This is a genomic window from Alteromonas infernus (genome assembly GCF_902705815.1).
This window is the reverse complement of record NZ_CACSIG010000054.1, coordinates 1-57,671: the sequence shown is the minus strand read 5'-3', so window position 1 is coordinate 57,671 and position 57,671 is coordinate 1. Positions and strand designations below refer to the sequence as shown.

At 44.9% G+C, this 57,671-nt stretch carries 46 protein-coding genes, 1 other RNA gene and 1 pseudogene (1 of these 48 running past the window's edge); 26 read left to right on the top strand and 22 right to left on the bottom strand.

Annotation, left to right across the window (positions count from 1 at the left end):
* From zapD to ACX5J7_RS12840, 7 genes are all read right to left on the bottom strand, one after another.
* Window positions 1-643: the 5' portion of a cell division protein ZapD gene (zapD, locus tag ACX5J7_RS12870; protein WP_015067815.1), read on the bottom strand. It extends 110 nt beyond the left edge of the window; 643 of the gene's 753 nt are visible here — the first part of the coding sequence; it begins with the start codon at window positions 641-643; its stop codon lies beyond the left edge, outside the window.
* A 212-nt stretch (window positions 644-855) separates the two neighbouring features.
* A complete protein-coding gene (gene coaE / locus ACX5J7_RS12865) occupies window positions 856-1,470 on the bottom strand; it encodes a dephospho-CoA kinase (protein ID WP_015067814.1) in 615 nt (204 codons plus the stop codon).
* 21 nt (window positions 1,471-1,491) lie between these two features.
* Window positions 1,492-2,385 carry a prepilin peptidase gene (locus ACX5J7_RS12860; protein WP_474376148.1) on the bottom strand — a complete coding sequence of 298 codons (894 nt, stop codon included), beginning with the start codon at window positions 2,383-2,385 and terminating at the stop codon, window positions 1,492-1,494.
* Between the two features lie 129 nt (window positions 2,386-2,514).
* Window positions 2,515-3,723, bottom strand: coding sequence for a type II secretion system F family protein (locus tag ACX5J7_RS12855; RefSeq protein ID WP_498707313.1), 1,209 nt, complete (start codon window positions 3,721-3,723; stop codon window positions 2,515-2,517).
* 67 nt (window positions 3,724-3,790) lie between these two features.
* Window positions 3,791-4,222 carry a pilin gene (locus ACX5J7_RS12850; RefSeq protein ID WP_278383611.1) on the bottom strand — a complete coding sequence of 144 codons (432 nt, stop codon included), beginning with the start codon at window positions 4,220-4,222 and terminating at the stop codon, window positions 3,791-3,793.
* A 535-nt stretch (window positions 4,223-4,757) separates the two neighbouring features.
* Window positions 4,758-5,612 (bottom strand): carboxylating nicotinate-nucleotide diphosphorylase, encoded by an 855-nt coding sequence (gene nadC / locus ACX5J7_RS12845; RefSeq protein WP_015067810.1) that lies wholly within the window; start codon window positions 5,610-5,612, stop codon window positions 4,758-4,760.
* Window positions 5,613-5,631: 19 nt separating this feature from the next.
* A complete protein-coding gene (locus ACX5J7_RS12840) occupies window positions 5,632-6,150 on the bottom strand; it encodes a retropepsin-like aspartic protease family protein (RefSeq protein ID WP_012519426.1) in 519 nt (172 codons plus the stop codon).
* 175 nt (window positions 6,151-6,325) lie between these two features.
* Here ACX5J7_RS12840 and ampD point away from each other — a divergent pair, with 175 nt between their 5' ends.
* From ampD to ACX5J7_RS12805, 7 genes and pseudogenes are all read left to right on the top strand, one after another.
* Complete coding sequence (ampD, locus tag ACX5J7_RS12835; RefSeq protein ID WP_012519425.1) at window positions 6,326-6,862, top strand: 1,6-anhydro-N-acetylmuramyl-L-alanine amidase AmpD; 537 nt, start codon at window positions 6,326-6,328, stop codon at window positions 6,860-6,862.
* Window positions 6,863-6,892: 30 nt separating this feature from the next.
* Window positions 6,893-7,762, top strand: coding sequence for a beta-lactamase regulator AmpE (ampE, locus tag ACX5J7_RS12830; RefSeq protein WP_015067808.1), 870 nt, complete (start codon window positions 6,893-6,895; stop codon window positions 7,760-7,762).
* Window positions 7,763-8,101: 339 nt separating this feature from the next.
* On the top strand, window positions 8,102-8,848 hold the full coding sequence (gene pdhR / locus ACX5J7_RS12825) for a pyruvate dehydrogenase complex transcriptional repressor PdhR (RefSeq protein WP_024016767.1): 747 nt from the start codon (window positions 8,102-8,104) through the stop codon (window positions 8,846-8,848).
* 210 nt (window positions 8,849-9,058) lie between these two features.
* On the top strand, window positions 9,059-11,734 hold the full coding sequence (aceE, locus tag ACX5J7_RS12820; RefSeq protein WP_015067806.1) for a pyruvate dehydrogenase (acetyl-transferring), homodimeric type: 2,676 nt from the start codon (window positions 9,059-9,061) through the stop codon (window positions 11,732-11,734).
* A 21-nt stretch (window positions 11,735-11,755) separates the two neighbouring features.
* Window positions 11,756-13,810 (top strand): pyruvate dehydrogenase complex dihydrolipoyllysine-residue acetyltransferase, encoded by a 2,055-nt coding sequence (gene aceF / locus ACX5J7_RS12815; protein WP_020744110.1) that lies wholly within the window; start codon window positions 11,756-11,758, stop codon window positions 13,808-13,810.
* 132 nt (window positions 13,811-13,942) lie between these two features.
* A pseudogene (gene lpdA, locus ACX5J7_RS12810) lies at window positions 13,943-15,365 on the top strand (dihydrolipoyl dehydrogenase).
* Window positions 15,366-15,505: 140 nt separating this feature from the next.
* The gene (locus tag ACX5J7_RS12805; RefSeq protein WP_232367898.1) at window positions 15,506-15,943 is read left to right on the top strand and encodes a hypothetical protein; all 438 of its coding nucleotides are present in this window, start codon (window positions 15,506-15,508) and stop codon (window positions 15,941-15,943) included.
* Here the strand turns inward: ACX5J7_RS12805 and ACX5J7_RS12800 are convergent.
* Window positions 15,940-17,010: a LysR family transcriptional regulator gene (locus ACX5J7_RS12800; RefSeq protein ID WP_012519417.1), complete on the bottom strand. Its 1,071-nt coding sequence runs from the start codon at window positions 17,008-17,010 to the stop codon at window positions 15,940-15,942. The two genes, ACX5J7_RS12805 and ACX5J7_RS12800, sit on opposite strands and share 4 nt — an antisense overlap.
* A 436-nt stretch (window positions 17,011-17,446) precedes the next feature.
* On the opposite strand from ACX5J7_RS12800, the gene ACX5J7_RS12795 reads away from it, so the two are divergent.
* From ACX5J7_RS12795 to ACX5J7_RS12765, 7 genes are all read left to right on the top strand, one after another.
* On the top strand, window positions 17,447-18,733 hold the full coding sequence (locus ACX5J7_RS12795; protein ID WP_278384276.1) for an efflux RND transporter periplasmic adaptor subunit: 1,287 nt from the start codon (window positions 17,447-17,449) through the stop codon (window positions 18,731-18,733).
* Window positions 18,733-21,855: an efflux RND transporter permease subunit gene (locus ACX5J7_RS12790; protein WP_498707312.1), complete on the top strand. Its 3,123-nt coding sequence runs from the start codon at window positions 18,733-18,735 to the stop codon at window positions 21,853-21,855. Before ACX5J7_RS12795 ends, ACX5J7_RS12790 begins: the two co-directional genes overlap by 1 nt.
* A 177-nt stretch (window positions 21,856-22,032) precedes the next feature.
* Window positions 22,033-22,743: an SIMPL domain-containing protein gene (locus ACX5J7_RS12785; RefSeq protein ID WP_012519414.1), complete on the top strand. Its 711-nt coding sequence runs from the start codon at window positions 22,033-22,035 to the stop codon at window positions 22,741-22,743.
* A gap of 203 nt (window positions 22,744-22,946) precedes the next feature.
* Window positions 22,947-23,243 (top strand): DUF1289 domain-containing protein, encoded by a 297-nt coding sequence (locus ACX5J7_RS12780; protein WP_012519413.1) that lies wholly within the window; start codon window positions 22,947-22,949, stop codon window positions 23,241-23,243.
* Window positions 23,244-23,263: 20 nt separating this feature from the next.
* Window positions 23,264-24,088, top strand: coding sequence for an HDOD domain-containing protein (locus ACX5J7_RS12775; protein WP_498707311.1), 825 nt, complete (start codon window positions 23,264-23,266; stop codon window positions 24,086-24,088).
* Between the two features lie 135 nt (window positions 24,089-24,223).
* A complete protein-coding gene (locus ACX5J7_RS12770; RefSeq protein WP_015067798.1) occupies window positions 24,224-25,027 on the top strand; it encodes a DUF481 domain-containing protein in 804 nt (267 codons plus the stop codon).
* A 214-nt stretch (window positions 25,028-25,241) separates the two neighbouring features.
* Complete coding sequence (locus ACX5J7_RS12765) at window positions 25,242-25,988, top strand: DUF481 domain-containing protein (protein ID WP_012519410.1); 747 nt, start codon at window positions 25,242-25,244, stop codon at window positions 25,986-25,988.
* Window positions 25,989-26,133: 145 nt separating this feature from the next.
* Here the strand turns inward: ACX5J7_RS12765 and serA are convergent, their stop codons facing one another.
* From serA to ssrS, 7 genes are all read right to left on the bottom strand, one after another.
* Entirely contained in the window at window positions 26,134-27,363 is a 1,230-nt protein-coding gene (serA, locus tag ACX5J7_RS12760; protein WP_015067797.1) for a phosphoglycerate dehydrogenase, read from the bottom strand.
* A 245-nt stretch (window positions 27,364-27,608) separates the two neighbouring features.
* Complete coding sequence (gene rpiA, locus ACX5J7_RS12755) at window positions 27,609-28,265, bottom strand: ribose-5-phosphate isomerase RpiA (protein WP_287148939.1); 657 nt, start codon at window positions 28,263-28,265, stop codon at window positions 27,609-27,611.
* 86 nt (window positions 28,266-28,351) lie between these two features.
* Window positions 28,352-29,041, bottom strand: a complete 690-nt coding sequence (locus ACX5J7_RS12750; RefSeq protein WP_287148940.1) for a 5-formyltetrahydrofolate cyclo-ligase — start codon at window positions 29,039-29,041, stop codon at window positions 28,352-28,354.
* A gap of 33 nt (window positions 29,042-29,074) precedes the next feature.
* A complete protein-coding gene (locus tag ACX5J7_RS12745; RefSeq protein ID WP_498707310.1) occupies window positions 29,075-30,703 on the bottom strand; it encodes a hybrid sensor histidine kinase/response regulator in 1,629 nt (542 codons plus the stop codon).
* Window positions 30,704-30,764: 61 nt separating this feature from the next.
* Window positions 30,765-31,706 carry a nucleoside hydrolase gene (locus ACX5J7_RS12740; RefSeq protein WP_287148942.1) on the bottom strand — a complete coding sequence of 314 codons (942 nt, stop codon included), beginning with the start codon at window positions 31,704-31,706 and terminating at the stop codon, window positions 30,765-30,767.
* 22 nt (window positions 31,707-31,728) lie between these two features.
* Window positions 31,729-32,625, bottom strand: coding sequence for a ribokinase (locus tag ACX5J7_RS12735; RefSeq protein ID WP_014950380.1), 897 nt, complete (start codon window positions 32,623-32,625; stop codon window positions 31,729-31,731).
* 21 nt (window positions 32,626-32,646) lie between these two features.
* Window positions 32,647-32,829: non-coding RNA, 6S RNA (gene ssrS, locus ACX5J7_RS12730), on the bottom strand.
* A 511-nt stretch (window positions 32,830-33,340) separates the two neighbouring features.
* On the opposite strand from ssrS, the gene ACX5J7_RS12725 reads away from it, so the two are divergent.
* The 7 genes from ACX5J7_RS12725 (at window position 33,341) to ACX5J7_RS12695 (ending at window position 41,614) form a co-directional block, all read left to right on the top strand.
* The gene (locus ACX5J7_RS12725; RefSeq protein WP_012519325.1) at window positions 33,341-33,907 is read left to right on the top strand and encodes a UPF0149 family protein; all 567 of its coding nucleotides are present in this window, start codon (window positions 33,341-33,343) and stop codon (window positions 33,905-33,907) included.
* A gap of 54 nt (window positions 33,908-33,961) precedes the next feature.
* Window positions 33,962-35,275 carry a Xaa-Pro aminopeptidase gene (gene pepP / locus ACX5J7_RS12720; RefSeq protein WP_287148943.1) on the top strand — a complete coding sequence of 438 codons (1,314 nt, stop codon included), beginning with the start codon at window positions 33,962-33,964 and terminating at the stop codon, window positions 35,273-35,275.
* Between the two features lie 175 nt (window positions 35,276-35,450).
* Complete coding sequence (locus tag ACX5J7_RS12715) at window positions 35,451-36,794, top strand: FAD-dependent monooxygenase (RefSeq protein ID WP_287148944.1); 1,344 nt, start codon at window positions 35,451-35,453, stop codon at window positions 36,792-36,794.
* Complete coding sequence (locus tag ACX5J7_RS12710; RefSeq protein WP_287148945.1) at window positions 36,781-37,953, top strand: FAD-dependent monooxygenase; 1,173 nt, start codon at window positions 36,781-36,783, stop codon at window positions 37,951-37,953. Before ACX5J7_RS12715 ends, ACX5J7_RS12710 begins: the two co-directional genes overlap by 14 nt.
* A gap of 216 nt (window positions 37,954-38,169) precedes the next feature.
* The gene (locus ACX5J7_RS12705) at window positions 38,170-39,045 is read left to right on the top strand and encodes an EamA family transporter (protein ID WP_287148946.1); all 876 of its coding nucleotides are present in this window, start codon (window positions 38,170-38,172) and stop codon (window positions 39,043-39,045) included.
* A gap of 99 nt (window positions 39,046-39,144) precedes the next feature.
* Window positions 39,145-40,452, top strand: coding sequence for a M24 family metallopeptidase (locus tag ACX5J7_RS12700; protein ID WP_498707309.1), 1,308 nt, complete (start codon window positions 39,145-39,147; stop codon window positions 40,450-40,452).
* Window positions 40,453-40,681: 229 nt separating this feature from the next.
* The gene (locus ACX5J7_RS12695; RefSeq protein WP_462835864.1) at window positions 40,682-41,614 is read left to right on the top strand and encodes a DHH family phosphoesterase; all 933 of its coding nucleotides are present in this window, start codon (window positions 40,682-40,684) and stop codon (window positions 41,612-41,614) included.
* Window positions 41,615-41,691: 77 nt separating this feature from the next.
* Here the strand turns inward: ACX5J7_RS12695 and ACX5J7_RS12690 are convergent, their stop codons facing one another.
* Window positions 41,692-43,326 (bottom strand): L-lactate permease, encoded by a 1,635-nt coding sequence (locus ACX5J7_RS12690; protein ID WP_462835865.1) that lies wholly within the window; start codon window positions 43,324-43,326, stop codon window positions 41,692-41,694.
* A 335-nt stretch (window positions 43,327-43,661) separates the two neighbouring features.
* Window positions 43,662-44,510: a LysR family transcriptional regulator gene (locus tag ACX5J7_RS12685; RefSeq protein ID WP_015067784.1), complete on the bottom strand. Its 849-nt coding sequence runs from the start codon at window positions 44,508-44,510 to the stop codon at window positions 43,662-43,664.
* A 198-nt stretch (window positions 44,511-44,708) separates the two neighbouring features.
* On the opposite strand from ACX5J7_RS12685, the gene ACX5J7_RS12680 reads away from it, so the two are divergent.
* From ACX5J7_RS12680 to gcvP, 5 genes are all read left to right on the top strand, one after another.
* On the top strand, window positions 44,709-45,623 hold the full coding sequence (locus tag ACX5J7_RS12680) for a glucosamine kinase nucleotide-binding domain-containing protein (RefSeq protein ID WP_278384406.1): 915 nt from the start codon (window positions 44,709-44,711) through the stop codon (window positions 45,621-45,623).
* Between the two features lie 121 nt (window positions 45,624-45,744).
* Window positions 45,745-46,884 carry an N-acetylglucosamine-6-phosphate deacetylase gene (gene nagA / locus ACX5J7_RS12675; protein ID WP_474376967.1) on the top strand — a complete coding sequence of 380 codons (1,140 nt, stop codon included), beginning with the start codon at window positions 45,745-45,747 and terminating at the stop codon, window positions 46,882-46,884.
* 365 nt (window positions 46,885-47,249) lie between these two features.
* Complete coding sequence (gene gcvT, locus ACX5J7_RS12670) at window positions 47,250-48,329, top strand: glycine cleavage system aminomethyltransferase GcvT (RefSeq protein WP_020744093.1); 1,080 nt, start codon at window positions 47,250-47,252, stop codon at window positions 48,327-48,329.
* A gap of 39 nt (window positions 48,330-48,368) precedes the next feature.
* Window positions 48,369-48,758 (top strand): glycine cleavage system protein GcvH, encoded by a 390-nt coding sequence (gene gcvH, locus ACX5J7_RS12665; protein WP_012519312.1) that lies wholly within the window; start codon window positions 48,369-48,371, stop codon window positions 48,756-48,758.
* Window positions 48,759-48,879: 121 nt separating this feature from the next.
* The gene (gcvP, locus tag ACX5J7_RS12660; protein ID WP_498707308.1) at window positions 48,880-51,789 is read left to right on the top strand and encodes an aminomethyl-transferring glycine dehydrogenase; all 2,910 of its coding nucleotides are present in this window, start codon (window positions 48,880-48,882) and stop codon (window positions 51,787-51,789) included.
* A gap of 252 nt (window positions 51,790-52,041) precedes the next feature.
* On the opposite strand, the gene ACX5J7_RS12655 is transcribed toward gcvP, so the two are convergent.
* The 5 genes from ACX5J7_RS12655 to ACX5J7_RS12635 all read right to left on the bottom strand — a co-directional run bounded on the left by ACX5J7_RS12655 (window position 52,042) and on the right by ACX5J7_RS12635 (window position 57,634).
* The gene (locus tag ACX5J7_RS12655) at window positions 52,042-52,638 is read right to left on the bottom strand and encodes a TIR domain-containing protein (protein WP_498707307.1); all 597 of its coding nucleotides are present in this window, start codon (window positions 52,636-52,638) and stop codon (window positions 52,042-52,044) included.
* Between the two features lie 2 nt (window positions 52,639-52,640).
* The gene (locus tag ACX5J7_RS12650) at window positions 52,641-54,068 is read right to left on the bottom strand and encodes an SIR2 family protein (protein WP_498707306.1); all 1,428 of its coding nucleotides are present in this window, start codon (window positions 54,066-54,068) and stop codon (window positions 52,641-52,643) included.
* 194 nt (window positions 54,069-54,262) lie between these two features.
* Window positions 54,263-54,712, bottom strand: coding sequence for a hypothetical protein (locus tag ACX5J7_RS12645; protein ID WP_498707305.1), 450 nt, complete (start codon window positions 54,710-54,712; stop codon window positions 54,263-54,265).
* The gene (locus tag ACX5J7_RS12640; protein ID WP_498707304.1) at window positions 54,667-55,713 is read right to left on the bottom strand and encodes a P-loop ATPase, Sll1717 family; all 1,047 of its coding nucleotides are present in this window, start codon (window positions 55,711-55,713) and stop codon (window positions 54,667-54,669) included. Before ACX5J7_RS12640 ends, ACX5J7_RS12645 begins: the two co-directional genes overlap by 46 nt.
* A gap of 412 nt (window positions 55,714-56,125) precedes the next feature.
* The gene (locus tag ACX5J7_RS12635) at window positions 56,126-57,634 is read right to left on the bottom strand and encodes a hypothetical protein (RefSeq protein WP_498707303.1); all 1,509 of its coding nucleotides are present in this window, start codon (window positions 57,632-57,634) and stop codon (window positions 56,126-56,128) included.
* Between the last annotated feature and the right edge of the window lie 37 nt (window positions 57,635-57,671).

Sequence of the window (57,671 nt, the reverse complement as noted above, 5' to 3'; positions counted from 1 at the left end):
GCGTAGGGTAGTAGCCATCGTCTACGCTACACTTCACGCGAATGAGTTCATTTTTATCTTCGGCCGCGCCTTGATAAAAGCCATTATCTGCAACGGCATCGACAAACTGACCACGTTCACGAATAAAAGAAAGGCTGACGGCAATAGCGTCATCAAGCAGACCTAAGGTATCGAGCCATTGATGTATATCAGCGTGTCGCTGCTCAAGAGGTTGCTGTAGCCAGAAGTGCAGATTAGGCAAGTCGAAACTGCATGCACCGCCTGGAATCGCAAACCGTTGACGAATAGCACTAAGCAGTTTGTCGTCTTTTAACATACTGCCAAATCGGCGATCGGTCTTCAGTTTTTGCCTTAATGTCAGTACGGTTTTAAGGGCTTGCTCTAACGCTGCGCTGTCAATTTTAGGGTGTTTCGACCAATAGACGAGATTCTTTTCGTGGGCTTCAAGATCTTTCGTTAAATCAGAGCGTAAATCTAGCCTTTCAATTAAATCTAAAAGTTCGAAAAGCTGCTCAAAGAACACAAGCTGCAGGTGAGTATGCTCAGATTTAGCCGTAATTTTTAGTTGTCCAAGCAGCTGCTCAACACGTAGATAGTTACGTACTTTTTCCTTTAGCGGAAATTCGAAAACAGCGTTACCCATGAAACCCCTTAAAACACGTTGATTTGGAGAAATTGCGCCAAAATGCAATAAAACAGCGAATGGCAATAAGCCTAAAGCATCAAAGCGTTTAAGCCAAGTACACTTGTTCGACAAATCTTTTGTTTGACGCTATTTGTTCAAAAAAGTTTCAAAAAGTGTGCTTACAATGGGGGAAGCTTGCGTATTCGCTAGATATACCGTTAAACGCACATTTATTTAGCAGAACGTTTCAACAGCATTTTGTGAAGTTTTGAGACTTGGTCTTCAAGAGCGGATAAGGTTGTACTGTTATCCAAAACTTTATCTGCCGCTTTTATTCGTTCTTCTCGGCTGGCTTGAGACGCCATAATACTTTTTATGGTCTCTGCTGAACTACCGTCTCGCTTTAGCGCGCGTTCAAGCTGCATGGTTTCAGGGCAATCTACCACTACGACATAGTTACACATTTCCGTAAGCTTGTTTTCCACTAAAAGCGGTACTGATAAAATGCAGTAGGGCGAGGATGATTCGCCAATAAGCTGTTGCATACGTGTGCGAATAAGGGGGTGAAGTAACCCATTCAGCCAGTTTTTCTCTTCGCTGTGTGCAAACACTCTTTCCCGAAGCGCCGCACGGTTGAGGCTGCCATCTTCAAGTAAAATAGTGGGGCCAAAGCGCTCTGTAATCTTACTTAAGCCTTCAGACCCAAGCGCTACCACATCCCGAGCGACCTCGTCTGCGTCAACAATATCTATACCGCGTTGTTTAAAAAGGTCGGTGGCAGCAGTTTTTCCACTACCAATGCCGCCAGTTAACCCTACTACAAATGGAGATCGGGATGTTGCCATAATCATTCTAGCCTTATCGGTTTAAAGCACGTAATCAAGGTAAGTAGTGATAATTTCAGCTTTAAAAAGCAGCGTAAGCCACCCTGCTACAGCAAGGTAAGGGCCAAAGGGGATGGCTAAGGACTTCCCCTTATTTTGCACAACCATAATAGCAATACCTGCAATGGCGCCCACTAATGATGAAAGTAAGATGATAACGGGGAGCCCTTGCCAGCCTGTGAACGCACCTAAGGCGGCAAGCAATTTAAAATCGCCATAGCCCATGCCTTCCTTGCCCGTAACAAGCTTAAATAACCAATATACCGACCACAAGCTTAAATAGCCTGCCGCCGCGCCAATAATGGCGTCGGTAGTGCCAACAAAAATGTTTTGAGTACTTAACAGCAGCCCAAGCCAAAGTAAAGGAAGCGTGAGCTGGTCTGGCAACAACATTTTATCTAAATCGATAAATAGCAAAGCCACGAGTACGTAGGTAAAAATTACGGCCCAAAGCGCTTGAGGTGTAGCGCCAAACTGATAGGCTGCGAAGGTGCAGGCGATGGCAGTGAAAAGCTCAACCAGCGGATAGCGTACTGAAATACCTACCTTGCACTTGGCACATTTGCCCCTTAGAAATAGGTAGCTAATTATTGGAATGTTCTCCCATGCGCGAATTTTGTGGCCGCAGCTGGGGCAAGTACTGTCTGGTTTTACCAGGTTAAAGACATCGTCTTGCGAAGGAGCGTTAGGTGTGTCTAAGCTGGTATCACTTTCGGTAAAATAGCTTTGGTATTCCTGCTGCCAGCTGCGCTCCATCATGATGGGTAAGCGATAGATCACTACATTTAAAAAGCTGCCAACCATTAAGCTTACTAAGAAGATAAGGGTATAGAAAATAGCGGGGTATAGTTGGCTAAGGGTTATTATAGCGTCCATGAAGTGCAATTCTTTTAATTTTAACAGTGGTCAAAAAAAGGCCTTGGCTTTTAGCTTTTTATAAAGCGCCGTTCTAAGGCGCGGTAGCCAAATTCAGTCTATGTGCTTTAAGCTAACCGTATTGATAAGTTATACCACGTTACCCATTTCGAATATAGGCAGGTACATGGCCACAATCAAGCCGCCGATAACCACACCAAGTACAGCCATGATCATAGGCTCAAGCAAGCTGGTTAAGCCGTCTACCATGTCATCAACTTCTGCTTCGTAAATGGTGGCAATTTTACTTAGCATTTCATCTACCGCGCCAGACTCTTCACCTATGGCTATCATTTGCGTCACCATGTCAGGAAATACTTGGGTTGCGCGCATGGCTACATGCATAGGCATACCACCGGCCACTTCTTTTCGTATATATAAAATGGCATCGCGATAAACCGCGTTACCGGATGCCCCCGCTGCCGACTCTAACGCGCCTATTAGCGGTACACCTGCCGCAAAGGTGGTGGCAAGGGTTCGGGTAAAGCGTGCGATACTGGCTTTTTTGAGTATTTCGCCGATAACAGGAATTTTTAAAATATTGCGGTCTACCGTATCGCGAAGCTTTTGACTGCGCCTATGGGCGCGCACAAACATAAACCCTGCGGCAGCAAAACCCATGGCGATAAAAATACCGTAGTCTTGCACAAACCGCGATATAGCCAGTACGAACTGTGTAAACGCAGGGAGTTCAGCGCCAAAGCTGCTAAATATTTCTTCAAACTGAGGTACAACGAATATAAGCAGAATAGTCGTAACGATAAAAGCAACAACCAAAACCGCGATAGGGTAAAACATCGCTTTTTTGATTTTTGATTTTAGTGCTTCGGCTTTTTCTTTATAGGTGGCAATACGGTCGTAAATAGTTTCAAGGGCACCTGACTGTTCGCCCGTGTAAACCAAATCACAATACAGGTCGTCAAAATAAAGGGGGTGTTTTCTAAGTGCCGATGACAGTGGGTTACCGGATTTGACTTCATCGGTGATTTCACCAAGCAGTTTACGCACCGAAGGGTTTGCATGACCTTGCGCTATCATATCTAGTGACTGAATTAGCGTAACACCCGCGGCAAGCATAGTCGCGATTTGACGTGAGATAACGGATATGTCTGCTGGCGTAATTTTCTTTGCACCGCCAAACAGGGGCTTTGCAAGTTTTTTAACTTTGTTAGCTGAGATACCTTGGCGACGGAGTAGGTTTTTTGCTTCCGATAACGACGCTGCAGACACTTCACCTTTACGCGCCTGCCCGTGTCGGTCTTTTCCTTGCCAGGTAAATGTAGTTACAGCTTTTGCCACAGTCTTTCCTTATTCAAACAATAAAGCCCAGTTCTAGACTGGGCCTTCGGTTGCTTAAAGATGCAAATTAGCAAAGAGTTGCTGGGTTACAGGCCGCTGTCCATGTAACTCGGCCGCCGTTAAGGGCTGGAGTAAGAACATAAGTGCCTGGCGCAGGAACGTCCATATCGCCATGCGCCGTAGCGGTGATAACACCGTTTGCGCCGGTATCAACGCCCACAATGTCTGGGTTAGCGTTAGCTGCAGATGCAGCTACCGTTGCAGGTATGCCATTAGAGTTTTGGACGCAGTTTGCTAAGTCGCCAGTTGTTTGAGCACAAACTTCTACAGCAGATTTTACTGCAGCTGTTGCATTTGTGACTTCAGTAAAACGTGCTTTTTGCGTGTAGTTCTGATAAGCAGGCAATGCAATTGCTGCAAGAATACCGATAATTGCAACAACAATCATTAATTCGATTAGGGTAAAACCTTTTTGGTTTTTAGTGTTCATGTTCATCATGGTTTTTCTCCGGGACGCGTATACACGCTAAGTTTAAATGTAATTCAAATTGACGTTTATACCCGAGTCGTCCTTGTCAACGCCCCTGGTACTTGATACTCAGTATAGAATTTTATTAGTCGCTGACAAGTATAGGCAAATATACGTATGTCTAGCTTTTGCAGTATGACATGGTTCGTTATGCCTGTGCAGGCCTTATCACTTGTACTTTCGTATAAAAGTTAATGACTTATCTACGTATATCTAGCTATACACAGAGAACATCGAAGAGAAATGACGGAAGATATAAGTAACTTATCGTATTTCGGTTTATACCGCTACGCGCTCATATTCATTGGCTTAAACAAACAGTATTTACGCTAAATTCCTAACAAAATAAGAAATACAAAACACAAAAAATAAACGGCGATTAGCGATGGATAAATGGGTGTTTTCGTATTAGTTAACACATTTTAGTGCTACGAAAACACCATCGTCTTTCGCGTTACATCAATACAATTGTGCTCTTTCGTTTTGCGTTATATCACTTGCTTTGCTAAGACAAATTGATACGTAGTGACAAATCTATAGCCTGAACGTGTTTCGTTAACGCGCCAGATGAAATGTAATCTACGCCCAGTTTGGCAAGCGACGCCAGTCGTTCATCAGTAATGTTCCCTGATACTTCCAGTTTACATTGGCCTTTATTAAGCGCTACTGCCTCTTGGATCTGTTCGTTAGTAAAATTATCTAACATAACAATATCGGCTCCTGCAGACAGGGCTTGTTCAAGCTCGGCTACGTTTTCAACCTCTACTTCCACCGGCTTGCCCGGCATCATAGATTTCGCTCGGCTTATCGCCTTTTCAATATTGCCACATGAAAAGATATGGTTTTCTTTGATAAGGAAAGCGTCGAATAGGCCAACACGGTGATTTTGTCCACCGCCGCAGCGTACGGCGTATTTCTGCGCATAGCGAAGCCCGGGTAGGGTTTTGCGCGTATCGAGAATTTTAGTGGTAGACCCTTCTAAATATTTGGCATAAAACGCAGTGACTGTGGCGGTAGCTGACAGTGTTTGCAAAAAATTAAGCGCGGTGCGTTCGGCAGTGAGAATCGCTCTGGCAGAGCCTTCTAAGCTAACAAGCAAGGTGTCAGCGGCAACACTGTCGCCATCTTTTACATGCCAAGTTAGTGATACCGATTCATCAATAAGCGCGAAGGCTTGTGTTGCCCAAGCGATACCGCACACAACGCATGGTTCGCGAGTAATTATCGAAGCCTTAGCATTTACGCTTTCGTCTATCAGGTTTGCGGTTATGTCGTGCGCGGCATCTAACTCGCCGCCAAGGTCTTCAATAAGCGCGTTAGAGACCTGTTCTCGTATCGCTTGCATATCTGGTGATGTCATCTTCATCGCTATGGTCTATTTAAAGGGTACGCAATATTAACCAATCTCCGCGCTGAGTAAACTCTAATTGGCGAAGAACACTCATTCCAAGCAGTATATGGTCATCCTGCATACCGGGGTTTAGGTTTGCTTTAACATTGCGCACCACAATGTCTCCAATGCGCAAGGTATTTATGGTAGATTCGGCAACTCTTACTACGCCATTGGCGGTACTGGCTAAACCTTCGCGGCCGGCTTTCAGCTGAAGGCGATTGGCTAAGTGAGCAGGTACTGCAACATCGGTTGCGCCTGTATCCACTAAGAACACCACTTCTTCGCCGTTTATATAACCTGTGGTTACATAGTGCCCCTGACGATTCTGCTTTAAGCGCACTTCGGTTTGAGAGCCAATGCGTTCAGACCTAGGTTCGCTATTTGGGTTAACCTGTTTCTCTAATAAGTCTGAGAAAACGAACACTAAAAGGCCGAAACCACAGATCCATGCCAGTGCAACCATCCATTTGCCCGTTGATGCCGTCGGGTCTTGTTGTTCATTCATGCATAAACCTTTTTTAATTCAAAGTGGTGGCGAACTAAGCGTTTAGTTTCCTCAATGCTTTATCAAACAGACAATATGCGAGAGCTGCTTGATTTTTAAAGTATTGCAGTGCCACACTTACAACACTATACAATGTAGGCGGTTACGCTAAAAATCAAATATCGAATCAAACACTATGGTGCTTTATAATCAAGCAATCTTCACCGAAAGCCCTCATGCAGACCCTCGGCCTGACAACACCGACGTCAGCCTTTTAGTTATACACAATATTTCATTGCCGCCATCACAGTTTGGTACGCCTGGCATTCGGGAATTGTTTACCGGAACGCTCAACCCAGACGAGCACCCTTTCTATAAAGAAATAGCGGGGCTGCGGGTGTCTGCGCACTGCGTTATATACAGAACGGGGGAGGTTGAGCAGTTTGTTCCGTTCGACCAGCGAGCATGGCATGCCGGGCTGTCGTCGTTTCAAGGGAAAAGCCGTTGCAACGACTTTTCCATTGGTATTGAGCTAGAAGGTACAGACACCTTGCCATTTACCGATGCGCAGTATCACGCCTTAGGTGAACTAACTGATTTTATTACAAAGCGCTATCCTCGGATCACTTTAGGGCGTATCGTAGGACATAATGACATTGCACCGGGGCGTAAAACTGACCCGGGTGAAGCCTTCGATTGGGCACGTTATAGAATGCGAATATCGCAAGCGTAAGTGGTTTAACTAAAAAGGAAACACACGCCTATGATGCTAATGAGTTTACTGTTGGTTCTCAGCTTAGAGCGGCTGATATCCAAAACACCAAGCTGGCATATTGAAAAGTATGCGTCCCAATATCGCGATTTTCTGCAGAAAAAAGGGTGGTTAGGTGAGAAAGCCTCTTCGGCGGCACTTTACTTTTACCTTTTAGTGCCCGCGTTATTGCTAGGGGCTATTGAATATTGGCTGCTAGGCGCTTTTCTTACCTTTATTGAGCAAAGCATTGTGCTGTTTATCTGCATAGGTTGCCCAGTGCTAAGAGGAATTTATAAGAACTTCCTTAACGCTGCACAGCGGGGTGACCTGCAAGCCTGCAGCATGTATACCGATCAGCTAGGACACTGTGCAAGTCAATCTGACAGCGACGGCAGTGCAAGTGCAGAAGGAAAAAGCTTTGGCCAGCACCTTACATGGCTTAACTATCAGCATTATGCTGCGGTGATGTTGTGGTTTATCGCGTTTGGTGCACCAGGGGCACTTTTTTACAGCATAAGTAGAAGCACTACGGAAGCCTTATGCGGGGCTAATCACCCTTTAAAAGGAGCGGCGGGAAGATTAATGTTTGCGCTCGACTATATTCCGGTTCGTGTGACGGCATTTGGTATGTTGATGATGGGGCATTTCTCCCGCGCCTTGCCAGAGTGGCTCAGTCATGCGCTTCAATTTGATGTACCTGCGTATGATGTGCTTACCCATATTTCTGCCAAAGCTGAGGTTTTAACCCCTGAAGAGCACCAAATGCAGGCTGAAAATGCAGCGATTGAGCCGCGAGTACTTGTAAAGTTAGCAAAACGTAATGTTATTTTTCTACTTGTTATTACCTCTGCATTAACGCTGGTAGGCAGCCTCGCATAATCAATATTTTTAATATTTACGACTTCGTGAGCGTTTGGTCTATTTATTAACTGTAAGTAGATCAAATGCTTTGCATCGCATCACGGGCTCTTTTTGCCTCATCAGACCAGTTGTCGCCTTTTTACTTTTCTTAACAAATTCAATAATAAAGCTTAACACAAAGCAAATCCCTGTGGCTTTGCTATGCTTGGAAGTATTTACCTCGAATTCGATCTGCCTTAAACTAGATAGGTAAAATGGTATTACCAATTGTGTCTGTGATTAAATTATCTCCGATTATTTTTTACATTCACCACCGTTATATCAGTACTGATTTAATTTAAAGGATACGAAGCGCGCATGCGTCAGCAGCGAAAAAAACTCTCTGATGTGATTACCGAACAACTCGAGTCAATGATACTCGACGGTACGCTATTGGCCGGTCAAAAGTTACCGCCAGAAAGAGAGCTCGCGTTAGAATTTGACGTTTCCCGTCCTTCACTGCGAGAAGCTATTGGTAACCTGCAGGCACGCGGTCTGGTCGAGCGCAAGCAAGGTGGCGGTACGTTCGTAAATCGCAACCTTAATTCAGCCATGACAGACCCGCTGATGGACCTGGTTAGTCAGCGCCCTGAAACCCAATTCGACTTGCTTGAATTTCGTCATGCCCTTGAGGGAATGGCAGCGTATTACGCAGCACTTCGTGGGCAACCTGAAGATTATGAGGCGTTAAAGCAAGCACTTAACGATGTACCTACGCCTAAAGCGCATGAAAGTAAACGTGCTCAGGCAGAAGCATTGGGTCAGTTTTACATCATTATGGCAAGGGCATCCCACAATATGGTGCTTTTACATGTAATGAGCACCATGCAAAGTATGCTGGTGGACAATATTGAACGAAATTTTGACATGTTGGCAGCGCACCCTGAAGCGGTGGAAGACATTGCGAAACAGCGTCGCGAAATTGTAGAGGCGATTGCTTCTCGCGACCCGGAAGCTGCGCGCCAAGCATGTAATACGCATTTAGCGTTTATTGAAAAAACGCTATTAACCATTAATCAACGCGATACACGGGTTCAACGCGCATTGCGTCGATTAGAGATTTAGTTACTTGGCTAAGGCTAGCTAAGCAAGGCTTAGGTAACTATTCATTCGCAGAGGCCGGTCAGGTTTTTCCTGTGCCACTGCAAAAGCAGGTGAGCCAGATTGGGTCACTGTGAGTACAAAGTAATTTAGTTTTCCTTCTTTTGGCGCCTTTATGATAAGAGGCAATGCTAAGGGAGGATTTTCTATATAAGCAAAAAATAGGATGGCACCATGTCTGATATGATGCACCAAGATGTAGATCCTCAAGAAACTAAAGAGTGGATTGATGCGCTTGAGTCGGTTTTAGAAGAGGAAGGCGTAGAACGCGCCCACTATTTACTCGAAAAACTTATTGATAAAGCACGTCGCAGCGGAGCGCATTTACCGTATGACGCTACTACTGCCTACATCAATACTATCCCAGTAGCGCAAGAACCAAAAATGCCTGGTGACTTGACCATCGAAGCGCGCATCCGTGCCGCTATTCGTTGGAACGCATTGATGATTGTATTGCGTGCATCGAAAAAAGATCTAGAGCTTGGTGGCCACATTGGTAGCTTCGCATCATCGGCTATGCTTTATGATGTAGGTTTTAACCATTTCTTCAAAGCACCTAATGAAAACCAAGGCGGGGACTTTATTTTCGCGCAGGGCCATATTTCTCCAGGAATTTATGCGCGTTCTTACATGGAAGGCAATTTAACTGAAGAGCAGTTGAATAACTTCCGTCAAGAATGTGCGGGCGATGGTCTATCGTCTTACCCACACCCTCACTTGATGAAAGACTACTGGCAGTTCCCAACCGTATCTATGGGTCTTGGTCCACTTCAAGCTATCTACACAGCACGCTTCCTTAAGTACCTAACTAACCGTGGTATTAAAGACTGTTCTGGTCAGCGCGTATACTGCTATATGGGTGACGGTGAGTGTGATGAGCCAGAAAGCTTGGGTGCAATTGGTCTAGCCTCTCGTGAAGGCCTAGACAACCTAACGTTTGTTATCAACTGTAACCTTCAGCGCCTTGACGGCCCGGTACGTGGTAACGGCAAAATTATCCAAGAACTTGAAGGTACGTTCCGCGGCGCAGGCTGGGAAGTGGTGAAAGTTATTTGGGGTAGCTACTGGGATGAGTTACTAGCTCGCGATAAATCTGGCAAGCTTATTCAGCTTATGGGTGAAACCGTAGACGGTGAATACCAAAACTGTAAAGCCAAAGGCGGCAAGTACACCCGTGAAAACTTCTTCAACAAGTACCCTGAAACAGCGGCACTTGTAGCGAACATGTCTGATGATGACATCTGGCGTCTAAACCGTGGTGGTCACGACCCAGTTAAAGTATTTGCAGCTTACCAAAAAGCCATTGATACCAAAGGTCGTCCAACAGTAATCCTTGCTAAAACGGTTAAAGGTTTCGGTCTTGGTGCATCAGGCGAAGCACAGAACGTAGCGCACAACGTTAAGAAAATGGACGTTGATTCAATCAAACAGTTCCGCGACCGCTTCAACATTCCAGTAGCTGATGAGAAAATTGAAGAACTGCCATACTTCAAGTTTGACGAAGACAGCGAAGAAATGAAGTATCTTCGTGCACGTCGTGAAGCATTAGGTGGTTACCTGCCTTCTCGTCGCGAGCAAGCAGAAGAACAGCTTGAAATTCCAGAGTTAAGCGCATTCGATGCTATCTTGAAAGGTTCAGGCGACCGTCAAGTATCATCAACCATGACGTTTGTACGTGTGCTTAATGCGTTGTTGAAAGATAAGAAAATTGGTAAGCGCATTGTGCCAATTATTCCTGATGAAGCCCGTACCTTCGGTATGGAAGGCTTGTTCCGTCAGGTAGGTATTTATGCTAACGAAGGCCAGAAATATGTGCCTCAAGATGCAGACCAAGTGGCTTACTACCGTGAAGACAAGAAAGGTCAGGTACTGCAAGAAGGTATTAACGAGCTAGGTGCAATGGCGTCGTGGGTAGCGTCTGGTACGTCTTACTCAACCTGTAACGCGACCACTATTCCGTTCTATATCTACTACTCAATGTTTGGTTTCCAACGTGTTGGTGACCTGGCATGGGCAGCAGGCGATAGCCAAGCACGTGGTTTCCTATTAGGCGCAACTGCAGGTAGAACCACACTTAACGGTGAAGGTCTACAGCACCAAGACGGCCACTCACATGTTCAGGCGAACCTTATTCCTAACTGTATTACTTACGATCCAACGTACGGTTACGAAGTCGCGGTTATCGTTCAAGACGGTCTACGTCGTATGTACGGCAACAACGAGAATGTGTTCTACTACCTAACATTGATGAACGAGAACTACCAACACCCTGCAATGCCAGAAGGTGATGATATTGCCGAGCAAATCATTAAAGGTATCTACAAGCTAGAGCGCGTTGAAAACGACAAGTCTACGCTTAACGTTCAGCTAATGGGCTCAGGTACTATCTTGAACGAAGTGCGTAAAGCGGCACAGATTCTGTGTGAAGACTACAACGTGTCTTCTGACGTTTACTCTGTGACTTCATTCAACGAGCTAGCCCGTGAAGGTCAAGACGTTGCGCGCTACAACATGCTAAACCCAGAAGCCGAGCAAAAAGTTCCTTACATTGGTCAGGTCATTACGAAAGACGCAGGTCCTGCGATTTCTGCCACTGACTATGTGAAGAACTACTCAGACCAAGTACGCGCGTTCATTGAAACTGAATACCGCTGCCTAGGTACAGACGGTTTCGGTCGAAGTGATAGCCGCGAAAACTTGCGTACTCACTTTGAAGTTAATGCGTCATACATCGTGGTGGCATCACTTTACGAATTAGCTCAGCGCGGCGACGTTGAGAAGAAAGTGGTGGCAGAAGCCATTAAGCGTTTTGACATTAACGCTGAAAAACTTAACCCACTTTACGCGTAAGCCAGATAAGGTATTTTACATATGTCAGATATTCAAAAGATTATCGTACCCGATGTAGGCGGTGACGAAGTTGAAGTTATCGAGCTATGTGTTGCCGTAGGCGACAACATTGAAGCCGATGAAGGCGTTGTTACTGTTGAAAGTGACAAGGCGTCAATGGACATCCCAGCACCGTTTGAAGGTGAGATTGTAAGCCTGTCTGTATCAGTAGGCGATAAAATCAAAGAAGGCGATGTGATTGGTGAAATGAAGGCTGCAGGTGGTGGCAGTTCGGATGAGAGCAGCGCTGAAGAATCATCTTCAGACGACGCTTCACAAGAAGACGCGCCTAAGCAAGAAGAAGCTCCAAAAGAAGAAAGCAAGTCAGATTCAGCGCCTGCTGCTTCTGGTACCAGTGAAGTGATTGAAGTTGCCGTACCGGATATCGGCTCTGATGACGAAGTAGACGTTATCGACGTGTTGGTTTCAGTGGGCGACACCATCGAAAAAGAAGATGGTCTTATTACCCTTGAAACTGATAAAGCGACGATGGACGTTCCCTCAACACACGCGGGTACAGTGAAAGAAGTTCTTATCAGTAATGGTGATAAGGTAAAAGAAGGCACGGTAGTGATTAAGCTTGAAATAGCTGGTGAAGGCGGTTCAAGCGAATCGTCTTCAAGTGCATCGTCTTCAACTGAGAAAGCTGAAAAATCAGAAGCGTCTTCTAACGAAGAGTCGAGCCAACAAGAATCAGCACCTAAAGCAGAAGCAAGCAGCGAGACTATCGAAGTTGCTGTACCTGATATTGGTGAAGACGGTGAAGTTGACGTTATCGATGTACTTGTATCGGCTGGCGATACGGTTGAGAAAGAAGACGGTCTTATTACGCTAGAAACTGATAAAGCTACCATGGATGTACCTTCAACACATGCAGGTACCATCAAGGAAGTCTTTATTAAAACAGGCGATAAGGTTAAGCAAGGCACATTGGTTGTTAAGCTAGAAACTAGCGGTGGTGAAACTTCAGCGCCAGCGTCTGAAAAGCCAGCTGAAGCACCTAAACAAGAAGCGCCTAAGAAAGAAGCATCAAAACAGTCTTCGCAACAAGCCGAGTCTCAAAATCGCTCTCCTGTGCCTCCAGCGCCAGAAGCGAAAAGTACAGGTAAAGCACACGCTTCACCATCAGTACGCCGTGTTGCGCGCGAGTTTGGTGTAGACCTAACTCAGGTTAAAGGCTCAGGCCCTAAAAACCGTATTTTGAAAGAAGACGTTCAAGCTTATGTGAAAGCGGAACTGGCTAAGCCTAAAACTGCGGCCGCGTCAGGTAATGCCCCTGCGGGTGACAACGTACTTCAAATTGTGCCGGTTAAGCCTGTTGATCACAGCAAGTTTGGTGAAATTGAAGAGCAAAAGCTTTCGCGCATTCAGAAGATTTCTGGCCCGTTCTTACACCGTAACTGGGCGACGATTCCGCACGTTACGCAGTTTGATGAAGCCGATATCACAGACGTAGAAGATTTCCGTAAAGAGCAAAACGCTTACCACGCGAAGATTAAGTCTGGTCTTAAGATTACGCCGCTAGTATTCGTAATGAAAGCGGTAGCGAAAGCCCTTGAGAAATACGAAGTATTTAACTCATCACTGTCTGACGACGGCGAAAGCTTAATTATCAAGAAGTTCATTAACATTGGTATTGCGGTGGAAACACCGGGCGGTCTTGTAGTTCCTGTTATTCGCGACGTGAATAAGAAAGGCATTGAAGAACTTTCTCGCGAGCTTATCGAAACATCGAAGAAAGCCCGTGAAGGTAAGCTTAAAGCTGCAGACATGCAGGGTGGTACGTTTACTATCTCTAGCCTAGGTGGTATTGGCGGTACGGCGTTTACGCCTATTGTAAATGCACCAGAAGTCGCCATATTAGGTGTGTCTAAGTCTGAGATGAAGCCTAAGTGGAATGGTAAAGAGTTTGAACCGCGTCTGATGGTGCCTTTGAGCCTGTCATACGATCACCGTGTAATCGATGGTGCAGTAGGTGCAAGATTCTCTACCGAGGTTGCTGCAAACCTAACTGACTTACGCAGAATCATACTTTAAATAAAAGGTCGAAAAAGTTTACAATATCAGTAACATTTTCGACGATTTTATCAGCCCATTTGGTGGCATTTAGGTTATGCTATTACACAAAAGTAATAGCATAACCCTACAAGAACAGGATTGAGGTTCACAATGAGCGAAATTAAAACGCAATTGGTGGTACTGGGCGGCGGCCCTGGCGGTTATTCAGCAGCTTTCCGTGCAGCTGACTTAGGTATTGAAACAGTTATCGTAGACTCGCGTGACACCCTAGGCGGTGTTTGTCTTAACGTTGGCTGTATCCCTTCAAAAGCCCTTCTTCACGTTGCTAAAGTGATGAAAGAAGCGAAGCACCTTGCAAGTCACGGTGTATCGTTTGGCGAGCCTACCATCGATTTAGACAAAATCCGTGAATACAAAGACGGCGTTGTTAAGCAGTTAACAAACGGCCTTAGCGGCATGTCTAAAATGCGTAAAACCAAGCATGTACAAGGCTTTGGTAAATTCACAGGCGCAAACACCCTAGAAGTAAAAAAATGGTGACGACGTTACTACTATTACTTTTGAAAAAGCGATTATTGCTGCGGGCTCAGAGCCAGTAAGCCTACCGTTCATCCCTGAAGATGACCGCGTAATCGACTCAACTGGCGCACTGGAAATGAAAGACATTCCAGAGAAGATGCTAGTACTAGGCGGTGGTATCATCGGTCTAGAAATGGGTACTGTGTACGAAGCACTAGGCTCAAAAATTGACGTAGTTGAATTCTTAGACCAGCTAATTCCAGCTGCTGACAAAGATATCATGAAAGTATTCATGAAAGACTACAAAGAAAAATTCAACATCATGCTTGAAACCAAAGTGACTGCGGTTGAAGCGAAAGACGACGGCTTGTACGTAACGTTTGAAGGCAAGAATGCACCTTCAGAGCAAGTGCGTTACGACAAAGTATTGGTTGCTGTTGGCCGTAAGCCAAACGGTAAGCTAGTTGGCGCTGACGCTGCTGGCGTTAATGTTGACGATCGTGGCTTTATCAATGTTGACAAGCAAATGCGTACCAACGTTGACCACATCTTCGCAATCGGTGATCTTGTTGGCCAGCCAATGCTTGCCCACAAAGCCGTTCACGAAGGTCACGTTGCTGCAGAGGTTATTGCAGGGCAGAAGCACTACTTCGACCCACGCGGCATTCCTTCAGTTGCTTATACCGAGCCAGAAGTTGCTTGGGTTGGTGTTACTGAGAAAGAAGCGAAAGAACAGGGCCTTAGCTATGAAACAGCGACGTTCCCTTGGGCTGCATCTGGCCGTGCGATCGCTTCTGATGCCACTAACGGTATGACGAAAATGATCTTCGATAAAGAGTCAGGCCGCGTTATCGGTGGTGCAATGGTAGGTACAAACGCAGGCGAAATGCTTGGCGAAATTGGCCTAGCATTAGAAATGGGTGCTGACGCAGAAGACGTTGCACTTACTATTCACGCTCACCCAACGCTTAACGAGTCTATTGGTCTTGCGTCTGAAATCTTCGAAGGAAGCATTACTGACTTGCCAAACCCTAAAGCGAAGAAAAAGAAGTAACATAGCTTCTTTTAAAAATACTTTGAAAGCCCTCTTCTAAGCGGGCTTTTTTGTACTATGCTTTTAATTCACGTGCTAATTTCAAACGAAAATTTAGGACGTTAGTAAATAGAACGCTAGTAAATAGTAAGCGGTGGTAGATGTCGGAAAAAATCACAGATCCAATTAAAGTACAGTCAAAACACGGTGAATACAGCATCGAACTACAGGGGAACATTATTCGCCTAGACGGCAAAGGCGTAGTAACAAAAGCGTTATTCCAACTTTATCACGAAGATGTAAAAAAGCTCGCTTTGCCTTTAGGTGGGCAGCCCTGGGGTTTTTTAATATCTGTTAAAGGCGTAGGCATATTAACCCCTGACGCCGAGCACGCGTTAATAGATTCGGTACGGATGAGAAAGCAATATGGAATGCAAGCATGTGCCTTTGTTACTACCCATGCAGACATTCCAGCGCTCGTGAAAAGTCAATTTGAGCGAGTTTATAAAGCCGCAAGTATTGCCTGTTATTTTTGCGATTGTGAAAGCGAAGCCCTTAGCTGGCTAGCCACACTAAACTGCTTTTTAGAAACAGATTAGGCCGTTTCCTTCCCAGTTATCACTTTTGCTTCTTCATCATTACTCGGCGTGCTCAAATGTGCTGGCGTAAACCCTTCACAGTCCATGTTTCTCTCATCCATAAAACGCTTCACCGTGTCAGCGCAGTACGCCTTGCGACAGCATTGAGAAAGCAACATTTCGTGGCGTTGAACCCGCTCTCGAATAAACTTTACCACTAAACCGCGAAGCCACTGTAAGCCGGCGTCTTGGTCTTGACGTTTATGCCACATCACTGACAGCGGCGAACTGACGATTTCAATAGGCGTTTCAAACACGGCCAGCTCGCCAGAAAATATCTCTTTTTCCATTACAAGCGATGGCGCTACACAAATAAGATTACTCTCTTTTAATAACGGAGTGGCGTTGTGGAACTGATTCACCGACATAGCAACACGGCGCCTAAGGCCTAAATTTGCTAATACTTGATCAGTTGGCCCGCTTACATCGCCGGTTACTGAAACCAGTAGATGGTCGGCCGCTACAAAGTCTTCCAAACTAAGCTGAGACTTAGCTAATGGATGGTCGGGGCGCATGACTACCACCCAGCTTGGGTCAAGCACGTGCTCAGCGCGAATAACCGAGCCTGGCTCTTGGTATTTTGAAAAGGTGAGTTCGGCTTCGGCGTCCTTTAGGATCTTGTCCGTCTCCATATCATAGTTCGGGATAGCGTGGATATTGATACCCGGCGCTTCATTCTCAATAACCTTACGCAGCGGTCCCCATACCATAGAGACAATATTGTCGGTGGCGGCAATACGAAAGGTACGTTTAGCTGATGCTGGGTTAAAGTCGGTAGGGTTTACTGCAACCTCAAGCTCGCCCAATGGCCCTTGAATTTGGCTCCACAGATTTTTAGCGAACGAAGTCGGTTGAATACCGCGCCCGTCTTTCACGAATAGTTCATCGTTCCATGCAGTGCGCATACGCGAAAGCGCATTGGAAACGGCGGGCTGCGTCATTGATAGCCTATCTGCTGCACGGGTAATTGCCCCTTCAGTCATAATGGCATCAAAAATCATTAATAAATTTAAATCATGTGGACGCATCGTCGTCTCCAAATATCGTTTACTCATTATATATAAACTAAACGTAGTATAACGCTTGTGAGCAAGTCTCGTACTATGTTATTGCTTTCAAACAGCATGAAAATGCTTGTGATAAGTACCTTTAATACCACTCGTTGCTATTTAAGGCTCTGATATTTAAGGGCTTATTTATTTAAATTAACAACTAGCGCAATGCTTACGTTAATAAATAACCGAACATATACCATCTTAAGTTTACGCCCTTGAAACCTTGTTGTAACGCGAAGTTTGCCAGTGTTTATCACTTCATTAACGCTTTTAAGGCGTTTTTTCAGTCTGCATCAATATATAACATCGTGTGATGTGTTGCATATGAAAAGATAATTATTTTTATTGTTTTGGGGTGTGCATAATGCGCGGCATCAAACTTTAGTTTAATTTTTTAGAGAATCTTGCAATGAAAACTTTTACCCGTTTATTGGCAATAGTAAGCCTAACTGCGCTAGTCGCTGCATGCGGTGACGAGCAGGATCCAGGTCAATCCATGAGCGCTGGCGCACATACTGGTGTGCCTGTTGATGTGGCTACGGTTATCACCCAGCGTTTAACCGAGTGGGATAATTTTACCGGCCGCTTAGAGTCCCCTCATATTGTTGCATTGCGCCCACGTGTATCGGGCTATATCGACTTTGTTGCATTTGACGAAGGTGAGTACGTCGAGCAAGGCCAAACTTTATTTCTAATTGATAACCGTACGTTTAAAGCGGAAGTCGACCGTTTAACCGCGCAGCTTGAAGAAGCGAAAAGCCGCGTTCAGCTTGCTGAGCAGAACTATAATCGCGCGTTCAAACTTCGCAAAACGCAAGCGGTGTCTGAAGAAGTGCTAGACGCCCGTTTAGCAGAAAAGAATCAAGCGTTAGCAAGCTTAAATCAAACACAAGCTGCCCTTGAAGTGGCGCGCCTAAATCGCGGTTTTGCGCGTGTTGAAGCGCCTATTTCAGGTCGTATATCTCGTGCCAATATCACGGAAGGTAACTTTGTTACTGCAGGTCAAACAGAACTTACTCGTATTGTTTCTACCGATCGCCTATACGCGTACTTCGATATTGATGAGCAGACTTACTTAAATTATTTGAGTGACAATTCAAACGGCAATAAAAAAGCATCAACTGCCGTTAGCGATCAACCCGTAGCTATGCGCCTTGCGAATGAATCGGATTATCAGCACTGGGGCCAAATAGACTTCATTGATAACCAAGTAAACGGCAGCACGGGTACGTTGCGCGTTCGCGCAGTATTTAACAACGAAGATGGCCGTTTAATTCCTGGCCTATTTGCACACCTTAAACTTGCAGGTGACACCGATGAACAGGGCATTCTTATTAAAGAAAAAGCTATCGGCACAGATCTTAATAATAAGTTTGTACTGGTTGTAAACGACGAAAGTAAAGTGGAATACCGTGCGGTTAAGCTAGGCGACAAAGTGGGCAGCATGCGCATCATCACAAGCGGCTTGAATGTAAACGACACCATTGTAGTTGATGGCTTACAGCGCGTTCGCCCTGGTGCCCAAGTTGCCGCTAACGAAGTGCCTATGGGTGATGAAGATGCTTTGGCAAACTTATCTAGCTGGCAGTCACGTGTTGATAATGCAACACAAGTAACCCAAAACATGGCGCAGTATGAGGATGTTTTATCTGGTGGTTCATTTGCCACAGGTACAGCAACAGCAGGTCTTAAGTAATGAACATTTCGCAGTTTTTCATTAGCCGCCCCATTTTTGCGGGCGTGCTTTCCCTACTCATATTTATTGGTGGTGCCATTGCTGTGTGGCAGCTACCAATTACCGAGTACCCAGAAGTCGTGCCGCCTACCGTGGTTGTCACGGCAAATTACCCGGGTGCCAACCCTGAAGTTATTGCAGAAACCGTCGCCACGCCATTAGAGCAAGAAATTAATGGTGTTGAAGACATGCTGTATATGTCGTCTCAGGCAACCAGCGATGGCCGCATGACCTTAACCATCACTTTCGCCATTGGGACAGATCCAGATGATGCAACAACGCTGGTACAGAACCGCGTTAACCGCGCTACACCGCGCTTACCACAGGAAGTACAGCGTTTAGGGGTTGTTACCGAAAAGTCATCGCCAGATTTAACCATGGTGGTGCATTTAACCTCGCCTGATAACCGTTACGACATGTTATACCTGTCTAACTATGCCGACCAGTTTGTTAAAGATGAGCTAGCGCGCATTAATGGCGTAGGGCAAGTGCGCCTGTTTGGTGCCGGTGAATTCAGCATGCGAGTGTGGTTAGACCCTAACAAACTGGCTGCACTCCAATTAAACCCTGGCGATGTAGCAGCTGCTATTGCAGACCAAAACCAGCAGGCGGCGGCAGGTAGCTTAGGCGCACAGCCAACAGGCTCAAGCGAATTTCAGCTGCTTATCAATGTGCGCGGCCGTTTAAAAGATGAAGCCGAATTTGAAAATATTATCGTTAAGTCGGGCGAAAACGGCGAAATTACGCGCTTAAAAGACATTGCACGCATTGAACTAGGTGCAGATAACTACGCCTTGCGTTCGCTGTTAAATAATAACCCGGCAGCCGCTATTCCTATTTTCCAGGCACCCGGCTCTAACGCTATCCAGATATCAGATGATGTGCGAGCGCGCATGGCTGAACTGTCACAAATGTTTCCTGATGGTTTGGAATACGACATTGTCTACGACCCCACGGTATTTGTAAGGGGCTCTATCGAGGCTGTGGTAGATACCTTGTTTGAAGCTGTATTACTTGTTGTATTGGTAGTTGTGCTGTTTCTTCAAACATGGCGTGCGTCTATCATTCCCTTGGTTGCCGTGCCTATATCATTGGTAGGTACCTTTGCTTTTATGCAGCTAATGGGGTTCTCTCTTAATGCGTTGTCATTGTTCGGTTTGGTGCTGGCAATTGGTATCGTGGTAGATGATGCCATTGTGGTAGTGGAAAACGTAGAGCGCAACATTGCAGAAGGTAAGTCGCCCTTTGATGCAACCGTTCAGGCAATGAAAGAAGTGACTGGGCCCATTATAGCCACAACGCTAGTCTTAGCCGCTGTTTTCATTCCTACAGCCTTTATGAGTGGTCTTACCGGGCAGTTCTATAAACAGTTTGCACTTACTATCACTATATCTACAGTTATATCGGCGATTAACTCGCTGACTCTTAGCCCTGCACTGTCTGCGCTATTGCTTAAGCCTCATGGTAAAGCTAACGACTGGCTAACCCGCGGTATGGACAAAGTGTTTGGCCGTTTCGTGTTTACCCCTTTTAACCGCGTATTCGAGCGAGGCTCAAAAAAATACACCGGCGCTGTGGGTGGGTTAATTCGTAAGAGTGGTATTGTGGTGGTGTTATATGCGGGGCTTATTGCGCTTACGTACAACCAGTTTGCAACGACGCCTACCGGCTACGTGCCCGGCCAGGATAAGCAATATTTGGTAGCATTTGCGCAGTTACCTAATGCGGCAAGCTTGGATAGAACTGAAGAGGTTATTCGCGAAATGTCACGCATTGCCATGGAGCACCCTGGTGTATCTGACGCAGTGGCTTTCCCGGGGCTTAACATTAACGGTTTCACTAATAGTCCAAGCTCAGGTATTTTGTTTACCCCGCTTAAACCTTTTGATGAACGTCAATCCCCCGAACTGTCGGCGGGCGCGATTGCCGCAAAACTTAATCAGCAATTTGCTTCTATTAAAGGCGCGTATGTGGCTATCTTTCCACCTCCGCCAGTAATGGGGCTAGGTACCATTGGTGGCTTCCGTTTACAGGTAGAAGACAGAGGGAATTTGGGTTTTGAGGCGCTTGAGCGTGTTACCCAAGAGGTGATTGGCAAAGCGTGGGCACATCCTGCTCTAACCGGTTCATTCACCAGCTTTACCGTTGCCGTCCCCCAGCTTGATGTAGATGTGGACCGCGAAAAAGCGGTAAGTCAGGGGGTGAACATTGATACGTTATTTACCACTCTTCAAGCATATTTAGGCTCGCTGTATGTCAATGATTTCAACCTGTTTGGCAGAACCTATCAAGTTAATGTTCAGGCTGATGCCCAATATCGTCAGGAAATTGGTGATATTACCCAGTTTAAAATTAGAAATAGCCAAGGAGAGATGATCCCGCTGGGTTCTTTCTTAGACGTTCAACATAGCGCAGGGCCTGACCGCGTTATGCATTACAACGGCTATGTCACCGCTGAAATAAACGGTGCCCCAGCGCCTGGTTATTCGTCTGACCAAGCGAAGGCAGCTATTGAAGAAATACTGGCTGAAACGTTACCACTTGGCATGACTTACGAGTGGACTGAGATCACCTATCAGCAAATATTAGCCGGTAATGCATCAGCGTTTGTATTCCCATTAGTTGTGCTTTTAGTGTTCTTAGTACTGGCTGCGCAATACGAAAGCCTGCGTTTGCCACTGGCAATCATATTGATTGTTCCCATGACCTTGCTGAGCGCGCTTATAGGTGTGCAGATTTACGGTGGTGACAACAATATTTTCACCCAAATTGGCTTAATTGTATTGGTAGGACTCGCCACAAAAAACGCCATACTCATTGTCGAGTTTGCAAAAGAGCTACAAGACAACGGGATGGACGCGCTTTCAGCCATTAAAGAAGCAAGTCGCTTACGTCTTCGTCCAATACTAATGACATCAATTGCGTTCATTATGGGTGTTTTACCTATGGTTATTTCTACCGGCGCTGGTGCTGAAATGCGCCAGGCGATGGGGGTTGCCGTATTCTCAGGCATGATAGGCGTAACCTTCTTTGGCTTAATCCTTACCCCTGTATTTTACTATTTGCTAAAGCGCAAAGGTTAACTCTCCCGTCTACCCAAGCGTTGCCCTCTTAAGGGGCTCTTTAGGCCACTCATTTGAGTGGCCTTTTTTTTGCCACCATTGATCAGCTTTTATCTCGTTTTGTGAAACTGAAAAGCTTATATTCGCTTATACCCTGTAAGTTGAGTGGAAAGCACAGTAAACAAAGCGGAGTTTAGAATGAAAATAGGTGCAGCAATAGTAATAGCGCTGGGCATGGTGATTGCGGTGTCTTTGCTAGGCGTTCAGGTATCTTCTGCCATGAACAATATGCAAACGTGGGACAGGGTAGTCACGGTGAAAGGGCTATCAGAGCGAGAGTACATCGCTGACCAAGTCATTTGGCCTATTCAGTTCGTCGATGCCGGTAACGACTTACCTCAGCTTTATGAGCATATCGAGAAAAACAGCATAAAGGTAGCTAGCTTTCTAGAAGATAAAGGGATTCCCGCAGAAAGCATCACCATTGGTAAACCTGAAATAAATGATAAACTAGCCCAACAGTATGGAAGCAGTGAAAAGGCGCCATTTCGCTATAGCGCCATTCAAACCGTTACTGTTTTCTCTGATGAGGTGGAAAAGGTACGCGAGCTGATGCAGCAAATTGGGGAGCTTATCAAGACTGGCATTGTGCTATCAGAGCAAAGCTATCGCGCGCAGCCAGACTACGTATTTACTCGATTAAATGACGTTAAACCCACTATGATAGAAGAGGCGACGTTAAATGCCCGTGAAGTCGCAGAAAAATTTGCGAAAGACTCTAAAAGTACCTTAGGTAAAATTAAGCGTGCTAACCAAGGGCAGTTCAGTATCTCAAGTCGCGATAGTCATCATCCTCACATCAAAAAGGTTCGCGTGGTGTCTACCATCCAATACACCCTTATAGATTGATAATCATGATATGATCTTTAGGGCATTTACATGGCATGCGCTGGTGTTCTTGCCTGCGCATTTAGCCATTTCGGTTTAGTGTTGTTTATATGATTTACTGCTAATGTCTACTGGCTAGATGTCTTCGAATACGTTTTAATTTGAAGTAGTACGATTTCAGAAGTAACGGGCACAGCACATTCACCTGGGGTAGAGAGCCTGAAATGACGGACCAAAAGCCGCACTCGCAACAGTTGGAATTTTTCGACATTCCAAGCCCGTGTATTGGTGTGTGTGAGTCCGGCCCCCGAGGTTACTGTAAAGGTTGTTTTCGAAGCCGTGATGAACGCCTTTATTGGCTGAAAGTTGATGACGCAACCAAACGCAAGATAATAAGCGCGTGTGTACGGCGCAAAAAAGCAGTGCTGGCCAAAAAGCGTAAGGCTGAATTACAAGAAAATACAGCACTGAACGAACAGTTTACGTTATTTGGCGAACCGCCAGAAGACGATAAAAATTAAAAGAGACAGAGATTTATTAGATGTCGTTAGATAAGTACGTTGCGTTTGCCGCAAAATCTTTTACGTTGCCCGACATGTGTGTACGTTTACGCTCAACATTGGACGATCCGCATTCTAGTGCTGAAGACATTGGGCAGCTTATCAGCGCCGACCCCTCCCTTACAGCTAAAGTTTTACGTTTAGCGAACAGTTCGCTATTTCGCTTCCCATCCCAAATTGAGACAGTGGCCAAGGCGATTAACGTGATTGGCGGTGAAGCCCTTTATAACCTGGTTGTCGCTGAGACAGCCACAACCGCTTTCAAGCACTTTACTTCTGATCTTATCGACCTAGACAAGCACTGGTACGCCTCTGTCTATTGCGGCATGGTAGCGAAAAGCCTTGCAATGCGGCTAAATGTTCGGGGAGCCGAACGCTTTTTCGTCATGGGTATCCTTCAAAACCTCAGCGAGTTACTGGTTGCAAATAAAGAGCCTCAGCGATATCAGAGCTATCAAAAAGCGGGAAAAGACGCACTGCCACATGTTAACCAGTTAGCGCATTTCGGTTTTACGTTTGCTCATTGCAGCGGTATCATACTCGAGAATTGGCACTTACCTATTGGGTTGTACTATCCGGTATCGTTCATGAACGACGAAGCTAAATATGCTTCTGATGTTGATATATGTGTTCTCGCGTTGGCAAGTCGTATTACCCTAAACCAGCTTGAGAAAGAAAGTTACGCTAATATTGAACTTTTTACTCCAGAGATAGCCAATAAAGTAAGTCTCGACATGGAAGTGGTAAGTAATTCAATTGAATACGCTGAGCAAGAAACAGCGAAAATTGTTGCGCTTATTCACTGAGCTTTAAGTAGGACAACTCCGTTATTTTACCGACATATAGCAAGAACGTTGCAGAGCTCTTCCAGAGGATTGGTTTAACTAGCGTCGTACTAAGACGTAATCTAAAAATTATAAAAGCTAAACGTAAGTCAGATTATGCTCACAAAAATCTTCCGGCCAAGCCTTGTCGTAGGTGTACTATGCTTAAGCGTTTGTGCTTCAGCACACGCAAGAGATCTCATTGAGACACTTTATCACGCAGATTTCACCCCAGACACTGACGATGAAATTCCCCGCTTTACGCTAGACGGCGAACTTGGCGTGCTGGTTAATACCGGGAATACGTCAGCGGCCAGTGTTAAAGCTGCTGTAAACGCTGATCACGAGACTGAAAACTGGAGCAGTATTTATCTAGCGGAACTGCTTTATAAAGAGAGTGGTAGTGCTACCACCGAGCGCGATATTAGCGCACAACGCTTTTACACCAGCGCTCAATTCGATTATAAATTACTCACGCCTGGCCGCCGCCTTTTCATGTACGGCGATTATGAGGATGACAAGTTTACTGGCTATGAGCATCGCGCCTCGTTAGCCGCAGGTTGGTCTCAGCGAGTTTGGCGTAACGAAGACAGTGAGTTTCGTTATAGTGTTGGGCCGGGGTATACCTTTATCGAAGCTGAAGAGGACAACGACGGTGTTGTGAATGACGGCATTATTGTACGGGCTTCAGCAGAATATAAATACCACTGGAGTTCAGGCGCAAAGCTAAGGCAGTTTGTCAGTGCCGAAGCGGGCGAGGAAAATACGAAATCTCGCTCTGAAACCTCGTTGTCAGCTAACGTCTTCGGCTCTTTGGCTATGAAGCTGTCATTTATTTTAAGTCACGAGACAGATACACCAGAAGATGTGGCAGCGTTGAGTACAGAAACATCAGTTGCTTTGGTGTACCAGTTTTTTTAGTCAATTAGTGTAAATTCATAGGATAATGTGGCCTTTTCAACGGGTTCGCATTGACTGTCTAGGCTGAAAATGTACACTGCGCACCACAATATTAGTGGTGGTTGCCCAGTGCGACGCCGTTAAACCAATTTCTTCAAAAACTCGCGTTGTACCGCCTAGCAGTACCAAAGGTCTCGTGTACAACTGATGGACCGTTAATCAATAGGATTGTTCAATGAAAAAGCAAGTGCTTGCATCTTTAGTTGCCATTTCTCTTTCTCCTGCCGTATTCGCGCAAGACGATGAAGTAAAACCTTTTACAATGGAAGGTGAGCTAGGTTTCATTTCAACATCAGGTAATACTGAAACCACGTCAATCAGCGCAGGTATTCAAGCGCACCAGGAACTTGAAAAGTGGAGCAACGACTACGTTCTTAAAGGTCTTTACAAGCAAGAGACCGTGGAAGGTGATGACGGCGAAGACATTGAATTTACTTCAGCGCAGAAGTTCTTCGGTTCAGCACAGGGTAACTATAAACTAGCTAATCCAGATAACCGTCTATTCGGCTTCGCATCTTACGAAGACGACCGCTTCAGTAACTTTAACTATCAAGCGACAGTGGCTGCAGGTTGGAACCAAAAGGTGTTAGAGAATAAGCGTCATACGCTTGAATACTCAATTGGTCCTGGTTACTCGTTCATTGAAACGCAAGATGGCGAAAACTTAGATAGCGTGATTGTTCGTGCGTCATCAGCCTATTCTTGGAAAATCTCTGATACCGCTAAGTTCACCCAAACCGTGAGTACGGAAGTCGGTTCTGATAACACTAAGTCTCGTGCTGAATCGGCCCTTACTGCAACTATTAGCGGTAACCTATCAATGCGTCTATCATTCAAACTTGATCACAACACCAATGTTGAAGACGATGTTGAGAAGCTAGATACAGAGACCGCTGTTAGCCTAGTTTACAACTTCTTCTAAGCTAAGATATACACACAACTACCCTCGCGGTAAGTTAGGCATTAGGCCTGTGTGTTAATCTAAAAAAAACGCTGCATAATATGCAGCGTTTTTTTATTTAAGCCCCAATTTTCAAAAAAGGGGGCTTAACGTCGATAAAGCGGTATTAGTGTAAAATACGGGTTTTTATTGTGCCGTCAATTTGCTGAAGTTCAGCAAGGGCTTCATAACCGCGGTCTTCTTTCACATCTACAACCACGTAACCAATTTCTGCGTTAGTTTGAAGGTACTGGGCTTCAATATTAATGCCTTTCTCTGCAAACGCCTGGTTAATTTGCGTAAGAATACCTGGCTGGTTTTTGTGCACGTGAAGCAGGCGTGAGCGGTTCGTATGCTCAGGAAGCGAAACTTCAGGGAAATTTACCGCAGACAAGGTTGAACCATTGTCGCTATATTTGGCAAGTTTGCCAGCCACTTCAATACCAATATTTTCCTGTGCTTCTTGCGTACTTCCCCCTACGTGAGGAGTAAGAATTACGTTGTCAAACGCACGAAGCGGAGACGCAAACTCTTCAGTGTTAGACTTAGGCTCAACTGGGAATACGTCGATGGCAGCGCCGTTAAGGTGGCCGCTTTCAAGGGCGCTAGCTAGTGCATCGATATCAACTACGGTCCCGCGAGAGGCATTGATAAGAATGCTGCCTTTTTTCATTTGAGACAGCTCTTTCTCGCCAATCATGTCTTGAGTTTGAGGTGTTTCAGGTACGTGAAGCGAAACAACGTCTGAGGTATTTAGAAGCTTTTCTAACGATTTCACCTGTGTAGAGTTACCGAGCACAAGCTTATCTTCAATATCAAAGAACTGAACACGCATACCAAGGTGTTCAGCAAGAATACTAAGCTGGGTACCGATGTGCCCATAGCCAATGATACCGAGTGTTTTACCGCGAGCTTCATACGAGCCTACAGCTGTTTTTTCCCATTCGCCGCGGTGCGCTTTGGCATTTTTGCTAGGCACTTGACGAAGAAGAAGGATAATTTGACCAAGGACTAACTCAGCGACCGAGCGTGTGTTTGAAAAAGGCGCATTAAACACGGGAATGCCGCGACGCTGGGTCGCTTCTAAATCAACTTGGTTTGTTCCAATACAGAAACAGCCGATTGCTACAAGCTTCTGTGCAGCATCAACCACTTTCTCTGTAATTTGAGTACGCGAGCGAATACCTACAAAGTGGGCGTCTTTAATCTTTTCAATCAACTCATCTTCAGGAAGAGAGGTTTTAAGAAATTCAATGTTGCTATACCCATTGCTTTTTAGCGTTTCCAAAGCGCTTTGGTGAACACCTTCTAACAATAAAATGCGGATTTTATCCTTCTCTAATGAAACTTTGCTCATGAACTCGCTATCTCTCACTGATGTAATTTATTTCGCTTGAATAACCCCTGCAGGTCTGAATATGCCAGGGAGTGGTCACTGTCGATATACTATAAAGACATCTAGACGTCCAAACGGAAATTAACAGAAAACGCATTAAGTTGAAAGTAGTTTTTGTATAGCTTTTCGCCGCTTAAGTTTATCGTTTACGTTAACTAACAAAATGATAACGCTGGCGGCGAAAGCCATTGGTAGTTTTTACGTTTTTACTTAAAGGTCTCAACACCGTTTTCTGTTGCACTTAGCACTATATCGGCACCGCGCAGAGCGAAAATGCCGTTAGTCACTACGCCTGGAATATTATTTATCTTTTGTTCTAGTTCCCGTGGATTAAGTATCTCAAGGTTATGAACATCCAAGATAACGTTGCCATTGTCGGTGATCACTCCCTGACGGTACTCTGGGTCGCCGCCAAGCTTAACCAGTCCACGGGCTACGAAAGAGCGGGCCATAGGTATCACTTCAACAGGGAGGGGGAATGCGCCCAGTACTGGCACCCGTTTGGTTTCATCTACAATACAAACAAACGTAGTGGCAGCGCCTGCAACAATCTTTTCACGAGTAAGTGCGGCACCGCCCCCCTTAATCATATGCTTGTGTTCGGTAACTTCATCGGCACCGTCGATATAAACAGAAAGGTTGCTTACTTCGTTTAGCGCAAATACTTCAATGCCCAAAGCTTTTAAACGCGCTGTTGATGCTTCTGAGCTTGATACTGCCCCTTCAATTTTGTGTTTAATTTTACCGAGTTCTTCAATAAAGAAATTCACGGTAGAACCCGTACCCACACCGACAATACTGTCTGATTCAACGTAGTCGATAGCTGCTTTGGCTACGGCTTGTTTCTTTGCGTTCTGATCCATGGTCATTCTCCGACTTATTTTGTTGGCAGTGTAACTTATATGCCTATATGAACCCACAAGTTCATAGTCACAATTTGTTATATCGACTATTCAGCGGTATTGAAAATTAGCGTGCGTGTGGGTGTAACAATAGCATCAAGGGGAACATCCCACGAGGCTACAGGCAACGCCTCGACTTCTTGCATGTCGTGTGCAATACCAACAAGCTTAGGTTTGTTGCTGCTTATATTTTTTTGTGGATAAACGTTACGCTGGGTAAAGGCTAGGGTACGGTCGTAATAGCCGCCTCCCATACCCAGGCGATTGCCGTTAGTATCAAAGCCAACCAAGGGCATAAGGATAACATCGCATTGCGACGTAGGAATAACGCTAGGGCAAACTAAGGCCGGCTCTTCAATATTGTATTTGTTTTTAACTAACGCTGTATGTTGAGTATAGGAAAGAAAGAGCAGGTGACCTTTACATATTGGGTGTAACACTGGCAGCGCGAACTGTTTTGCTTGAGGGGCTTGCCATTGCATCTCGATATAGTCTTTTAAATCAACCTCTCCGTCGTTAACTAGGTAGCCCGCGATGGTATTAGCCTCTATTAAAAAATTCAGCGAACAGAGTTGTTTAACTACGCCTTGCGCGGCATCACGCTGTTGTTGTGGGCCTAACGCACGGCGGGCTTCTCGAAGTTGTTTTCTCAATGTTGTACGGGCGTTGGCTTTCGCTTCGGGCAGCGTATTACTGTTTTTAACGCGCTGACTAGCTGAAATTGTTGATGCGGGCATGGGTCGATTACTCACACACTTAACATTATCATTCTAATTCCTTTTTACCGCCAAAAATTGGTTGAGTACTCGTACTAACTCATTACTGTCGACAGGCTTTGTAAGTACATCATCAAGCCCTTTTTCGTATAAAGACGCTGGCTTAGTGATGGCATCCGCGGTTACCGCAATCACTGGCAGTTCGGGGTTTATGCTTTTTATCTGAGCGGTGGCCTCGTCCCCCTGAATGCCTGGCAGGTTTAAATCCATTAACACAAGGTCTACAGGGTTAGCGTTAACATACTTTACGCCTTCTTCGCCTGTGCTGACAATAGCGTGAGCTACCCCTAATTTCTCGAACAATGTTTGGATAACGACTTGGTTAATGTAATGGTCCTCAACAACTAAAACCTTGGCAGACTTATCTATATTTATTTGCGCAACAAAGCTTTGTGGCTGTGCATTGGCAAACTCATTTGCAGTTAGGACATCGGAGGGCAAGGTCACGCTAATGCGAGTCCCTTCGTTCACCTTACTGCTCACTTTAATCGTGCCGTCCATTAACTCAATAAGGCGTTTTGATATATTTAATCCCAGGCCTGTCCCGCTAATTTGATGGGCGTTTTCCATTCTCTCGAAAGGAGTGAAAAGCCGTTTTTGATCTTCTTCACTGATACCAATGCCTTGATCGATAACATTGAATATTAACTTATCATTTTTGTATTTTACCTGGGCGTTAACCGACTTACCTGGGTTGGTGAATTTTATCGCATTAGATAATAGGTTAAGTGAAACTTGCCCAAACTTAGTGTCGTCGAAAAACAGTGTATCGGGAACACGGCTATCAATGGTGGACGTAAATATAATGCCGCCATCTTCAGCGCGAATCTTGGTAAGTGAAAATAAGTGGGTAAAAAAGTCGTGTGTACTTACCGCGCGAGGCATGACACGCATTTTTCCTGCTTCAATTTGTTTGATATCTAAAACAGAATTTACTATCTCTAATAGTCTTTCACCGCTTTGCGTCACATGTGACAAAGGAGTAGTAAAAGATTCGGGTAACTTAAGCTTTTGCGCTTCCCCTTCAAGTAGCCGACTGAACGTGTTGATAGCGTTTAGTGGCGTTCTTATCTCATGGCTCACATAAGACAAAAAGTCGGATCTAAACTGACTGGTGCGCTCTAGTTCTCTGTTTTTACGCTTTAGCTCTAAGTGTGCCACTACTGATTTACTCAGCGTTTGTAACGACGTTTTTTGGCTCTCTGTGAGTTTACGGGGCTTGCGATCAATGGTGCAAAGCGTACCAATTGCATGGCCTGAAGGAGAGACAAGCGGTGCTCCGGCGTAAAAGCGGATATCCGGAGCGCCGGTAACCAACGGGTTGTCGTGAAATCGAGGGTCTAGTGATGCGTTGGGTATCTCGAACACGTCATCTTGTAGTATGGCGTGAGAGCAAAAGGCAATTTCTCGAGAGGTTTCTTCTGCGTCTAATCCCACTCGCGATTTAAACCACTGTCTATCAGGGTCGATAAGGCTAATAAGCGCAATAGGGGTATCGCATATTTGGGAAGCTAGTGTGGTTAGGTCGTCAAATAATTGTTCAGCTTCGGTGTCGAGAACATCGTAGCTCAATAATTCAGCAAGACGTTCATCTTCATTATCTGGGAGAGGAGCCGCTTCCATATTCTAAAAAACCTGCGCTGAAATTAAAAAGGGATTGTATATTAACAATCCCTTAAACATATCATAGAGCGTAGGTGTCTACGAATAGTTGTTCCAGCTTTTTGTGGTCAACTTTAGTTGCTACCTTAATCGTATTTGCTTCATTCCAAAGCGGGCTCGGTGTTGTACCTTTAGGCGCAACCACGGTTTGCCCTCTATCTAGTGTCCCTGTTCCAACTCGAACGTGACCTTCAGTCAGTTCAAATAACTCAGGGTGGCGAAGGTGGGCAATCGGGAATGCATCGTGGAAGAAACACACGCGATCTTCACGGTTTTGCGAGTAGAAATCCATGTAGAACTGGGCGCTTTCTTTCACAAAACCACCAAGGGTATTGTTTTTCTCTTCAAGCTTTTCAACAAAGGCTGGCGAGAACGGCGTGAAGTTTGTCACGTCCAAACCAAACATGGTCAGCTCCCAGTCTGCTGCGAAAACGATTTCTGCTGCATGTGCATCGTTCCAAATGTTCGCTTCAGCTACCGGCGTAACGTTACCTGGTACAAACGCTGCACCACCCATTATGCTAACGCCTTTTACCAACTTAGGAAGTTCTGGCTCAAGACGAAGTGCAAGGGCCAAGTTACCTAGTGGGCCAATAGCAACAATGGTGATTTCACCAGGGTATTTACGTGCCATATCAACGATAAACTGCGCAGAGCTGCGTGGGTCAAGCTCGGTTTTAGGCGCTTCAGGTTTGATATGACCGAAGCCGTGCTCACCGTGTACGAAGTGTGCGTACGTTGACTCTGGGCCAACCCATGGCATGCCAACACCTTTGGTTACAGGAATATCTTTACCTGCAATTTCGCAAAGTGTCAGTGCGTTTTGCGCTGCCATTGTTACTGGAACGTTACCGTAAACGGTCGTTAAGCCAAGTACTTCAATGTCTGGAGACTGAAAGGCGAAAAAGATCGCCATTGCATCATCAATCCCCGGATCCGTATCTAATATGATCTTATGTGCCATCAATTTATCTCAGTGCGTCTTGCTAGTTGGCGTGTTTCGCTAAGAAACGATCCACTTCTTTTTGTGTTGGAATACTCTGCGCTGCGCCCTCGCGTGTTACCGCAATGGCTGAAGCTGCACACCCGCGACGCAATGCTTGTTTAGCATCGGTGTGGTTGCTGTATGCAGACAGGAAATAACCGATAAAGGTGTCACCGGCTGCGGTGGTATCTACCGCGTCTACAGAGAATGCTTTTACTTCTACAACATCGTTTTTGCGCAGCATCATTACACCCGCTTTACCCAGTGTAATAATAACTTCGCTGTGTGACCACTGCTCTTTGAACACTGTCACAATATCTTCAAGTTCTTCTTTACCGGTAATCGCAGCAGCTTCGGTTTCATTTACAATAAGTAAATCTACACAGTCTAACGGAAGCTGTTTAACCGACTCGCTCATAGGCGCTGGGTTAAAGGCTACTTTAAGCTGCTTTTCTTTCGCTTGGCGAAGTACTTCTTCAATGCTGCTTGTTTCATTTTGGGTTAGTACCCAATCTGAAGGACGCGTATCGTCTAACGCTTGCATTACGGTTTTTGCGGTAATGGTTTGGTTAGCACCACCAAATAATACAATGGCGTTTTCACCGCTAGGCGTGACTTGGATAATCGCGTGACCTGAAGGAACTTCTGAGCACTTTACGCCACGACAATCAACACCCTTCTTAATAAGAGCTTGTTTAAATGATGCATCGTTCTCGTGAATGCTGCCAACATGACGTACGTCGGCACCAGCTTGCGCTAAAGCGATAGATTGGTTTGCGCCCTTACCACCTAATAACGTTTGGTAATGGGTTGAGGCTAGCGTTTCACCAGGTTGCACAAAGTGATCTACCTGATAAACGTGGTCGATATTGATAGAGCCAAAATTTATTATTGCCATTTCTTCTTCCGTCGAAAGAGGGCGCTTCCCAGAATGCCGCTGTCCATGTTTCGCCCGTGAACCGAAAAGTTCAGGGCGGAAGAATCACAATTGCCGTAGGCTTCTCGATACGCGTCGAGCTTGCACAATAGCAGCTGTTTCAACTTCCTAGGTTTAAAGCATCGGCCAGGGACATGAATGAACTAGCAAACATCCCAGGAAACATTGTTGTTGTATTAACGCAACAGGGTATAACAAACGCGAGATCCAGTGAAGGGGATCACTTAATGCGCTTTATAACTATTTTGCGTGGTGAATATAAAAGCCGTTAAAAATTAACATTTTCTTGACCAATTGGTCAGCAATTATACACGCATATAAGATAAGCTCAATAATAACAAAACAGCTATTAAATACTTACAAGACTGTTGCGAGAGGAATTCCGTATCCAACACGAACGATCTTAGATGAATTCACGCTGTGTTACTACCCATAGTAAAGATAATTTTGCCAATTACATACTGATTGGACAGTGAGTATGCAACCTATAAGCCCAATTGAGCGAAGTGTGAACACGAAGTGCCGAGCGGTGTTAAAGTTCGTATATTGCTTGGGGCAAATGTGGGCTTTGTACATTGAATTTTGCTAGTATTAACTCCATCAAGGGATGACACGCTTGTTGGCCTAGCTTAACGAGGCGTTGTTCTCAATCCATTTACAAACAAGAGTACGATTCGTGGAAAAACAGCTCGATTACGATAGCGTAAGCAATAAATTGTCGCAGCAGAGCATCATAGTAGATGCGGCAGAGGTTCATGGCATTTTGTGCGGCATGCTTTGTGGCGGAATGTCACTGACCGACCAAAAGTGGTTAGAAGCCTTGAGCGAAACCATTAATCAAGGTGAAGGCTTTAGTGACCAAACGCAGCATCTTTTAACCACGCTTTTTAATCAAACGTGTCAGCAGTTGCTAGAACCTGAGTTTGCGCTTACCTTGCTACTTCCTGACGATCAGGCCCCAATTAACGACCGAGGCGCGGCCCTAATTAACTGGGTACAAGGCTTTATGCTGGGTTTTGGTTTGCATCAACAAGACTTAATGCAATGTTCAGATGATGTAAAAGAAGCACTTGAAGATTTTTCAGATATCTCACGCATGGAAGAACCGATGGATGCTGATGAAGAATCTGAAAAAGCGCTATTAGAGGTGGAAGAATACGTAAAAATCTCTGCTATTTTGTGCTTTAGCGAGCTAGGTCAGTCACTTTTGGATGATCAACAAGACACGCCGTCCGTACACTAATTAATTGTTAAGCAACAATAAGCTTTATCTGACTTATGTAGGGTTTTCTCATTTATGATTAGTGCGCAAGAGTTTATAGCTCGTCAAGACCGACTATTGGCGCAGTGTAAGCCAAATAGTGTGTGTATCGTGCCAGCTGCTGGGTTGGTAACGCGAAGTCGCGATACCGAGTACACTTTCAGACAAGATAGCGATTTCTGGTACTTAACCGGGTTTGAAGAGCCGAACGCATGGTTAATATTGTCAAATCACCCCCGCTATGGAGAAAGCTATCGTGCCATGGTGGTTCAAGAGAAAGACAGAAGCGCAGAAATTTGGCATGGTAAGCGCCTTGGTGCAGAGGCGGCATTAGCGCGTTTTAGTCTCGATGAAGCGTTTGAGCTGCACGAGCTTGAAGAGGCGCTACTTGCCTCAATTCAAGGGCAAGATAACGTATATTTCTCATTGGGCCACAACAAAGCGCACGATACACTATTCACTAACGCGCTCTCCACCTTGCGCGATGCGCCAAAAGAATCGCTTGCCCCTGGCGCTGTTTATGATTTACGTCCCATCTTGCACGAAATGCGTTTGTTTAAGTCAGCGTGTGAAGTGGCGATGATGAAAGCCGCAGGCGAAATAAGTGCAAGGGCGCATAAAAGAGCGATGCAGTTCGCTTCTCCTGGCTGTTTTGAGTATCAGCTAGAGGCGGAAATTCACCACGAATTTGCTATGGCCGGTGCACGTTCCCCCGCCTACAGTACAATTGTCGGCAGTGGTAATAACGCGTGTATTTTGCATTACACCCAAAATAACGGCCAGATAAATGATGGCGATTTGATCTTGATCGATGCCGGTGCTGAATATCAAGGTTACGCTGCCGATATTACCCGAACCTTTCCTGCAAATGGTAAATTTACCCATGCTCAAAGGGAAATTTATAGCTTAGTACTTAAAGCGCAAAAGAGTGTTTTAGATATGCTTGCGCCGGGCGTTACCTTGTCGCAAGCAATGTTACACAGCGCGGAGATTATTACTCAAGGTTTAGTTGACCTAGGCGTATTAGAGGGTAGTGTTGCTGAAAATCTCGAGGACGAGAGTTGGCGCCACTTTTACATGCACGGGCTAGGGCATTTCCTGGGGTTAGATGTTCACGACGTTGGTAATTATAAAGTTGAGGGCGAAGACCGCCCGTTAAAGCCAGGCATGGTGATTACCATCGAGCCAGGTGTTTATATTAATCAAGACAGCGACGCGCCAGACAAGTACAAAGGTATTGGCGTGCGAATAGAAGACGACGTGGTTATCACCGCGACCGGTGTTGAAATTTTAACGTCGGATGTGCCTAAAGAGATTGATGAAATTGAAGCGCTTATGGCCAAAAGCTAAGCGCCCTTGAACTTGTATAACAGCAGGCAAGTAATAAAGGTCCCATTGAATCAGCTTAGTGTATACGACGGTACATAGAAACGCTGAGGTGGGAAAAGAATAGTGCCGCGTTACGAAAACCGTTCATGAAACGAAATTAAGAGCAAGAGAACTGGGCGACAGGAAGGCAAATAGAGTGAAATCAGCAGAACCGGTTGATGTAGTAATTATAGGCGGGGGTATTGTAGGTACCGTACTGGCCAAAGGGCTTGCCGAGAAAGTGGGGCTGTCTGTAACGCTTATTGATGCGGCTGACCCACAGCAAAACAACGCCGCGACAGATGACTTTAATCCATTTACCGATACCCGCGTTATTGCCCTAGCGCGACGCACGGTGAACGAGCTCTCTGATATTGGGCTAAACCTTGACGATTTGGCCAAACAGCACAACGGTGAGTTACCCCCAGAAATAAAACATATTGAGGTAAGTGATAAAGGGCATGTCGGCCTTTTGAACCTAAATAGCCGTGATTACCACATCAACGCTTTCGGACAGGTGGTAAGTTTAAGTGCATTAACCCGACTCGCGGCGAATGCAAGTTCTGCTTATCAACATATCGCACCTGCAAAGGTAACCCGCGTGAATCAGCAAAATAATAGCGTAGAGGTGCTACTTGATAACGGCGAAACGTTAAGCACAAAATTATTGGTCATTGCTGATGGTGGGCGCTCAGGGCTGGCCGAGCAGGTGGGAATGACTAAAACGTCGTGCGATTACCATCAAACTGCCATTGTGTTTAACGTGCACACGCAGCTTCCGCATGAAAACAAAGCTTATGAGCGTTTCACCGAGTCAGGGCCCCTTGCGTTTCTTCCCTTCGATAGTGAAATTAATGGCGTTAAAGCCAGTGGGAATGGTTTTTCAGTAGTGTGGACAGTGGAAACCGATGCGGCAAAATTGTTGATGACTTTGACCCCCGATGAATTCACACAAGCGCTGCAACAGGCTTTTGGTTTTCGACAAGGTAAAGTGCTACGAGTTAGTGAGTTGGCGAGCTATCCCTTGGCTCTGACTAAAGCGCAGAATGTTGCTACCCATCGCGCGGTAGTAGTAGGGAATGCCGCGCAAGCTCTTCACCCTATTGCCGGGCAAGGGTTTAATTTAGGATTACGTGATTTAAGTGCGCTTATATCGGTATTGAGTTCGGCGGCACTAGAGCACACAAAACCAACTCTTAAAAAACAAGGTTGTGCGAATGAGAAACCGCTGGAAAACGTTGCTGATGACTTTGACCCGGGCGCTTTTAGTATAACTCAACATTACGCCAACGCACGCAAGACAGACAGAGAGAATACGGTCACCCTTACCGATACCCTAGTGAGAACCTTTTCGAATCAATACTTTCCCACCGTAATTGGCAGAAATTTATCGCTACTCGCGTTAAGCATGATGCCACAGGCGAAAAAAACGTTTGTGAAACATACCACGGGCTACGGCGTAACACTCGATAAAGACAGAGATAACCATGCAGCATGTTGATATAGCAATAGTGGGCGGTGGCATTGTAGGGCTAACCCTTGCAGCGGCGCTAAAAGACAGTGAACTTAATATAGCGATTATTGATAAATCGCCCTGTTATCAGGTGCTTGCAGATAGGCCAACGGCGCGTGTTAGCGCAATCAATCAGGCTAATATTAAAGCGTTGCAACAGTTCGATGTGTGGCCCCATTTACATCAAGACCGCGCTAATTCCTACACCGCAATGCATGTGTGGGACAAAGACAGTTTTGGTGATATTCATTTTTCGTGTGATGAGATGGGTAGCGATACCCTTGGGGTTATTGTGGAAAATCAGGCGTTAGTTAACGCACTAGCCCAAGCTGTTGAAGCGCAATCGAATGTTCAGTTAGTCACTGCCGGTATTGATAGAGTACTTGCAGGCCCTAATCAAACCATGCTGATGCTAGATAACGACGACGTGCTAAGCTGCAGATTATTAGTAGGCGCCGATGGGGCTAATTCGTTTGTAAGAAAGCAGGCTGGCCTGCCAATTACCTTCAAAGATTATGAGCATACTGCAATAGTAGCTAATATCAAAACCGATGAATTACACAACAATGTGGCGCGCCAAGCGTTTACGCCCACAGGCCCGCTAGCGCTACTTCCAATGGCAGAACCAAACGTCTGTTCAATTGTTTGGTCGCAAACCCCAGAGCAAGCAAGCTCATTAATGGCACTGGATGATGACGCTTTTTGCCATGCTTTGACCGCCGCGAGTAATAGCGTTTTAGGCACTACTTCGCTTGAAACCGAGCGCGCTGCGTTTCCGCTTACTATGCGCTATGCAAGGCAGTGGGCAAAAGATGGGGTGGTGCTGGTGGGCGATGCCGCGCATACCATTCATCCGCTGGCCGGACAGGGAGCAAATCTGGGTATGCAAGATGCGCTAGCGCTGGCTGAGTCACTAAGTAGCCTAAGCGCTGCTGGTAAAGACATAGGTTTGTATAAGCACTTACGCAGCTATGAGCGAAGCCGTAAAACGGAAGCCACGAAAATGATAGCGGCAATGGATGGCTTCAAATTCTTATTCGACGGCAACGACCCCCTCAAAAAGCTGATACGAGGCATAGGCCTTTCAGCCACAGACAAACTCACAACCATTAAAAACGCCTTCGTCAGCCACGCCATGGGCCTTTAAACCCAAAAATTATGGGGTCAAAGTCTGAGGGAACCTCATTTTGACTCCATTTTGTGCTTACCCACTATGCTCAAGGTGATGTATGGCCTTATTGGAAGCGCGAAAGTGACTTCAAAGCAAAGCGTCTACAGGCGTTATCTGGAAGCGAAGCCACTACCAAATAAAAAACGCGTGAACGGCACGTAGTAAATTGATTTTAAAGGTAAAGCGACGCTAATGAGTTGGATCTTATTTACATTGGGCGCGGTAATCATGCAAACCGTGCGTAATGCGCTGCAAAGCAAACTAAGTGGTTCAGTTAATACCTCTGGTGTTACGCTATCTCGCTTTATCTTGGCTCCGCCCATAGCCCTTGTTTATTTGCTTATGCTCTATAGCAATAGTGCCAGCCAACTACCGCAATTTACGGGTTCATTTATCACAGTGATCTTGTGCGCTTCACTACTTCAAATAGCGGCCACCTCACTTATGGTGATTTTGTTTAAACAGAAGAACTTCGCCATTGGAGCGGGCTTGGCGAAAAGCGAAGCTTTGGTGGCGGGTGTGGTAGGCATGCTCTTTTTTGGCAGTTACTTAACGCCCCTCGGCTGGGCAGGCATAGTAATAGGCGGAATAGCAGTATTTGTGTTAAGCAGTGGTAACCGAATTCATAGTATTAGTGTGAAAACCATGGTGCTTGGCCTTGCCTGTGGTACTTGCTTTGCTCTAACCTCATTGCTAGTGCGCGAAGCTAGCCACATGCTCGATATACAATACACCCTTGCAGCAGCTTGGGTTCTATTATGGGTGTTATGCGTTCAGTCGATAGCTTTAAGTGGATATATTTTATTAACCAAACCCTTCGTGTTTAAGCAACTAGTGAACGCTAAAAAGCAGGTGCTAGCGATAAGTACGGTAAGCTGTTTAGGCTCAATCTGCTGGTTTACTGCTATGGCACTGCAGCATGTAGCCCTTGTTAAAACGCTTGGTCAGTTAGAGGTTTTGTTAACCCTATTACTCTCGCATTACTGGTTAAAAAATACAGTCACAAAACGCGAAATAATTGGTTTGCTTCTTATTGGGCTAGCCGCTGTTTTCGTTATGTGGGCGTAAAGTAAAGGCAAGCTTTACTGGCTAAACTATAAGCTATTCAATGTTATTATTATAAAACAAAGGGTTCAGACAACCTCAATTAAAACGACAGGAAGGGACATGGATAAGCGACATTTCTTGAAATTAGCTGGGGCTAGTATTGCGCTTGCACCTATGGCGTCGATGGCTGCATTAGATAAAACCAACACAGCGGGCCTAAACGATATCAATGTATTAACGGATATCACCGCAAGCGCAAAGCCGATTACCGTGGAAGAGCGTAGAGCGCGTATTGAAAAAGCGCAGTCGCTAATGAAAGCCCAAGATATCGCAGCAATATTAATAGAGCCGGGTGCGGCAATGGAATATTTTTCTGGGATTAAATGGTGGCGCAGCGAGCGTTTAACCGCGTTAATAATCCCTAAAAAAGGCGACGTGGCAGTGATTACGCCGTTTTTCGAAAAGCCCAGCGTGCTCGAGTCGTTGGCTATAGGCGATGATGTAAGAGTGTGGCAGGAGCACGAAAGCCCGTTTGATGCTGTAGCCAGTATTTTAAAATCGCGCGGTATCACAAGCGGTAATATCGGTTTTGAGAGCAGCGTGCGTTACTTTGTGGTAACAGGAGTTAGCCGTGCGCTGCCAAATATGAAGATCGTTCCTGCCGAGCCCGTTACGCTTGGTTGTCGTATGTACAAAACTGCTAACGAATTGGCACTTATGCATAAGGCCAATGAGGTTACTTTGCGGGCCTACGAGTTTGTTTTTAATAACTTAAAGCTTGGCATGGCACAGCAGGACGTCAAAAGTTTGATGAACACCGCGCAGCAGCGCTTAGGCGGAAGCGGCGCTTGGTGTTTGGCGCTCTTTAACGATGCAAGTGCTTACCCTCATGGCACGAGTGCAGCGCAAACTATCAAAGAAGGTTCTGTAATTTTGCTAGATAGCGGTTGCAGTGTGCACGGGTACCAAAGCGACATAAGCCGTACTTTGGTATTTGGCAAAGCGTCTCAGAAAGTTCAGGATGTATGGCACACAGTAAGAGAAGGTCAGAACGTGGCATTCGCCGCAGCTAAAATTGGTGAGCCCGCGGGCAAAGTAGATGATGCAGTGCGCCAATACTATGCCAGCAAAGGGTACAGTAAGGACTATGAATTGCCCGGGTTAAGCCACAGAACGGGTCATGGGATCGGTATGGAAGGGCATGAAAGCGTTAACTTTGTACGCGGTGAAAATACGCCACTTAAAAAAGGTATGTGCTTCTCTAACGAGCCAGGTATCTATATTCCCGGTGAATTTGGTGTGCGCTTGGAAGACTGTTTGTACATGACAGAAACGGGCCCTGCTTACTTCACTGAGCCACCAGAGAGTTTGGCGAAACCGCTGGGTAGGCTAAAATCTCTACCTTTTCAGGTAAGTGTTTTGCCCTAAAAATACACAAAACTAAAAATAAGTTTTATGTTTAAAAAGTCCGTACTCTTTGTTGTGCCACCTCGATGTAGAACCACTATACCTACGGTAACACGCCGCGATTACGAATATTTTAACTCTCGCTGAGTGGGTAATTAACTATGCGGACTGGTATTAATAAACCTGTCTCTCAAAATTTCTATTAGCTGTTACACTTAACATTATTACCTAAGTGAATGATGGATAAACCATGCCTGAAAGAAAATTTAGATTAGTAACCCGAAGTGATTTTGACGGATTAGTATGTGCGGTCTTACTAAAAGACTTAGACATGATAGATGATATTTTGTTTGTACACCCTAAAGACATGCAGGACGGCAAAATAGATATCACCGAGAATGACATTACAACCAACCTGCCTTATGTGGCTGGCTGTCATTTAGCTTTTGATCATCACCTTAGCGAAACGGTAAGAAACGCGAGCGGTATCGAGAATCATATTATCGACCCAGAAGCACCGTCGGCGGCGCGAGTGGTTTATGACTATTATGGTGGGGCCGAGAAATTTCCCAATATCTCAGTAGATATGATGGACGCGGTAGATAAAGGCGACTCTGCGCAGTTTAGCGAAGAAGAGATCCTAGAGCCTACCGACTGGGTGCTTATGAACTTCATCATGGATGCCCGCACGGGTCTTGGCCGTTTCAGAGATTTCAAAATCTCTAACTATCAGCTAATGATGAAGCTTATTGATGCCTGTAAAGACCACAGTATTGAAGAAATACTGCAAATGGAAGATGTGGCTGAGCGCGTGAGCCTATATCACGAGCATAACGAATTGGCGAAGGCGCAAATAGCAAAATGCGCAACCGTACATGGTAACCTTGTGGTGTTAGATTTAACCGAAGAAGAGACCATTTACGCCACGAACCGTTTTGTTATTTATGCCATGTACCCAGACTGCAATATCTCTATTCACAAAATGTGGGGCCTTAAAAAGCAAAACGTGGTATTTGCTATTGGTAAATCCATTACTAACCGTAGCTCTAAAACCAATGTGGGTGAGTTGTGCTTGAAGTATGGCGGTGGCGGTCACATGAACGCCGGCACGTGCCAGGTTGAAACCAGTAAAGCGGAAGCTGTGCTTAGCGAGCTTATCGACACTATTACCAACGATGGGTAATGAATAATTATTTAGTAAAGGGCAAGGCAGTACCCTTGTCTTGCCCCTTTTGTAACACTCGTGCTTTATTATCGCCGTTAACGGTAAATACTTATCAAACTAGCCCCTAAACTGCCTACTAAAATGGCGTATATCGCCAGAACCCCCGCCGCTTTCTTTAATATAACGCCATCTTGACCTTTAAGCCCTAAAATTGCGGTTACCGCCACAATGTTGTTGATACATACCATATTTCCCATTGCAGCCCCTACACTTTGAAGGGCGAGCACGACCTGTAAAGGTAAAGACAGTTGTTCAGCGATAGCGTGCTGAATTCCTGCAAAGGTAAGGTTCGAAATCGTAGCCGAACCGGAAAAGAAGCTACCAAGCGCACCAAGTAGCGGTGCGAAAAGGGGCCAATTATTACCCGCTAGGAATGCCATGTGTTTGCCAATCACTGACACGGCCGACTGTTCGCCGCCCAGCATCATTAAATTTACAAATACAAGCGCGCCCAATAGCGCAAATAGTGGTTTTGTCATACGCACTGCGGTTTGGGACGACACAGATGTTATTCTGGACACCCATGCCCGAGAGCCAAAACTATAAACACTGGCAAACGCCACGACAATAAAAGGTATTAACGAGGGAACGTAAAGCACGCTATGTTTCCATTGAATACTGGTGCCTAAAATACCTGTTATCGATATAACTAAGCTAGCGCTTACCGATAAATTGCCTAATATTCCCAGTGATGCCGTTATATTAGGGTCGCCATCTTGTAACAAGCTTCTAAGTCCAAGTTCTGGAAGACGAGTAAGTAAAAGCATTATTACAGTGCCCCACAAGGGAAAAGATGCCTTGGCAAGTTCTCTGCCACTGGGTGAGGCAGTCTTTTTTAGTGTATCAACCTTTGTTTCAAACTCATTAGCTGCCGAGGAAAGCCCAAACCCTGATTTAGCCATCAAAACAGTAATGATAAGGCCAATGCCGCCGCCTAGCAGCGAGGGGAATTCAACACTGTAAAAACTTAATGCGAAGAAAGGCAGGGTGCATGCGCATGTCGAAGAAACGATAAAAAGCGAATGCCTGAATATGATTTTCCAAGATGGTATGACTAATCGCAATGCCATAAACACAATCGCTGGTGCAACAAGTGTGCTGATTAATGCGGCAAGGGTAGCGATATCAATAATAGTGTCTTCTTGCAGTGATAACAGCGACATACCAAACCACACCGGCGTACCCATGGCACCGAAAATGACCGGAATGGTATTGGTCACTAAGCAGAATAGGGCAACGTTTACAGGCGCAAAACCTAAACTAAAAAGTATGGGCGCCGCTATCGCAGCAGGCGTGCCGAAACCACTGGCACCTTCAATAAGAAATGCGAACGCCCAGCCTACAATCATCAACTGAGCAACCTTGTTCGAACTGATTGTATTTAAACCATTTTTCAAGGTGGCCAGTGCGCCCGTTTTTTCCATGCACAGAAACAAAAATATGGCGCCGGCTATAATTGATAACGGCGTTAACGCCAGTAAAACGCCTTGTACAACGCTAGCATGTATAAGCGTTAAAGGTGAGTGACCGTTAAAAATCACAATTAAATAAGCAGCTAAGGCGCTTAAGGGCAAGGCTTTACTTGACGTCATACCGTTTGGCTTCACCATCAGGTAAATGAGCAAAAATAAGGGCGCATAAGCTGCGATAAGCAAGTTTGTGGCAATCATTTATTGTCTGGATTTTACTATTCTAAACGGGCGCGAGAACTCGAACTTAAGCCCAAAATGCGTGGTGCTTCAACTGAAGCTTACCAAAGCTCCAGAGCGTTTGTGAAAAAGCGTGACTGAGCGAAGCGCGCATGCATTTCAATGAACACGATAGGCTATTTGCTCATAGTTATAGCACTAATTTTTGGTCTTAGAATAAAGGTTTTGCAGGAAATAAGTGCGTGTTTGACCAAGAACAATATAAATACAGATTATTGTTTGATTGCGACTTGAGTGCTTGAATTTTGTTGGAATCCCAAAGCCAAAACAAAGGGGGGAATCTGGCGGTAAACAAATTACCCTCTCAACCGCACCTTAAAGAATTCCGCCAAGGTTTTGCTTATCACAGGGTGCTGGGTGTCTTGGTTAAACAGGCAAATGTTCACTTTACCAAGCTTGGGCAAGTGCGGGTGGTTTAACACCGCTAAGTTGGCAGGCAAGCTTGATTTCGCGAGCGCGGTGACGCCAAGGCCTTGCTGAATAGCTGCTACCAGCCCGCCTAAATCAGCGTTGGTATAGCTAATCTTCCATGCAAAGGTTTGCTGCTTTAACTGCTCAATTACGCGGCTTCGATACATACAGCCATCTGGCGCTAGCACTAACGGAATGTTATGTCCTACCAACGGATGAGCGTTGTCGCCAACCCATACAACGTCGTCTTCAAGCACGACTTCACCTTCGGTTTGCTCGTTGGGGTTTACCAGCGCCAGAATTAGGTCAAAGTGATCGCGCTGACTCGGGTGCAGGAGGTCGCGGCTTAATGCCGACGTGACTTCTAAAGACACATCAGGGTAGCGTTTTGAAAACTCACCAATTAAGCCCGGCAATAGGGTAGACGCAAATTCATTGGGAATGCCCAAACGCAATCGCCCGCTTAATGGAGCAGGGGTTAAGCTTCGAAAAATATTGTCGTTTAATTCTAATAGTTCTTTGGCTTTCGGATATAGCCAATTACCGTCGGCGCTTGGTACGTGGCGCTGACCGACTTTGGTGAATAACTTTCTGTCTAACTGCGACTCTAGCTTTTTAATTTGCAAGCTAATGGCAGGTTGAGAGCGACCCAAAAAGTCGCCCGCTTTTGCGTAGCCACCCAGTTCGATAACGCTTACGAAGGTACGTAATGTGTCTAAAGAAAGCTGTTTCATATTTATTAGCTTTATTAATGCATGTGCTTGTAGTGATTATATTTGCAAATGTATTGGAGTGAAAGCCCAGGTTCTTTACTCGATTCATTTTGAACCTGCTCGGCTTTGTACATTTTACGCTTCGGGTGCCAAGCGCTTTGCTGTAACATCGCGCACTCTACCCATTAAAACGACTTACTATAATTGCGAGAACGTGTCATGAACTCTGAATTGTATTTTATCGGCATAGACGGCGGCGGCACCAATTGCAGAGTTACATTGCAAGATAAAAACGGGGCGCAGTTAGGAGAAGGCATTAGCGGCCCTGCCAATATCATGCGTGACGGAGAGCTTGCTAAAACATCCATAATGGATGGCGTAAACAAAGCTATTGCATCTGCCAATGCCTTTTTGGCTTCACAAAGCAGCGACGCCACAGTAAAACCCATCACAGCATCACAATGTATCGTTGGCGCCGGGCTTGCTGGCGCTAATATTACTTCTGCAAAAGCGCGTTTTGAAAGCTGGGATCATCCGTTTCATTCGCTGTTTGTGCTAAGTGATTTACACGCTGCCTGCGTAGGCGCGCACAACGGCAAGCCCGGTGCAGTAATTATTGTGGGTACGGGGTCGGCAGGAGCGGTATTTGCCGAGGGTAAATTCACCGATGTCGGGGGGCATGGCTTCCCTATAGGCGATGTTGCCAGTGGCGCTTGGCTGGGTTTAAAAGCCATTCAGCACACCTTATTATGTATAGATAATATTCGAAGCCCTGATGTTCTAGCAAAGCAGGTGTGTGAAGCGCTTGGTACAACAAACGCGGATGACATTGTGGCAAAGTGCGCAGGCTTTAGCACACATCATTACGCCAGTTTAGTACCCTGCATGCTGCCACTTTTACAAGAAGCAAATGACGGGGTGGTTCGTATCTTTAAAGAGGGCGCTGAATATTTAGAAGCAATGGCCCAGCAGCTTTTAGGGGAGAATACCTATAATCTTGCCCTAATCGGTGGGCTAAGCAAAGTGTATGTACCGTACTTATCTGAAAAAATTCGCGCTCGCGTGCAAGCGTGTGAATTATTGCCTCAGCAAGGTGCTATTAAGTATGCTAAAGCCGTTTATAACGAACGCTAGTCTTGAAATAAATTAAGCACAACGCAAAAGAGTTACAGACAGAGAATGTACGCAAGCTAGCGTTAACCCGCGCGTTAAACATAATGCTACAACCGCACCCAATTAGGAAAGTGAAAGCGCAATGATGAAGACTATTTTGGCCGAAAATATTTTGATAAAAGGTACATGGGAAAAAGACCAGGTACTTACCATCGAAAATGGCGTAATCGCTAACATTGAAACGCTTTCAGGGTCACAAACGCACCGAGAAGCGTTTTCTACGCGAGTGCACAACAAACTTATACCCGGGTTTGTAGACACCCAGGTAAACGGTGGCGGTGGCGTAATGTTTAATCACGCGCCCACATATCAAAGCATAAAAACAATGGCCCAAGCGCATCGCAAGTTTGGCACTACAACGTTCTTCCCCACACTTATTACCGATGATATTACAACCATTGAAAGCGCGGCCAATGCGGTAAGTGAGGCAATAGAAAGCGGTCATTCTAGTGTTGAAGGTATTCACTTCGAAGGGCCGCACTTAAGCGTTGAGAAAAAAGGTGTACATCTTTCAAAATATATTCGCCCGCTTACCGACAGAGAGCTTGCCACTTATACCCGCAAAGACCTCGGCAAGGTAATGATTACCTTAGCGCCAGAGAATACCTCGTGTGATGTTATTCGCGACTTAGTAAACCAAGGCGTTATTGTAGCGCTAGGCCACTCTAATGCACCGTGTGAAGTGGTGGAAAGGGCGATTGAGGCAGGCGCGACTGGATTTACTCATTTATACAACGCGATGTCGCCGTTCACCTCTCGCGAACCGGGGATGGTTGGCGCAGCGCTTCTAAGCAATAACACCTGCGGCATTATTGTCGATCATCAGCACTTACACCCTAAAGCGGTTGAGCTTGCCTTTAAAACCAAAGGGCCATCCCAATTAATGCTGGTTACCGATGCCATGGCCCATGTAGGGGCTGATAAAGACGTTATAGACTTTTTCGATACACATATTACCCGTGTGGGTAACAAACTTACTACACCTGATGGCACGCTGGCAGGAAGTTGCTTAGACATGCACGGCGCGGTTATTAACTGTGTTAACGACATAGGGATTTCGCTAGAAGAAGCGAGCCTCATGGCAAGTGCAACGCCTTCTGCGTTTATGGGCATTAACGAAAAGGTAGGCAGCATTGCAGTAGGCCAACGGGCAAACTTTGTAGAACTGAGCGAAAACAACGCGCTTGCGCACGTTTGGCAAAATGGCGAGGTGTGCGTTTAGCACACTTGCTATCGAACAACTTACAACAGGCTACTAGTAAGTATTTAAACATTCCTTACAACGCCCTCAACAATTACGCAGCAAACACTCAGCGACGTTTCAAAAAAGCTAGGTATTAAATTGTAACTCCCTGTTCTAAACACCATCTGATATTAAGTTTTTTCAGGTTCGATAGTCGCGGCTGCGATCTTCGTTAAGCTATCTCAATGCGTGGTAACCGCTTACATATTTGCTTTCCTCATGTTTTCCCAAGAATACATTTGCTTTTTAAATGTATTGATAAAAATTTCCAATTTGTTGCATAAACGTTAGCTCACTATACTCAATCTCGTTTTCTACCTTTCAAATTAAAAAGAGTAAGTGGAATGTCTAGTACCACCGCCCTACATGCAAAGCACCTAGAAGCCGGTGCGAAAATGGTCGATTTCTTCGGCTGGGATATGCCAATTAACTATGGTTCACAAATTGAAGAGCATCACGCTGTGCGTCAAGACGCCGGTATGTTTGATGTGTCTCATATGACCATTGTTGACGTAAAAGGCGCACAAGCCAAAGCGTATCTTCAGTATCTTTTAGCCAACGACGTGGCGAAATTAAAAGACAAAGGCAAAGCGCTTTACAGCGGCATGCTTAACGAAGAAGGCGGTGTTGTAGACGACCTTATCGTTTATCACTTCGACGAAACTAACTATCGCCTAGTGGTTAACTCAGCGACACGCGAAAAAGACATGAACTGGTTAATGAGCAAAGCAGAAGGCTTTGACGTAACCATCACCGAGCGCCCTGAGTTTGCCATGATTGCCGTACAAGGCCCTAACGCAAAAGAAAAAGCAGCCACCTTGTTCAGCGCAGCGCAAAAAGAAGCGGTAGCGGGCATGAAGCCATTCTTTGGTGTACAAGCAGAAGACTTGTTCATTGCCACCACAGGTTACACCGGTGAAGCAGGCTACGAAATTATGGTGCCAGCTGAGCAAGCGGAAAGCTTCTGGCAAGCGCTACTAGACGCGGGCGTTAAGCCGTGCGGCCTAGGTGCGCGTGACACACTTCGCCTTGAAGCAGGCATGAACTTATACGGACAAGATATGGATGAAACCGTATCGCCACTAGCCGCCAACATGGGCTGGACAATTACATGGGAACCGGCTGATCGTGACTTCGTAGGGCGTAAAGCACTAGAAGCGCAGCGCGAAGCGGGTACCGACAAGCTAGTAGGCTTGGTAATGACTGAAAAAGGCGTGCTGCGTCACGGTCTTAAAGTGAAAACAGAAAGCGGCGAAGGCGTTATCACTTCAGGTACGTTCTCTCCAACTTTAGGTCACTCAATTGCGATGGCACGAGTACCACGTGATGTTGGTGAAACAGTAGAAGTGGAAATGCGCAAAAAGTGGGTTACAGTAAAAGTGGTTAAGCCCTCCTTTGTTCGCAATGGAAAAAGTGTTTTATAAAATTACTTCTTAAGTTTACAAAGATTAACAGGAACGATTATGAGCAACATCCCAACTGATTTACGCTATGCCGCTACGCACGAATGGGTTCGCCCTGAAGGTGACGGTGTTTTCACTGTAGGTATTTCCGAGCACGCACAAGGCTTACTTGGCGACATGGTTTTCGTTGAATTGCCAGATGTTGGCGATGCGGTAAGCACTGGCGACGATATTTGTGTTGCTGAATCGGTAAAAGCGGCGTCTGACGTATACGCGCCAATTTCAGGTGAAGTGGTTGAAGTAAACGAAGACCTAGAAGATTCACCAGAACTAGTTAACTCAGACCCATACGGCGACGGTTGGCTATTCAAAATTAAAGCTGACGACGCGGCTGAAGTAGAAGGTCTACTAGACGCTGAAGGCTACGAAAACAGCATCGACGAAGAGTAATTCGTTACGCAGTTTTAAAAGAACCATATTTTAAAAAGGGGCATGAAGATAATTCAGCCCCTTTTTAACTTAAAGATTTAACGCGCCCTTGCGGCAACCATTACGAGTGCTTAACAACGTTATGTCGAATACTTCCCCTACATTGGCTCAACTAGAGCAAAAAGATACCTTTATCCGCCGTCACATTGGCCCGGGTAAAGGCGAAATTGAAGAAATGCTGTCTGCCATTGGTGCAAGCTCACTAGACGATTTAATCGAGCAAACTGTACCGGCAGGTATTGCGCTACCAGAGCCACTAAAATGTGGTGAAGGGGCGACAGAAGTTGAAGCATTAAGTGAACTTAAAGCCGTTGCACAAAAGAACAAAATTAACCGTTCTTTCATTGGTATGGGTTACTACGATACGCACGTACCCAACGTTATTCTTCGCAACGTGCTAGAAAATCCAGGTTGGTACACTGCGTACACGCCTTACCAGCCAGAAATTGCCCAAGGCCGTTTGGAAGCTATTCTTAACTTCCAACAAGTGACCATTGACCTAACAGGCCTAGAGCTAGCATCGGCATCGTTGCTTGATGAAGGTACAGCGGCAGCAGAAGCCATGGGCCTTGCTAAGCGTGTGTCTAAGAACAAGAAAGCGAATGCGTTCTTTATTGCTAACGACGTCCACCCACAAACGGTTGACGTGGTTGAAACTCGCGCTGAAATGTTTGGTTTTGAAATCATTAAAGGTGAAGCAGAAGAAGCTGCTGAGCACGATATTTTTGGTGCGCTACTTCAATACCCAACTTCTACAGGCGAAGTAAAGGACATCAGCGACATCATTGCTGCGGTACAAGCGAAAAAAGGGATTGTGGCAGTAGCCGCTGACCTTATGAGCTTGGTAATGCTTAAGTCGCCTGGCGAGCTAGGTGCAGACGTTGCACTTGGTAGTGCACAGCGCTTTGGTGTACCTATGGGCTACGGTGGCCCGCACGCGGCATTCTTTGCTACACGCGACAGCTACAAGCGTTCACTACCTGGCCGTATTATTGGTGTAAGTAAAGACACCCGTGGTCGCCCAGCGCTTCGCATGGCGCTACAAACTCGTGAACAACACATTCGCCGTGAAAAAGCGAACTCAAACATTTGTACAGCGCAGGTGCTGCTAGCCAACATGGCAAGCTTCTACGCGGTATATCACGGCCCGCAAGGCCTTAAAACCATTGCAGAGCGCATTCACCGCTTTGCTGACATTCTTGCTACTGGTTTAAACCAGAAAGGTGCAGATAAAGGTGTAGCCCTTAAGCACAGCACCTACTTCGATACGCTAACTGTAATGGTTAACAACAAAAAAGACGTACTAGCAAGCGCCTACGCAAAAGGCATGAACCTACGTGCAGACCTTGAAGGTGCGGTAGGTGTGTCGCTAGACGAAACGACAACACGTGAAGACATTGTTGCGCTATTCGATGTACTGCTTGGTAAAGAGCATGGCCTTACTGTTGAAGGTTTAGATGCAGAAGTAACCACGCAAGACGTAAAATCTATTCCTGAAGGTTTAGTACGTACAAGCGACTTCCTAACGCACGAAGTGTTTAACAAGTATCACTCTGAAACAGAGATGCTTCGTTACATTAAAAGCCTTGAAAACAAAGACTTGGCGCTAAACCACTCAATGATTTCATTGGGTTCGTGCACCATGAAGCTAAACGCGACGGCTGAAATGATCCCAGTAACATGGGCTGAATTCGGTCAGCTTCACCCGTTTGCTCCACTAGACCAAGCAGTAGGCTATCAAGAAATGATTGCCGAGCTAGCCGAGTGGCTCATTAACGTAACCGGCTACGATGCGCTTTCAATGCAGCCTAACTCAGGGGCTCAAGGTGAATACGCAGGCCTATTGGCTATTCAGCGTTACCACGAAAGCCGTGGCGAAGGTCACAGAAACGTGTGCCTAATTCCAAGCTCGGCCCACGGTACTAACCCAGCGTCTGCGCAAATGGTTAGCCTTAAAGTGGTAGTAGTGGCTTGTGACGCTAACGGTAACGTAGACCTTGACGACCTTCGCAAAAAAGCAGAAGAAGTAGGTGAGAACCTATCGTGCGCCATGATCACATACCCGTCTACCCACGGTGTATATGAAGAAACTGTACGCGAGATTTGTGACATTGTTCACCAATACGGCGGTCAGGTTTACATGGACGGCGCGAACATGAACGCGCAGGTGGGCATTACGTCACCTGGCTTCATTGGTTCAGACGTGTCGCACCTTAACCTACACAAAACCTTCTGTATTCCACACGGTGGCGGTGGCCCAGGTATGGGACCAATTGGTGTTAAGTCGCACCTTGCGCCATTTCTACCAAACCACACGGTTGTTAACGTAGAAACGGCAGGTAAAGACTGTGGTGCGGTATCGGCAGCGCCATGGGGCAGTGCATCAATTCTGCCTATTAGCTACATGTACATCAAAATGATGGGTAGCGCAGGCTTACGTAAAGCAACCGAAGTAGCTATTCTTAACGCTAACTATGTGGCTAAGAAGCTAGAAGGGCACTTCCCAGTGCTTTACAAAGGCAACAACGACCGCGTAGCGCACGAATGTATTATTGACCTTCGCCCGCTTAAAGAAGCAAGCGGTGTAACCGAGCTAGACATTGCGAAGCGCTTGAACGACTACGGTTTCCACGCGCCAACTATGAGCTTCCCAGTAGCGGGTACGCTTATGATTGAGCCAACCGAGTCGGAAGCGAAGTACGAGCTAGACCGTTTCATTAACGCCATGGTTAGCATTCGCCAAGAAATTGCGAAAGTAGAAAGCGGCGAGTGGGATGCGACTGATAACCCGCTACACAACGCACCACACACGCTAGTTGACATCTGTGACAGCGACTGGAACCGCAGCTACGACCGCATGCTAGCGGCGTACCCAGCACCAGAAGTACACAGAAACAAGTTCTGGCCAACGGTTAACCGTATTGATGACGTTTACGGCGACCGTAACCTGATCTGTTCTTGCCCTAGCACCGAGAGCTATGTTGAGGAGTAGGGTGGTTGTGTGATAAATAATGAGGTTACCCGTTATGAATAATGGGTTTCCCGTTATTAAAGAAGTTACCCGTTAGCAGTTACGTTTTTATTATAATAAGCCCTCACTGTTGAAAGTAAGGGCTTATTAATTTTATTAGCTACACGGTTGAGTGTTCAGCCCTTATCGGTGTGAATGGACTTGGAAATATTGAAGTCGTCGATTTTATCGCGAAGTTCGGCACACCTGTCTAGATAAGTTGTCGGTGTTTTTTTAAAAGTCACTCCACTTAACAGATAATATGTATGAGTGATCTCCTGTATAAACTGGATTGCCAGCATGATGGTCACAGTCTGTCTCCTCAATCGACTTACTGTTAAAGACATTCCTCCTTAGAATTCCAAAAAGAAAGTCAGTTTTTAGTGTGCGGCAATTGCAATAAGGACAGCTCTTTTCTTTTATGTAGTAATCATAGGCACCATCTTCATCTGGTAAAACAAGCATCAATACACCATTGGGTTTACTCCTTCTCCCATTTTTGGATAGCTCTCTGAGAGAGTATGAAATTTCCCATGGCATCCATTGGTCTTTTTCATCATCAAACCATGCTTTCATACCCTTCGAAACAACAACGATGGTTATGCTACTGTCAAATATCTTATTTCTGAGTCTAGATTCGATAGTGCTATCTTTGAAGTCACTAAGGTCTTCGTTGTCATTTTCACCCTTGTAAATTTCATTGTAGTCACTAAGCAACTGTTGTAGCTCTGTAACGTAATCTCTGGCTTTTGTTGAGACAAAAAAGCTATCACTTAAACTTTTAACATTAGTATCCCCATATTTATAGGATACAAAAATCTTCCTTGCCATAGTTACTCCTTTATCACTAATTCCATAAGTTCAGTCACTTGAGAAATAATTTCAGCTGGCCCATCTACTTCTTGGCCAAGTTCATTCAACTTATCAATGAAGTTTGCACTGGCATCTGGATAATAGGTGGCGATATCGGCTGTCACTCGCTCCCATAAAGTTTTAGCAACAAAACCTGAGCACCCGATCGGTATTACAAAAACGCCTTTACTAAGAGCAATTTCAAACTCCTCTATAACACCATTTGCAGCCACAGTTTCTTTTCCGTTTCGCTTGTTGCCCATAAAGAATAAAGCTATACCAGATTTACCGATGATAGCTTCTCGGTATCTCGTCCAGACATTAGCCCTTTCTTTATCATCTTTAATGAATTGTGGAAACGGACGCATTAATAGATGGTCGTCTAAATGTGATTGCTGCTTTTTGTATGCCGACGAAATAGCGCCGGATATTAATGGGTTACCAATACCTAAACCAACTCCTGAAGCAACGCGAAACCCTTTGTCTACCATTGAAGACCCAAGTTTAAAAAGAGCTTCTTCAACATCGTGTTTTTGCCACGGCCCAAAATCGTCAGCAGACCCAGAAAAGAATACTGTTTTACGTTTATACTGTTTATAAAGCTTCTTCAGAAGAGATGTGATGTCGCTATATTTCTCTACAAAAACAACATTTATATGAAACCTATTTAAATCTTGAGCGACGAGTTCTTGTTTTATTTTTCCGTTTTCAAATTGAGCATCTGTGTCGAAATCGTTCCTTTCAACTTTTTTGAAAATGCAATAATGACTTCTCTGGTTATCTTTAAAATTAACTCTAATTCTACTTAAAATATAATCCAAATTGGGGTCGCTAAAACTGAATCCAACAAACAAAAATGTTTTAGATACCAAGTCTCCAGAAAGCGCAGTTATGAATGGTGCATGCGTGAAAGGGTATTTTTCATACTCATCTTTCGTGAGCGTGGTTTCTTGTGGGTTCTCAATATCACCATGCATTTTATACAAAACTACATCCCTGCCTCGCCTAGTATTGGCTAGCTGATCTTTGTTGTATTTGGAGTCAACAATCTTCCCTTCAGCTTTCAATGCGTCTTCAATAAGCCTGTCGTAATTAGTTGTCCATATAGTGCTGATTGGCAGAGAGGCGAGGATTTCGTGATTAACCGTCGGGTTTGCAACTGTTCCTAACTCGTCGATCAATTTTTGGGTGATACGATTACGATTGTTGCTATTTCGAAAAAATTGAGCAACAGAGACTAGGTCTTGCTCAAGATCTAAATTGAGCCCTAGCTCTTTTGCTAACGGGGTTAGTAGGTTCTTCCAGTCAACATATCCTGCATCAATGGAAAGACCTGCTCCTGCAAAGAGTGCAGCGTTGCCGTCCTCGATTTCACTCAAATAAAGACGAAGAAAGTCTTCCTTTTTCATAGATTATCTGTCCTTGTTTGATTGATATTGAAATAGTTGTGATTTTTTAAGTTGTAAGTTGAATTTGTCTCGGCTTAATCTAATAGCCTTTCTGTAAAAAAAGCTGATAGTTATCCAGTTCGATAGAGGTATCGAATTGTTATAAAGCAAACCAAAGGTAACTCTCAACTTGTATACAATTATTTACCTTGTTATCAGTTTATATTTAAGTATTTCCGATAACTTGGGTGAATAGTCCAAGTTAACTCATTATTGCGATTTTGTTGAGAATAAAATAGGTCTGGATCGTCAGTGTAAAATATAAACTTCTGGGAATTCGCTGGCATTTTTGAAATTAAGCCAATTTTATATACAAAATGCCCCAAGTCGATTAGCTCACAATACGGTTTACCATCAATAACTGGAATAGTTGATGCCTCTCGGCCCTTTATAAACTTACTGTCCAGAACAATTTCTATCTCTGATAACGTATATTCCTTTTGACCTGCTCTAAATGAATCGATCAAGTTTTCTAATTCAGGGAATTGATGAAGGTGTTCCTTAATCAAATCGTCACGACGATTTTGACCGTATTTTGTTAAAATTTCATTGAACTGATTTAAGGATACTTTGCAACGACTCTTATGTGCCTGAATCGCAGCCATTCTGCACAATTGTCCCATTGAGCGTGGTCGGTGATTCGAAAATCATTAATAGCATCAAAAACAGGCGCATCTTTTCCTGCCCATTTTATAGGGGAAATAAATATCAGCTTGAATAGTTTGTTATAATCTCGCTCATATTTATACTTCGCTTCCTGAGATGTTGGAAACTTCCTTTGAACATAAGAGAGTATTTTCTTTGCTAACATTTCTCTCATTTGTTTTTTAGTCCAAACAATATTTACAATGTATTGATCCCACTTATCTAAATCTTCAATATGCCTCAGATTTGTCCAAACATCCGAGCGAACCGTTGCTCGGATATTAAGATTTTGTACATCAAAGCAAAGCCCTCGTATTGCACTGAAGAAAGAACTTATTCGATACTGAAATTCTTCGCTGTCTATATACTTTGCATCAATATCATCTACAAGTAGCCATACTCTATTGTCACTATTTTCCTCTAAATAATTACCAAGAAGTTTCTCTAAATTTTTAGGTTGAAAACCTTGGATTTCAGAGCTAAGCATAGGGATTTTACCTTTTATTCGTGATATGAGACCACCAATAATGTTTTTACTCTTCATTCCTTCCAGTTCAGAAACTTCCACCAAAGACATTTCATCGCTTGTTAATGCAAAGCCAATCGCCTTGCCTATGTGGATATTGATTTCCTTACAGATTATCTGCTTCCAATAATTCTCCAAAAATGTAGAGTCTTTACCATTGAAATCCCCCAACCCGAGTAATGCGTTACCCGTAACACGAACAACTATCGGCTTTCCATATTCCACCTTAGTGCCTAAATCATAATGTAGTTTTGATAATAAGGTTGACTTACCCATACCTTTTCTAGCATTTACTACGCATAGGCGGTGCTCATCATCATAAAAATCATCAAATTCATCATTTTCAATAAAGTATGAGTTCAAAATTTCCTGAGCTTCATCCTCACCAGCGTCGTTACCGAATAAAGATTTATCATTTAATTTTAGTTTTAACATATGTTCGAAAATCCCTTACAAATTTTTTTTAATATGCAGAATTACACTGGTGAAAAGTCCTTTTGCTTCTTGCGCTCAGACCGTTGATAGTCAACTTTAATTTCACATATTGCCTTTTTTTATGATTTAAATCAATTGTAAATCAAAGTCTTACGTTGGTTTTGGAGAGTGGGCATTAAAGAGGTATAGTTTTCGAATGTGGTGAATTCTGATATCTTCCACAAAATAGGCGAAACATAGATAAACCGAGACTGGCCGTTTGTTTAACAAACTTTTAGTATTGCTGACTTCTTTGGGGCTCTGCCATGCAGTTTCAACAATTCTCTTTATAAGAATTCGAGTGAATCAAACTAGCTCATCGATGCTATGAAGAGTTCAATGAGCTGATGCAGTCTTGTAACGTGGAGCTAAATCAAATATTTTTTGCTATCAGATCAGCTTTGAGCAAACCTCCTTTAGTAAATAACTTCGCAGAAAATTTAGGATTACGTCGAGCTTCATAAGCGTCCAGTATTTTCTTCAAACCTTCAGCCTCAAGCAAAGAAATGTTTACTTCGGTATCCATCTCCGCGCTTTCTACAAAATCCTCTGAGAAAGTAGGCGCTACAATCAACACTTGAGCCACTCGTTTACCTGCATTCTCGCAACGATTTACATATGCCTTAACTTGTCTTGATGTCGTCGAGTATTTTGCGAAGTCCCCGTTTTTACAGGTTTTGGCTTCACCAACAATCACGTCGGTTTCACTAATGGAAATAAGAATATCGGCCTTGTCTTTTGAGGTATTTATTGAGCGGCGAAGGTCTTCATCGACAATTAAGCCAAGTTGTTCAAATATAGCTTTTGTTACTTCCTCAAATTTAACGCCTATATCAGCTTCGGCAATTTCTACATTTTCTGCTTTCAAGGCTGCTAAATCGCGTCTAGCAAGTGCCGCATAGTTATCTATCAATTTGTCTGTAGCGTCTGCGAAACTATTTAGTATGTTCAAACGCAGGTTACCGCGTTTCTTAATACCCATGCTCTCAACTACCGCTTTCACTTCATCGTTGGTAAGCATATAAAGAATATCGTAAGGCGTAATACTTAGTGCTCTTAATTTTTCCACGTCCAATTCTTCTTGCTCTTCTAATTCAAACTCTTGTTTTAATACTGAGGTGAGGGAAGGAAAATGGTTTTGCATTGCTGAAAATAGTTCTTTGAACCCTGTGGCGCTTAGGGCGTTAAACTCATGCTCGGTGCATGTATTTAATGTATTTAGAATGATAGAGGTACGTTCTTCAAGTGTAGTACCTAACTTTTCTAAGTCTAAATCTAGGTCTTGAATCAAGGTTTTAAGTCGCTCCTTTCTATCGTTGAGAGGAGTGTTATCAGCATAGAGATCCGTTTGTAAAACCTGAGAAACAGCAACGCCTAATTTCATTATATTTTGGATTTTCTCTTTGCGCTCAATTCCACGAATTTTTTTTCTATGATTCTTAAGGATATTTGAAAGCTCGGCATCACTGAAAGTGCGTAAGATTCTGAGGAAATGTTTGTCGGCTAACTCTTTTCCTTGAAGCCGATGAAGTAAGTTAACTATTTCGTCTGGAACGTATACGGTTTGGAGCTTACGGCTAACAAAAACTAATCCGATCTCTCGTAGTTCGTTCAGCGCTTCTTGAACACCATTTTTAGGCGTTTCATCTATCAAGTGCTCTATTCCTGCTTGGTCGTCTGCAGTCACATCTAATTTTTTCGCTAAAACGTTGAGAATACCTCGCTCGTCATCGGTAATTTTTGACTCACGATTACTTCTCTCATCATTTGAGTAAGCTTCATTTAAGCAAGCGTGATAAATCCCTAAGCGCTTTCCATCGTTAAAGGTCTCACCATCTTCGACTGATTCAATCTCTGACTTGAGTTCATTTGACGTGGTCAACCAAAATCACACAACCCAGTTAAGCCGCTTTTTGTAA

Excerpts from the sequence above, each read along its gene's own strand:
- coaE (WP_015067814.1), bottom strand. The coding sequence starts at position 1,470 with ATGGCAACATCCCGATCTCCATTTGTAGTAGGGTTAACTGGCGGCATT.
- ACX5J7_RS12860 (WP_474376148.1), bottom strand. The coding sequence starts at position 2,385 with ATGGACGCTATAATAACCCTTAGCCAACTATACCCCGCTATTTTCTAT.
- ACX5J7_RS12850 (WP_278383611.1), bottom strand. The coding sequence starts at position 4,222 with ATGATGAACATGAACACTAAAAACCAAAAAGGTTTTACCCTAATCGAA.
- nadC (WP_015067810.1), bottom strand. The coding sequence starts at position 5,612 with ATGACATCACCAGATATGCAAGCGATACGAGAACAGGTCTCTAACGCG.
- ACX5J7_RS12840 (WP_012519426.1), bottom strand. The coding sequence starts at position 6,150 with ATGAATGAACAACAAGACCCGACGGCATCAACGGGCAAATGGATGGTT.
- ampD (WP_012519425.1), top strand. The coding sequence starts at position 6,326 with ATGGTGCTTTATAATCAAGCAATCTTCACCGAAAGCCCTCATGCAGAC.
- ampE (WP_015067808.1), top strand. The coding sequence starts at position 6,893 with ATGATGCTAATGAGTTTACTGTTGGTTCTCAGCTTAGAGCGGCTGATA.
- pdhR (WP_024016767.1), top strand. The coding sequence starts at position 8,102 with ATGCGTCAGCAGCGAAAAAAACTCTCTGATGTGATTACCGAACAACTC.
- aceE (WP_015067806.1), top strand. The coding sequence starts at position 9,059 with ATGTCTGATATGATGCACCAAGATGTAGATCCTCAAGAAACTAAAGAG.
- aceF (WP_020744110.1), top strand. The coding sequence starts at position 11,756 with ATGTCAGATATTCAAAAGATTATCGTACCCGATGTAGGCGGTGACGAA.
- ACX5J7_RS12805 (WP_232367898.1), top strand. The coding sequence starts at position 15,506 with ATGTCGGAAAAAATCACAGATCCAATTAAAGTACAGTCAAAACACGGT.
- ACX5J7_RS12800 (WP_012519417.1), bottom strand. The coding sequence starts at position 17,010 with ATGCGTCCACATGATTTAAATTTATTAATGATTTTTGATGCCATTATG.
- ACX5J7_RS12795 (WP_278384276.1), top strand. The coding sequence starts at position 17,447 with ATGAAAACTTTTACCCGTTTATTGGCAATAGTAAGCCTAACTGCGCTA.
- ACX5J7_RS12790 (WP_498707312.1), top strand. The coding sequence starts at position 18,733 with ATGAACATTTCGCAGTTTTTCATTAGCCGCCCCATTTTTGCGGGCGTG.
- ACX5J7_RS12785 (WP_012519414.1), top strand. The coding sequence starts at position 22,033 with ATGAAAATAGGTGCAGCAATAGTAATAGCGCTGGGCATGGTGATTGCG.
- ACX5J7_RS12780 (WP_012519413.1), top strand. The coding sequence starts at position 22,947 with ATGACGGACCAAAAGCCGCACTCGCAACAGTTGGAATTTTTCGACATT.
- ACX5J7_RS12775 (WP_498707311.1), top strand. The coding sequence starts at position 23,264 with ATGTCGTTAGATAAGTACGTTGCGTTTGCCGCAAAATCTTTTACGTTG.
- ACX5J7_RS12770 (WP_015067798.1), top strand. The coding sequence starts at position 24,224 with ATGCTCACAAAAATCTTCCGGCCAAGCCTTGTCGTAGGTGTACTATGC.
- ACX5J7_RS12765 (WP_012519410.1), top strand. The coding sequence starts at position 25,242 with ATGAAAAAGCAAGTGCTTGCATCTTTAGTTGCCATTTCTCTTTCTCCT.
- serA (WP_015067797.1), bottom strand. The coding sequence starts at position 27,363 with ATGAGCAAAGTTTCATTAGAGAAGGATAAAATCCGCATTTTATTGTTA.
- rpiA (WP_287148939.1), bottom strand. The coding sequence starts at position 28,265 with ATGGATCAGAACGCAAAGAAACAAGCCGTAGCCAAAGCAGCTATCGAC.
- ACX5J7_RS12750 (WP_287148940.1), bottom strand. The coding sequence starts at position 29,041 with ATGCCCGCATCAACAATTTCAGCTAGTCAGCGCGTTAAAAACAGTAAT.
- ACX5J7_RS12745 (WP_498707310.1), bottom strand. The coding sequence starts at position 30,703 with ATGGAAGCGGCTCCTCTCCCAGATAATGAAGATGAACGTCTTGCTGAA.
- ACX5J7_RS12740 (WP_287148942.1), bottom strand. The coding sequence starts at position 31,706 with ATGGCACATAAGATCATATTAGATACGGATCCGGGGATTGATGATGCA.
- ACX5J7_RS12735 (WP_014950380.1), bottom strand. The coding sequence starts at position 32,625 with ATGGCAATAATAAATTTTGGCTCTATCAATATCGACCACGTTTATCAG.
- pepP (WP_287148943.1), top strand. The coding sequence starts at position 33,962 with ATGATTAGTGCGCAAGAGTTTATAGCTCGTCAAGACCGACTATTGGCG.
- ACX5J7_RS12710 (WP_287148945.1), top strand. The coding sequence starts at position 36,781 with ATGCAGCATGTTGATATAGCAATAGTGGGCGGTGGCATTGTAGGGCTA.
- ACX5J7_RS12705 (WP_287148946.1), top strand. The coding sequence starts at position 38,170 with ATGAGTTGGATCTTATTTACATTGGGCGCGGTAATCATGCAAACCGTG.
- ACX5J7_RS12700 (WP_498707309.1), top strand. The coding sequence starts at position 39,145 with ATGGATAAGCGACATTTCTTGAAATTAGCTGGGGCTAGTATTGCGCTT.
- ACX5J7_RS12695 (WP_462835864.1), top strand. The coding sequence starts at position 40,682 with ATGCCTGAAAGAAAATTTAGATTAGTAACCCGAAGTGATTTTGACGGA.
- ACX5J7_RS12690 (WP_462835865.1), bottom strand. The coding sequence starts at position 43,326 with ATGATTGCCACAAACTTGCTTATCGCAGCTTATGCGCCCTTATTTTTG.
- ACX5J7_RS12685 (WP_015067784.1), bottom strand. The coding sequence starts at position 44,510 with ATGAAACAGCTTTCTTTAGACACATTACGTACCTTCGTAAGCGTTATC.
- ACX5J7_RS12680 (WP_278384406.1), top strand. The coding sequence starts at position 44,709 with ATGAACTCTGAATTGTATTTTATCGGCATAGACGGCGGCGGCACCAAT.
- nagA (WP_474376967.1), top strand. The coding sequence starts at position 45,745 with ATGATGAAGACTATTTTGGCCGAAAATATTTTGATAAAAGGTACATGG.
- gcvT (WP_020744093.1), top strand. The coding sequence starts at position 47,250 with ATGTCTAGTACCACCGCCCTACATGCAAAGCACCTAGAAGCCGGTGCG.
- gcvH (WP_012519312.1), top strand. The coding sequence starts at position 48,369 with ATGAGCAACATCCCAACTGATTTACGCTATGCCGCTACGCACGAATGG.
- gcvP (WP_498707308.1), top strand. The coding sequence starts at position 48,880 with ATGTCGAATACTTCCCCTACATTGGCTCAACTAGAGCAAAAAGATACC.
- ACX5J7_RS12655 (WP_498707307.1), bottom strand. The coding sequence starts at position 52,638 with ATGGCAAGGAAGATTTTTGTATCCTATAAATATGGGGATACTAATGTT.
- ACX5J7_RS12650 (WP_498707306.1), bottom strand. The coding sequence starts at position 54,068 with ATGAAAAAGGAAGACTTTCTTCGTCTTTATTTGAGTGAAATCGAGGAC.
- ACX5J7_RS12645 (WP_498707305.1), bottom strand. The coding sequence starts at position 54,712 with ATGGCTGCGATTCAGGCACATAAGAGTCGTTGCAAAGTATCCTTAAAT.
- ACX5J7_RS12640 (WP_498707304.1), bottom strand. The coding sequence starts at position 55,713 with ATGTTAAAACTAAAATTAAATGATAAATCTTTATTCGGTAACGACGCT.